Annotated in this window: 53 protein-coding genes, 1 other RNA gene and 1 pseudogene (1 of these 55 running past the window's edge); 31 read left to right on the top strand and 24 right to left on the bottom strand. The window is 66.1% G+C overall.

Annotation, left to right across the window (positions count from 1 at the left end; translation table 11 throughout):
* From JZ791_RS14650 to lipA, 4 genes are all read left to right on the top strand, one after another.
* Nucleotides 1-627: the 3' portion of a TIGR01777 family oxidoreductase gene (locus tag JZ791_RS14650; RefSeq protein ID WP_216895086.1), read on the top strand. The gene continues 264 nt to the left of window position 1, outside the view; 627 of the gene's 891 nt are visible here — the last part of the coding sequence; the start codon falls outside the window, past its left edge; its stop codon occupies nucleotides 625-627.
* A gap of 120 nt (nucleotides 628-747) precedes the next feature.
* On the top strand, nucleotides 748-1311 hold the full coding sequence (locus tag JZ791_RS14645) for a GNAT family N-acetyltransferase (protein ID WP_216895084.1): 564 nt from the start codon (nucleotides 748-750) through the stop codon (nucleotides 1309-1311).
* 59 nt (nucleotides 1312-1370) lie between these two features.
* Entirely contained in the window at nucleotides 1371-2105 is a 735-nt protein-coding gene (gene lipB, locus JZ791_RS14640) for a lipoyl(octanoyl) transferase LipB (protein ID WP_216895135.1), read from the top strand.
* A 24-nt stretch (nucleotides 2106-2129) separates the two neighbouring features.
* Nucleotides 2130-3170, top strand: coding sequence for a lipoyl synthase (gene lipA / locus JZ791_RS14635; protein ID WP_216895082.1), 1041 nt, complete (start codon nucleotides 2130-2132; stop codon nucleotides 3168-3170).
* A gap of 37 nt (nucleotides 3171-3207) precedes the next feature.
* On the opposite strand, the gene JZ791_RS14630 is transcribed toward lipA, so the two are convergent.
* The 3 genes from JZ791_RS14630 to JZ791_RS14620 form a co-directional block, all read right to left on the bottom strand.
* Nucleotides 3208-4020, bottom strand: a complete 813-nt coding sequence (locus tag JZ791_RS14630; protein ID WP_216895081.1) for a nucleotidyl transferase AbiEii/AbiGii toxin family protein — start codon at nucleotides 4018-4020, stop codon at nucleotides 3208-3210.
* Nucleotides 4021-4112: 92 nt separating this feature from the next.
* Nucleotides 4113-4769: a type IV toxin-antitoxin system AbiEi family antitoxin domain-containing protein gene (locus JZ791_RS14625; RefSeq protein WP_216895079.1), complete on the bottom strand. Its 657-nt coding sequence runs from the start codon at nucleotides 4767-4769 to the stop codon at nucleotides 4113-4115.
* A gap of 225 nt (nucleotides 4770-4994) precedes the next feature.
* The gene (locus JZ791_RS14620; RefSeq protein ID WP_216895077.1) at nucleotides 4995-5573 is read right to left on the bottom strand and encodes a TetR/AcrR family transcriptional regulator; all 579 of its coding nucleotides are present in this window, start codon (nucleotides 5571-5573) and stop codon (nucleotides 4995-4997) included.
* A gap of 91 nt (nucleotides 5574-5664) precedes the next feature.
* On the opposite strand from JZ791_RS14620, the pseudogene JZ791_RS14615 reads away from it, so the two are divergent.
* Nucleotides 5665-6608: pseudogene (locus tag JZ791_RS14615) on the top strand (NADP-dependent oxidoreductase).
* 89 nt (nucleotides 6609-6697) lie between these two features.
* On the opposite strand, the gene JZ791_RS14610 reads toward JZ791_RS14615, so the two are convergent.
* Nucleotides 6698-7291 carry a hypothetical protein gene (locus JZ791_RS14610; RefSeq protein ID WP_216895075.1) on the bottom strand — a complete coding sequence of 198 codons (594 nt, stop codon included), beginning with the start codon at nucleotides 7289-7291 and terminating at the stop codon, nucleotides 6698-6700.
* 178 nt (nucleotides 7292-7469) lie between these two features.
* Complete coding sequence (glnA, locus tag JZ791_RS14605; RefSeq protein ID WP_216895073.1) at nucleotides 7470-8906, bottom strand: type I glutamate--ammonia ligase; 1437 nt, start codon at nucleotides 8904-8906, stop codon at nucleotides 7470-7472.
* Nucleotides 8907-9259: 353 nt separating this feature from the next.
* Between glnA (JZ791_RS14605) and JZ791_RS14600 the strand changes: the two genes are divergently transcribed.
* Nucleotides 9260-9796 (top strand): RDD family protein, encoded by a 537-nt coding sequence (locus JZ791_RS14600; protein WP_216895071.1) that lies wholly within the window; start codon nucleotides 9260-9262, stop codon nucleotides 9794-9796.
* Nucleotides 9797-9807: 11 nt separating this feature from the next.
* On the opposite strand, the gene JZ791_RS14595 is transcribed toward JZ791_RS14600, so the two are convergent.
* Both JZ791_RS14595 and JZ791_RS14590 read right to left on the bottom strand, forming a co-directional pair.
* Nucleotides 9808-10563, bottom strand: a complete 756-nt coding sequence (locus tag JZ791_RS14595) for a DUF4191 domain-containing protein (protein ID WP_216895069.1) — start codon at nucleotides 10561-10563, stop codon at nucleotides 9808-9810.
* A gap of 55 nt (nucleotides 10564-10618) precedes the next feature.
* Nucleotides 10619-12841, bottom strand: coding sequence for an elongation factor G-like protein EF-G2 (locus tag JZ791_RS14590; RefSeq protein ID WP_216895067.1), 2223 nt, complete (start codon nucleotides 12839-12841; stop codon nucleotides 10619-10621).
* A gap of 218 nt (nucleotides 12842-13059) precedes the next feature.
* Here JZ791_RS14590 and JZ791_RS14585 point away from each other — a divergent pair, with 218 nt between their 5' ends.
* The 4 genes from JZ791_RS14585 (at nucleotide 13060) to JZ791_RS14570 (ending at nucleotide 16949) form a co-directional block, all read left to right on the top strand.
* Nucleotides 13060-13656 carry a type IV toxin-antitoxin system AbiEi family antitoxin domain-containing protein gene (locus JZ791_RS14585; RefSeq protein ID WP_216895065.1) on the top strand — a complete coding sequence of 199 codons (597 nt, stop codon included), beginning with the start codon at nucleotides 13060-13062 and terminating at the stop codon, nucleotides 13654-13656.
* Complete coding sequence (locus JZ791_RS14580; RefSeq protein WP_216895063.1) at nucleotides 13653-14525, top strand: nucleotidyl transferase AbiEii/AbiGii toxin family protein; 873 nt, start codon at nucleotides 13653-13655, stop codon at nucleotides 14523-14525. Before JZ791_RS14585 ends, JZ791_RS14580 begins: the two co-directional genes overlap by 4 nt.
* 567 nt (nucleotides 14526-15092) lie before the next feature.
* Nucleotides 15093-15998 (top strand): oxygenase MpaB family protein, encoded by a 906-nt coding sequence (locus JZ791_RS14575; RefSeq protein WP_308162925.1) that lies wholly within the window; start codon nucleotides 15093-15095, stop codon nucleotides 15996-15998.
* 54 nt (nucleotides 15999-16052) lie between these two features.
* Nucleotides 16053-16949 carry an alpha/beta hydrolase gene (locus JZ791_RS14570; RefSeq protein ID WP_254205709.1) on the top strand — a complete coding sequence of 299 codons (897 nt, stop codon included), beginning with the start codon at nucleotides 16053-16055 and terminating at the stop codon, nucleotides 16947-16949.
* Nucleotides 16950-16952: 3 nt separating this feature from the next.
* Here the strand turns inward: JZ791_RS14570 and JZ791_RS14565 are convergent, their stop codons facing one another.
* The 4 genes from JZ791_RS14565 to JZ791_RS14550 form a co-directional block, all read right to left on the bottom strand.
* On the bottom strand, nucleotides 16953-18167 hold the full coding sequence (locus JZ791_RS14565; protein WP_216895061.1) for a serine hydrolase domain-containing protein: 1215 nt from the start codon (nucleotides 18165-18167) through the stop codon (nucleotides 16953-16955).
* Between the two features lie 94 nt (nucleotides 18168-18261).
* Nucleotides 18262-19560 carry an MFS transporter gene (locus tag JZ791_RS14560; protein ID WP_438804522.1) on the bottom strand — a complete coding sequence of 433 codons (1299 nt, stop codon included), beginning with the start codon at nucleotides 19558-19560 and terminating at the stop codon, nucleotides 18262-18264.
* 51 nt (nucleotides 19561-19611) lie between these two features.
* Nucleotides 19612-20013, bottom strand: a complete 402-nt coding sequence (locus JZ791_RS14555) for a VOC family protein (protein WP_216895059.1) — start codon at nucleotides 20011-20013, stop codon at nucleotides 19612-19614.
* Between the two features lie 125 nt (nucleotides 20014-20138).
* Nucleotides 20139-21512: a bifunctional lysylphosphatidylglycerol flippase/synthetase MprF gene (locus JZ791_RS14550; RefSeq protein WP_216895057.1), complete on the bottom strand. Its 1374-nt coding sequence runs from the start codon at nucleotides 21510-21512 to the stop codon at nucleotides 20139-20141.
* A gap of 1372 nt (nucleotides 21513-22884) precedes the next feature.
* Here JZ791_RS14550 and JZ791_RS14545 point away from each other — a divergent pair.
* The 6 genes from JZ791_RS14545 (at nucleotide 22885) to JZ791_RS14520 (ending at nucleotide 28239) form a co-directional block, all read left to right on the top strand.
* On the top strand, nucleotides 22885-23076 hold the full coding sequence (locus tag JZ791_RS14545) for a hypothetical protein (RefSeq protein WP_216895055.1): 192 nt from the start codon (nucleotides 22885-22887) through the stop codon (nucleotides 23074-23076).
* Nucleotides 23077-23163: 87 nt separating this feature from the next.
* Nucleotides 23164-24087: an aKG-HExxH-type peptide beta-hydroxylase gene (locus JZ791_RS14540; RefSeq protein ID WP_216895053.1), complete on the top strand. Its 924-nt coding sequence runs from the start codon at nucleotides 23164-23166 to the stop codon at nucleotides 24085-24087.
* On the top strand, nucleotides 24084-25049 hold the full coding sequence (locus tag JZ791_RS14535) for an arginase family protein (protein WP_216895051.1): 966 nt from the start codon (nucleotides 24084-24086) through the stop codon (nucleotides 25047-25049). The genes JZ791_RS14540 and JZ791_RS14535 overlap by 4 nt, the downstream gene beginning before the upstream one ends.
* A gap of 47 nt (nucleotides 25050-25096) precedes the next feature.
* The gene (locus JZ791_RS14530; RefSeq protein ID WP_216895049.1) at nucleotides 25097-26191 is read left to right on the top strand and encodes a 2,5-dihydroxypyridine 5,6-dioxygenase NicX family protein; all 1095 of its coding nucleotides are present in this window, start codon (nucleotides 25097-25099) and stop codon (nucleotides 26189-26191) included.
* Nucleotides 26188-27432 (top strand): MFS transporter, encoded by a 1245-nt coding sequence (locus tag JZ791_RS14525; RefSeq protein ID WP_216895047.1) that lies wholly within the window; start codon nucleotides 26188-26190, stop codon nucleotides 27430-27432. Before JZ791_RS14530 ends, JZ791_RS14525 begins: the two co-directional genes overlap by 4 nt.
* 45 nt (nucleotides 27433-27477) lie before the next feature.
* Entirely contained in the window at nucleotides 27478-28239 is a 762-nt protein-coding gene (locus JZ791_RS14520) for a class I SAM-dependent methyltransferase (RefSeq protein WP_216895045.1), read from the top strand.
* Between the two features lie 17 nt (nucleotides 28240-28256).
* Here the strand turns inward: JZ791_RS14520 and JZ791_RS14515 are convergent, their stop codons facing one another.
* The 3 genes from JZ791_RS14515 to JZ791_RS14505 form a co-directional block, all read right to left on the bottom strand.
* The gene (locus tag JZ791_RS14515; RefSeq protein WP_216895043.1) at nucleotides 28257-31271 is read right to left on the bottom strand and encodes a bifunctional [glutamine synthetase] adenylyltransferase/[glutamine synthetase]-adenylyl-L-tyrosine phosphorylase; all 3015 of its coding nucleotides are present in this window, start codon (nucleotides 31269-31271) and stop codon (nucleotides 28257-28259) included.
* 113 nt (nucleotides 31272-31384) lie between these two features.
* Nucleotides 31385-32722, bottom strand: coding sequence for a type I glutamate--ammonia ligase (glnA, locus tag JZ791_RS14510; protein ID WP_216895041.1), 1338 nt, complete (start codon nucleotides 32720-32722; stop codon nucleotides 31385-31387).
* 200 nt (nucleotides 32723-32922) lie between these two features.
* Entirely contained in the window at nucleotides 32923-34452 is a 1530-nt protein-coding gene (locus JZ791_RS14505) for an alpha/beta hydrolase (protein WP_216895039.1), read from the bottom strand.
* A gap of 188 nt (nucleotides 34453-34640) precedes the next feature.
* Between JZ791_RS14505 and panB the strand changes: the two genes are divergently transcribed.
* The 5 genes from panB to JZ791_RS14480 all read left to right on the top strand — a co-directional run bounded on the left by panB (nucleotide 34641) and on the right by JZ791_RS14480 (nucleotide 39278).
* The gene (panB, locus tag JZ791_RS14500; RefSeq protein ID WP_216895037.1) at nucleotides 34641-35489 is read left to right on the top strand and encodes a 3-methyl-2-oxobutanoate hydroxymethyltransferase; all 849 of its coding nucleotides are present in this window, start codon (nucleotides 34641-34643) and stop codon (nucleotides 35487-35489) included.
* A 222-nt stretch (nucleotides 35490-35711) separates the two neighbouring features.
* Complete coding sequence (locus tag JZ791_RS14495; RefSeq protein ID WP_216895035.1) at nucleotides 35712-36794, top strand: DUF4185 domain-containing protein; 1083 nt, start codon at nucleotides 35712-35714, stop codon at nucleotides 36792-36794.
* A gap of 116 nt (nucleotides 36795-36910) precedes the next feature.
* Nucleotides 36911-37363 (top strand): hypothetical protein, encoded by a 453-nt coding sequence (locus tag JZ791_RS44980; RefSeq protein WP_254205708.1) that lies wholly within the window; start codon nucleotides 36911-36913, stop codon nucleotides 37361-37363.
* Nucleotides 37363-38322 (top strand): prolyl aminopeptidase, encoded by a 960-nt coding sequence (pip, locus tag JZ791_RS14485; protein WP_216895033.1) that lies wholly within the window; start codon nucleotides 37363-37365, stop codon nucleotides 38320-38322. The genes JZ791_RS44980 and pip overlap by 1 nt, the downstream gene beginning before the upstream one ends.
* Nucleotides 38322-39278 (top strand): CHAD domain-containing protein, encoded by a 957-nt coding sequence (locus JZ791_RS14480; RefSeq protein ID WP_216895031.1) that lies wholly within the window; start codon nucleotides 38322-38324, stop codon nucleotides 39276-39278. Before pip ends, JZ791_RS14480 begins: the two co-directional genes overlap by 1 nt.
* A gap of 183 nt (nucleotides 39279-39461) precedes the next feature.
* Here JZ791_RS14480 and JZ791_RS44975 read toward each other — a convergent pair whose 3' ends face one another.
* The 5 genes from JZ791_RS44975 to JZ791_RS14455 form a co-directional block, all read right to left on the bottom strand.
* On the bottom strand, nucleotides 39462-40049 hold the full coding sequence (locus JZ791_RS44975; RefSeq protein WP_254205707.1) for a hypothetical protein: 588 nt from the start codon (nucleotides 40047-40049) through the stop codon (nucleotides 39462-39464).
* A gap of 560 nt (nucleotides 40050-40609) precedes the next feature.
* Nucleotides 40610-41299, bottom strand: coding sequence for an arsenate reductase ArsC (locus JZ791_RS14470; RefSeq protein WP_438804521.1), 690 nt, complete (start codon nucleotides 41297-41299; stop codon nucleotides 40610-40612).
* A gap of 245 nt (nucleotides 41300-41544) precedes the next feature.
* A complete protein-coding gene (locus tag JZ791_RS14465; RefSeq protein WP_216895029.1) occupies nucleotides 41545-42414 on the bottom strand; it encodes an alpha/beta fold hydrolase in 870 nt (289 codons plus the stop codon).
* Between the two features lie 71 nt (nucleotides 42415-42485).
* Entirely contained in the window at nucleotides 42486-43424 is a 939-nt protein-coding gene (locus JZ791_RS14460; protein WP_216895027.1) for an SPFH domain-containing protein, read from the bottom strand.
* 232 nt (nucleotides 43425-43656) lie between these two features.
* Nucleotides 43657-44649 (bottom strand): aldo/keto reductase, encoded by a 993-nt coding sequence (locus tag JZ791_RS14455; protein WP_216895025.1) that lies wholly within the window; start codon nucleotides 44647-44649, stop codon nucleotides 43657-43659.
* Between the two features lie 401 nt (nucleotides 44650-45050).
* On the opposite strand from JZ791_RS14455, the gene JZ791_RS14450 reads away from it, so the two are divergent.
* Both JZ791_RS14450 and JZ791_RS14445 read left to right on the top strand, forming a co-directional pair.
* Nucleotides 45051-45854 (top strand): SDR family oxidoreductase, encoded by an 804-nt coding sequence (locus tag JZ791_RS14450; RefSeq protein ID WP_216895023.1) that lies wholly within the window; start codon nucleotides 45051-45053, stop codon nucleotides 45852-45854.
* Between the two features lie 115 nt (nucleotides 45855-45969).
* Entirely contained in the window at nucleotides 45970-46863 is an 894-nt protein-coding gene (locus JZ791_RS14445; protein WP_216895021.1) for a helix-turn-helix transcriptional regulator, read from the top strand.
* Between the two features lie 102 nt (nucleotides 46864-46965).
* Here the strand turns inward: JZ791_RS14445 and rnpB are convergent.
* Nucleotides 46966-47374: RNase P RNA component class A (gene rnpB / locus JZ791_RS14440), an RNA gene on the bottom strand.
* Nucleotides 47375-47499: 125 nt separating this feature from the next.
* Here rnpB and JZ791_RS14435 point away from each other — a divergent pair.
* The 4 genes from JZ791_RS14435 to JZ791_RS14420 all read left to right on the top strand — a co-directional run bounded on the left by JZ791_RS14435 (nucleotide 47500) and on the right by JZ791_RS14420 (nucleotide 50509).
* Entirely contained in the window at nucleotides 47500-48387 is an 888-nt protein-coding gene (locus JZ791_RS14435) for an alpha/beta hydrolase (RefSeq protein ID WP_216895020.1), read from the top strand.
* 46 nt (nucleotides 48388-48433) lie between these two features.
* Entirely contained in the window at nucleotides 48434-48907 is a 474-nt protein-coding gene (locus JZ791_RS14430; protein WP_216895018.1) for a GNAT family N-acetyltransferase, read from the top strand.
* Between the two features lie 251 nt (nucleotides 48908-49158).
* On the top strand, nucleotides 49159-49677 hold the full coding sequence (locus tag JZ791_RS14425; RefSeq protein ID WP_216895016.1) for a TrmH family RNA methyltransferase: 519 nt from the start codon (nucleotides 49159-49161) through the stop codon (nucleotides 49675-49677).
* A 61-nt stretch (nucleotides 49678-49738) separates the two neighbouring features.
* The gene (locus JZ791_RS14420) at nucleotides 49739-50509 is read left to right on the top strand and encodes a glucose 1-dehydrogenase (RefSeq protein ID WP_216895014.1); all 771 of its coding nucleotides are present in this window, start codon (nucleotides 49739-49741) and stop codon (nucleotides 50507-50509) included.
* Between the two features lie 128 nt (nucleotides 50510-50637).
* On the opposite strand, the gene JZ791_RS14415 is transcribed toward JZ791_RS14420, so the two are convergent.
* The gene (locus JZ791_RS14415) at nucleotides 50638-51951 is read right to left on the bottom strand and encodes a bifunctional RNase H/acid phosphatase (RefSeq protein ID WP_216895012.1); all 1314 of its coding nucleotides are present in this window, start codon (nucleotides 51949-51951) and stop codon (nucleotides 50638-50640) included.
* Nucleotides 51909-52649, bottom strand: coding sequence for a zinc ribbon domain-containing protein (locus tag JZ791_RS14410; RefSeq protein WP_216895010.1), 741 nt, complete (start codon nucleotides 52647-52649; stop codon nucleotides 51909-51911). The genes JZ791_RS14415 and JZ791_RS14410 overlap by 43 nt, the downstream gene beginning before the upstream one ends.
* Before the next feature lie 195 nt (nucleotides 52650-52844).
* Between JZ791_RS14410 and JZ791_RS14405 the strand changes: the two genes are divergently transcribed.
* Nucleotides 52845-53303 (top strand): OsmC family protein, encoded by a 459-nt coding sequence (locus JZ791_RS14405; protein WP_216895008.1) that lies wholly within the window; start codon nucleotides 52845-52847, stop codon nucleotides 53301-53303.
* A 245-nt stretch (nucleotides 53304-53548) separates the two neighbouring features.
* Here the strand turns inward: JZ791_RS14405 and JZ791_RS14400 are convergent, their stop codons facing one another.
* Nucleotides 53549-54676 carry a Nif3-like dinuclear metal center hexameric protein gene (locus tag JZ791_RS14400; RefSeq protein ID WP_216895007.1) on the bottom strand — a complete coding sequence of 376 codons (1128 nt, stop codon included), beginning with the start codon at nucleotides 54674-54676 and terminating at the stop codon, nucleotides 53549-53551.
* Nucleotides 54677-55066: 390 nt separating this feature from the next.
* Entirely contained in the window at nucleotides 55067-56038 is a 972-nt protein-coding gene (gene cobC, locus JZ791_RS14395) for an Rv2231c family histidinol phosphate aminotransferase CobC (protein WP_498049400.1), read from the bottom strand.
* A gap of 27 nt (nucleotides 56039-56065) precedes the next feature.
* Here cobC and JZ791_RS14390 point away from each other — a divergent pair, with 27 nt between their 5' ends.
* The 3 genes from JZ791_RS14390 to JZ791_RS47320 form a co-directional block, all read left to right on the top strand.
* Nucleotides 56066-56506: a hypothetical protein gene (locus tag JZ791_RS14390; RefSeq protein WP_216895137.1), complete on the top strand. Its 441-nt coding sequence runs from the start codon at nucleotides 56066-56068 to the stop codon at nucleotides 56504-56506.
* A gap of 95 nt (nucleotides 56507-56601) precedes the next feature.
* On the top strand, nucleotides 56602-57096 hold the full coding sequence (locus tag JZ791_RS14385) for a low molecular weight protein-tyrosine-phosphatase (RefSeq protein WP_216895005.1): 495 nt from the start codon (nucleotides 56602-56604) through the stop codon (nucleotides 57094-57096).
* Nucleotides 57093-57671 (top strand): SURF1 family protein (locus JZ791_RS47320; protein ID WP_305802011.1); only part of this gene is annotated, 579 nt, incomplete at its 3' end. The genes JZ791_RS14385 and JZ791_RS47320, both read left to right, overlap by 4 nt.

Here is a 57671-nt window from a genome sequence, read left to right as displayed (position 1 = left end):
CCGACCGATGTGCTGGCCGGCGCGGTCGCCGCGGCGGGGGTGCCGACGCTGATCAACGCCAGCGGCGTGAGCTACTACGACGGCACGGGCGACCGGGTGGTCACCGAAACCTCTCCGCCCGGAACGGGTTTCCTGAGCACCCTGTGCCGCGACTGGGAGAACGCGACACAGCCCGCGGCCGCCGCGGGGACGCGCGTGGTGCGGCTGCGCAGCGCGCTGGTGCTGTCCCGGCACGGCGGCCTGCTGAAGATGCTCGAGCCGCTGTACTCCCTGGGGCTGGGCGGCCGGCTCGGGAACGGCCGCCAGTACATGCCGTGGATCTCCCTGGCCGACGAGATCGGCGCGATTCTGTTCGCCCTCACCCACGAATCGGTGTCCGGTCCGGTGAATACGACCGGTCCCGCACCGGTGACCAACGCCGAATTCACCCGGGCCCTGGCCCGGATCATGCACCGCCCCGCCGCACTGGTGGTGCCCTCGATCGCACTGCGCGCGGTGGTCGGCGAATTCGCCGACGAGGCGATTCTGCACGGCCCCCGAGCCATCCCCGCCGCTCTCGAACAAGCGGGATACGAGTTCCAGCATCGCACCATCGGGCAGGCCCTCACCTCGGTCTTCCAGCGCTGACCCGTTTCTCGCCTATCGGCGCACGGCGGATCCGTTCTGTTCCGCGATCGTCCGGATGATGTTGCTCACTACCGAATCAGGGGAGTTCGGGGATTACGGAGCCCCGGCTACCGTTGGGTGGTGACTGCGCAGCAACAGGCGGTATCGATTCGCGACGCCCGGGAGACGGACCTGCCGGAGATCCTGACGATCCACAACACCGCGATCGCCGAGACCACCGCGATCTGGGATACCGAACCGGTCGGCCTCGACGAGCGGCTCGCCTGGTGGCGCACGCGCACGGCGGGCGGCTTCCCGGTGCTGGTCGCCGATATCGACGGCACCGTGGCCGGATACGCCAGTTACGGCCAGTGGCGGCCCAAGTCCGGATACCGCTTCAGCGTGGAGAATTCGGTGTATGTGGCCCCGGGGTTCCAGCGCCTCGGCATCGCCACGGCCCTGCTGACCGAGCTGCTCGAACGAGCCCGCGGGGCCGGCACGGTGCACGCGGTGATCGCCGCGATCGAATCGTCCAATACGACGTCCATCACATTGCACGAGAAGTTCGGCTTCCGCACCGTGGGGGTACTCCCGGAAGTGGGTCACAAGTTCGATCGATGGATGGATCTCACTTTGATGCAGCTCACACTGGCCACCACGGATGTCGTTGATTCCGGTCACGATAAAGTAACGTTCGCGTCGTGAGTGAGCCTTCGAACAGCGCAGTGTCGCCCGGCGTAACCGACACCTCCGCGCTTCCGGTCATCCCGCCCGCCCGTCGGCTCACCGAGTCCGCGCGTTTCGACGAGTCGCCGGTCGTCGTCGACTACCTCGGGCGGGTCGACTACCAGAGCGCCTGGGATACGCAGCGCGCCATCGCCGCCGAGCGCGCGCGGGGCGAGGGGCAGGATCACCTGCTGCTGCTCGAGCATCCCGCGGTCTACACCGCGGGCCGCCGCACCGAACCGCAGGACGGCCCGTCCGACGGCAGTCCGGTGGTGCGGGTCGACCGCGGCGGCAAGCTGACCTGGCACGGTCCGGGCCAGTTGGTCGGGTATCCGATCGTGCGGCTGGCCGAGCCGGTCGACGTCGTCGACTACGTGCGACGGCTGGAGGAGGCGCTGATCTGCGTGTGCACCGATCTGGGCGTGCAGTGCGGTCGCGTGCCCGGACGGTCCGGCGTCTGGATTCCGGCCAACTCCCTGCAACCCGAGCGCAAAGTGGCCGCTATCGGCGTGCGCGTCGAACGCGGCGTTGCCCTGCACGGCATCTCGCTCAACTGCGACTGCGCCATGGACGGTTTCGACGCGATCGTGCCGTGCGGTATCCGCGACGCCGGTGTCACGACGCTGTCCCGGGAACTGGGCCGCGACGTCACGGTCACCGAGGTGCTGCCGCGGGTGTCCCAGGCGATCGTGCGCGCCCTGGACGGTCAGCTGCCGATCTGCGATCACGATATCGCGCACGTCACACCGATCGGAGCCGGAGCCGAGGGCTGAGATCGCTGGCGTAGCATCGGTCGAGTGACCTCCGTCGACACCCCGACACCCAGTAATCCGGTTTCACCCAACGGCCGGAAACTGCTCCGCATCGAAGCTCGCAACGCCGAGACCCCGATCGAGCGCAAACCCGCGTGGATCCGCACCCGCGCCACCATGGGCCCGGAGTACTCCGAGCTCAAGGGCCTGGTCAAACGCGAAGGGCTGCATACGGTCTGCGAGGAGGCGGGCTGTCCCAACATCTTCGAATGCTGGGAGGACCGCGAGGCCACGTTCCTGATCGGCGGCGAGCAGTGCACCCGCCGCTGCGACTTCTGCCAGATCGACACCGGCAAGCCCGACGAACTCGACCGCGACGAGCCGCGCCGGGTAGCCGAGAGCGTCCAGGCGATGGGCCTGCGCTATTCCACGATCACCGGCGTGGCCCGCGACGACCTCCCCGACGGCGGCGCCTGGCTGTACGCGGAAACCGTGCGCGCGATCAAGCGCCTCAACCCGCACACCGGCGTCGAACTGCTGATCCCCGACTTCAACGCCAAGCCCGAGCAACTGGCCGAGGTCTTCTCGGCCCGCCCCGAGGTGCTGGCGCACAACCTGGAAACCGTTCCGCGCGTATTCAAGCGGATCCGCCCCGCATTCCGCTACGAGCGCTCCCTGTCGGTCCTGACCGCCGCCCGCGAGGCCGGCCTGGTCACCAAGTCGAACCTCATCCTCGGCATGGGCGAAACCCCCGAAGAGGTCACCCAGGCAATGCGCGACCTGCACGAGGCCGGCTGCGACATCCTCACCATCACCCAGTACCTGCGCCCCTCCCCCCGCCACCACCCGGTCGACCGCTGGGTCAGGCCGGAAGAATTCGTCGAACACTCCCGCGTCGCCACCGAAATCGGCTTCGCAGGCGTCATGGCCGGGCCGCTGGTCCGTTCCTCCTACCGCGCGGGTCGCCTGTACGCCCAAGCCATGGCCCACCACGGCCGCGAAATCGCCCCCGAAATGGCCCACCTCGCCCAGGAAGGCACCGCCTCCCAGGAGGCCACCTCGGTCTTGGCCCGCTTCGGCGGCTAATCGAAACGGCCTGAGCCGAGGCCGATTTCGGCCTCGGCTACTTCGCCAGCCATGCTCGGGTGGTGGGATCCCATCTAAGGTTTTGCGCCGTATCGACTGTAAGTAGGTCGGCAAAACCAATGACGGTGGCGACGAGATCGGTGAAGTTGTCGGGGTAGTTTTTGCCTGCTTCGCCTTGGCGGCGGCGCCACGCGGTGTAAGGCGCTTGGCGTCGAACCGGTAAATCAGAAATCGCGTCGGTGAGTGAGCGTAGTTGGATGCCCCGGTGGCTAGCGGTGTTGTGCAGCGCGGTGGTTAGTTCATTGCCGTCGAGTTGGTGACGAGTGATGAGCTGATGGAGGTCCGCATAGTCACGATCTCGGGTGTTGAGATCGCCGAGAGCGATTGCAGTAGAGAGTTTTTCGGCGATGACCGTGGCAATCGGATAGCCGTAGAGCGAGAAGGTCGCCGCTGTCAGACATTGGGGGTATTCGATCCGTGCCGGGGAGGGAGTGATGGGATCGCCGAAGCTGACGTCGAGTTGTAGCTTCAGGCGTGCGCGACTGAGCGTTGCATTCATGGCCAGTCGCAGGCCGTGGTACTCGTCGTCCTGACGAATGGGCACGGTTGTGAGAGTGTCGGATTCGAAGATCACACCATCATCGACATCTGTACCAGCGATCTGTGTGATCCGACGAATGATCTCCTCTTCCTCTCCAGGAAATGCCCGGCCAAGTATGTCGATATCGCGGGTAACACGCCGCGCTCCGAACTGGGCGAGCAGAAGGCCACCTTTGAGGACGAAGTGCTGCTGGCCGAGCGGGTGGACACTGATGCGGTAGAGGAAGCGTTCGAGCAGGTATTCGAGCATGACTTGGTCTGTGGGAGCGCCGTTACGGCGAGCCAGGTTCCGCAGGTCGTTGTAAACGCGGCCCGCGGTCGTATCGCGAGTCGGATTCGGCATCAGGCAAGCACCGCTTCTATGGCTGGACGGAGGACGGACATCCCACCGAGTTCACGTGCGGCGCGCTGGAGGTCGGCGACACCCTGCTGACCGCTACGGCGCAGATAGCGGTTGAGCGCGGATAGCGCGAGACTACGTCCCTCCGCGCCCCTCGAGCGCATGGCATCGACGATCGACCGGGCTCCGCTGTAGACCTGAACAGATTCTCCCGGCGCCACCTCGAACTGTTCGATCGCGAAGTCGAAGGTAGCGACTGCGTACTGCGAGACCCGGGTGGGCGGGTACTTGATCGAAGGCCGGTGGCTGCCACGCGGTACGGCGATGCGAACCTCGTGCGGAATGTCATCGATGAGTTCGTGCAGACTCAGAGCAGATTCCCCACACACGACCGCACGCGGCGCTCGTGTGCACACAGCGAGCAGATCGAGGTGCGCAGTCGACTCGGCGTCAGCACGCCGGTAAACGCCATGCGAAAGCTCATCGACCTCACCTGCATCCCGCAGCGCCGCCAAATCACGCGCAGAGAGCCCAACGACCGCCGCTAGGTGCGCGGTGAACGTCGGCGGTAGCTGTGACAGCCGCTCGAACAAGCGCTTCCCGGAGCTGGTCATGTATGAAATCCTACCCACCAATGTATGCAATGGGTAGGATTTCATACATGACCAGCTCCACTCGCGGCCGGACGTTCACTCACGGGCGGCGAGATGGTCTTACAGATCGTCAAGCCCCACCACCAGTCTCGAGTAGCCGATGTGCGGGCCGTAGCTGACACCGCGCACCCTCGATATCAGCGGCGCTTCGCGATAGAGACGGCTGGTCGAGGTGTTCCTCGGCAGGGCCACCTACGCAGACTGTGGAGTGTTGGCCTATCGCCCGTGCGGTTACCGGCGGGCTGGCGGCCGCAGTCCATCCATGAGGAGGTCCAGCAGGCGGCTGGCGAGGACTTCTCGGTGGGGTTTGGGGGCCACGGTGAAGATGCCGATGAGGCTCGCGGCGATGTCTTCGGCGGGGACGTCTCGGCGGAGGTCGTCGGCCGCGTGGCCGGCGTCGAGGATTGTGGTGATGGCGGCCAGTAGCTCGGTTCGAGTCTGGCCGTGGGCGATCTCGCCTGTCTCGATCATCGCCAGCAGTGTGTCGAGCATGCCGTTCTTGGTCGCGATCCAGTCGCCGAACAGGTCCATCCAGCGCCGCATCGCCGCGGCCGGCGGCAGTTGGTCGAGCAGCTCGCGGGCGCCGGTCGTCAGCCGCACGACCTGGCCTCGGTAGACCGCATCGACCAGCGACTCTCTGGTGGGGAAGTGCCGGTAGAGCGTGGCGATGCCGACCTCGGCCGCACGGGCGATCGCACGCATCGACGGCTCGGTGTCAGCCGAGGCGAACACGCGGGTCGCCACCGCGAGCAACTGGTCGTGGTTACGGGTTGCGTCCGCCCGTGGCGCGCGGGTCTCCGCCTCAGTCAAAACGGATCACGCTCCGTTTGTGTTACAGTCGCCCATATAAGCGGAGCATAGTCCGTTTCGCTGTGTTCCTTCTACCGAGAGGCAGGCGAGCATGCCGGTGTGGAGTGATCGCGGAAGCCGGGCGGTTCAGCTCGATTCGTTCGGCGGCCCTGAAGTACTGGATATCCGCGAGGTTCCCATTCCAGAGGCCGGACCGGGACAGGTTCGTGTCCGGGTCACCGCTGCCGGGCTCAACCCGATGGACTGGTTCATGACCGCTGATGCGGATACCGCCGGCCGATTCGGCTTGACGCTACCGGTCGGATTCGGGACCGACTATGCGGGAGTGGTCGACCAGGTCGGTGACGGAGTGACCGGCTTCGCGCCGGGCGACCGAGTGTTCGGCGGCGCCCTGTCGCGCGCGGTCGCCGACTTCGTGGTGATCGACGTGGCCGGCGGCGCCGCGGCGAACGAAGCCCATCACACCCCTGACGGCGTCGACGACCGCACGGCCGCCACCCTCACGATCGCCGGACGCACGGCATCGGCCGCCCTGGCAGTCATCGAGCCTGGACCGGATGACACGGTGCTGATCGGTGGCGCGGGCGGCGGAGTCGGCGTGTTCGCCGTTCAACTGGCCCGGATCGCGGGGGCGCGCGTGATCGGGACGGGATCGGCGGCATCGGCCGATTACTGCGTGATCTAGGAGCCGAGCCCGTCGCTTACGGCGACGGTTTGGAGGACCGGGTCCGTACCCTCGCCCCCGGCGGCGTTACCGCTGCGATCGACCTCTTCGGAACGGAGACAGTGCACGCCGCAAGGGCACTCGGCGTCCCCGACGCCCGCATCACCACCATCGCCACCCAGATCGACGGAATCACACCGGCCAACGGAGCCAACGCCACCCCCGGCGCCCTGGAAGCACTCGCCGACTTGATCGCGACCGGCCGACTCCGTGTCCCCATCGCCGCAAACTTCCCGATCGAGCAAATCCGCACCGCAGTCGAACTCCAAGCGGGTCGACGCGTGAAGGGCAAAGTCGTCATCGACCTTTAGAAACAGGCCTGCCTAATTCACCCGCGCGACATCGCTATTCAAGCAGCCGTGGCCTCGTCCGTGAGCCCGCCGATCGCCGCCCCGCCGACTCAGGAAGGCAACGCGGCCCGGCGCTGAACGAGCGATCGGGTACCACTCGCGATGAGCGTAGCCGCGAGTTCATCCGGTTCGTCCACGGCGGTCAGTTCGGTGAGGGCCGCTGACAGGATCGCCGCCGCGTCGGTGGGCAGGTCCTCGAATTCGAGCATCGGCAGGAGCAGCAGCAGCCGCGCAGCACGACCGTCGGTGTCGGAAAGGCCGAGCAGTTCGGGCCAATACAGGTAGCCGTCCTGGCCACGCTCGGCGTCGGCCGCTCTTAACGTCCGGGAGTTTCGGGGGTCGTGGATGAAGAAGACGACGCCGATATCATCAGGCAGGGTGCAGTAGCAGAGGTAAACGCGACGACCGTCTTCGAGCGGGACCATGAACAGCGGCCAGTCCGGCAGGGCGTTGATGGCGTCCCGGTATTCGTAGGCCGCCTCATAGTCCGGCCCGAGTAGCAACCGGTCCACCACGGAATCGTGGAAGAAAGCCGCCAGATGCGATAGCCAGAAGAGATGGTCGTTCAGGAATTCGGGGTGCCAGCTGTAGGGACCGCCGCCGGACAAGCCGGGTATCTCGTCGGCTTCTCGAATCTGTGCCACACGAGAACGCTACCAATCGAATCGCGCCGGCGCTGGTTGTCTCGCGGCGCCCAAGGCAGACCGAAACCCGGCGGTCCGGAGGATCGATCTCCTCCATGGAAATGGGAGAGCCTTGAAATACCCTGAGCCCCGGTCAGATTCGACCGGGGCTCAGGAATGAGCTTGTGTTGCAGACGATTTAGACGTCGTAGTACAGCTCGAACTCGTACGGGTGCGGCCGCAGGTTGACCGGGGCGATCTCCTGGGTGCGCTTGATCTCGATCCAGGTTTCGATGAGGTCCTCGGTGAAGACGTTGCCTTCGGTGAGGTAGTCGTGGTCCTGCTCGAGCTTGTCGATCACCGAGGACAGGCTGGTGGGGGCCTGGGCGATGTTCTTGGCCTCCTCCGGCGGGAGCTCGTAGAGGTCCTTGTCGACGGGGGCTGCGGGCTCGAGCTTGCGCTTGATGCCGTCCAGGCCGGCCATCATCATGGCGGCGAAGGCCAGGTACGGGTTGCCCGAGGAGTCGGGGGCGCGGAACTCGAGGCGCTTGGCCTTCGGGTTGTTGCCGGTGACCGGAATGCGGACCGCGGCGGAGCGGTTGCGCTGCGAGTACACCAGGTTGATGGGGGCCTCGAAGCCCGGCACCAGGCGGTGGTAGGAGTTCACGGTCGGGTTGGTGAACGCCAGCAGCGACGGCGCGTGGTGCAGGATGCCGCCGATGTAGTGCCGCGCCAGATCCGACAGGCCCGCGTAGCCGGCCTCGTCGTGGAACAGCGGCTTGCCGTCCTTCCACAGCGACTGGTGCACGTGCATACCCGAACCGTTGTCACCGAACAGCGGCTTGGGCATGAAGGTGGCGGTCTTGCCCTCGGCCCACGCGGTGTTCTTGACGATGTACTTGAACAGCTGCAGATCGTCGGCCGCGGACAGCAGGGTGTTGAACTTGTAGTTGATCTCGGCCTGGCCGGCGGTGCCCACCTCGTGGTGGCCGCGCTCGATCTCGAAACCGGCGTTCTGCAGGTTGGTCGAGATCTTGTCGCGCAGGTCGACGTAGTGGTCGTACGGCGCGACGGGGAAGTAGCCGCCCTTCGGCCGAACCTTGTAGCCGCGGTTGGGGGTACCGTCCGGGTTGAACTCGGCGCCGGTGTTCCAGGAACCGGAGATCGAGTCGATCTCGTAGAACGAGCCGTTCATGGCCGAGTCGTAGCGGATCGAGTCGAAGATGTAGAACTCCGCCTCGGCGCCGAAGTACGCGGTGTCCGCGACACCGGTCGAGCGCAGGTACTCCTCCGCCTTGCGGGCGATGTTGCGCGGGTCGCGGCTGTAGGCCTCGCGCGTGAACGGGTCGTGCACGAAGTGGTTCAGGTTCAGCGTCTTCGCCGCGCGGAACGGGTCGAGACGCGCCGTGCTGAAGTCGGGCAGCAGCAGCATGTCGGACTCGTCGATCGACTGGAAGCCGCGCACCGAGGAGCCGTCGAACGCCAGACCCTCTTCGGCCAGGTCGGCCGTGAAGGCCTTGGCCGGGATCGAGAAGTGCTGCGCTACGCCGGGGAGGTCGGTGAACCGAACGTCGACGTATTCGACCTCCTCCTCCTTGATGTACTTGATGACCTCGTCGGCCGTGCTGAACGCCACTTAGTACTCCTTACGGATCGGTTCCCAGCCTGTGCCGATTGCTGGGCATCGTTGCTGAACGTTATGGACGCGGTGTTTCCCCGCAATCAAGGCTGTGTTTCGCCAGTGTTACACGTCGTGCTCGCCTGCGGGTCAGCGCCCACCCGCGTTGTCGGAGTCGGCCAGGCAATCGCCGAGCATGCTCCACCGGCAGGCATATCCTGCCATTGCCGCACGTTGGCGGATGTAAAGGCCGTGAAAATTATCGCGACCGTGTTGATGTCGTCACATCGAACCGTTCGGGGCGGTCGGTCGAATATCACATCCTGTCGGGCCGGTCTCTACGCTCCCACGGCCGTGGCTACGCTGAATGCATGGCGCGTATCACCGGTTCCTGGCTGTCCGGATCCCAAGCTGCGGAGGCAGGCGGCGGCCCGGATCCCGACGAGTACCCCGGCAAGCTGCTGGGAATGCCGGAATCCGGTGCGGGATCGCTGGTTTCGATGTCGCGACGCACCGTGGGCCTGTTCGTCGACTGGATCATCGCGACCGGTCTCGCGGCGCTCATCGTGCGCCCCAACCCCGGCCACATCATCGCGAAGATGCACGTCGCGGCCGGTCAGCAGCCGCCCTCGCATTTCGAGGCGATCACCAGCGCGCTGTCCACCCCGACCCTGCTGGTCTGGTTCGTGCTGGGCATCGTCACCGTGACGCTGTTCGGTTTCACCCCCGGCCAGTTCTTCCTGCGCATGCGAGTAACCCGGGTCGACGCCGCAGCCCCGGTCGGCTTCGTCCGCGCCCTGGTCCGCCAGATCCTGCTGATCTTCGTGGTCCCGGCCCTGTTCGCCGACTCCGACGGCCGCGGCATGCACGACCGCGCGACCGGAACCGGCCTCGTCCGCTCCCGCTAGTCGCCGACCGATCAGCTGCGCCGCCGCACCGTGCGCTGCACGCCGCGCATCTTGCCGCCGCCGGGCATCGGGCCCTTGGGCAGCGCGGGGCCGCCGCGGGTGGCCAGGGCGGTCAGGCGCCCCTCGAGCAGATCCATGCGCTTGGCATCGATATTGCGGGGAAGTTTGGTCAGGTAGCGCTGCAGTTCCTTGAGCGGGACCTGGCCCTGATCCTTGTCGTTGCCGATGACGATGTCGTAGATCGGGGTGTCGCCGACCAGCCGGGCGGCCTTCTTCTTCTCCTGGGTCAGCAGCGATTTGACCCGGTGCGGCGAACCCTCGCCGACGAGGATGACGCCGGGCAGGCCGAGCACGCGGTGCACCGCGTCGAGCTGGGCGGTCGCGGCGACGGCCTGGGTGGGCCGCCACTTGCCCTGCAGATTGTCCAGCACCCACCAGGCCGCACCGGCCTGATCCTCCATACGCGTGTAGGCGTGCTTCTGGGCGCGGCGGCCGAAGATGATGAACGCCACCAGACCACCCAGCACCAGGCCGATCGGCAGCAGGTACCACTGCATGTGAATGAACAGGCCGATGACGACCAAGATCACGGTGATACCGACGAAGGCGCCGATCATCAGCGGCAGCAGGAGCTTGTCTTCCTTGCGCTGCATCTGGAACACCTGCCAGAGCTGCTTGCGCCGCTCCTTGGACGCCTGCCTGCGCGCCGCCTTCTCCGCGGACTTCGCTTCCTTCGACGGCTTGCCGCCGCCCTTACCTGCTGCCATGCCTCCCAGGATAATGGGCGCTGATCGGCGGTGACCCACCGGAGAGGGGCTCCGCTCAGACCGGTGCACCCGCCTTCGTGCGGATACCGTCGGCCAACTGCTGCGGCATCGGCTCGTGCCGGATGTACGCGCGGGTGAACCGGGCCGCGCCGTGCGACAGGGAGCGCAGGTCGATTGCGTAACGGTTCAATTCGAGTTCGGGTACCTCGGCGCGGATCACGGTGCGCGCGGCCGAGGACGGCCCTGTTGGTTCGGTGCCCAGAACCCTGCCGCGGCGACTGGACAGGTCGCTCAGCACCGCGCCGACATAGTCGTCCGGAACGGTGACGCTCACCTCGGCGATCGGCTCGAGCAGGCTCAGCCGAGCTGCCGTCGCGGCCTCGCGCAGCGCCAGCGCCCCGGCGGTCTGGAAGGCCGCGTCGGAGGAGTCGACCGAGTGGGACTTGCCGTCGTACAGCGTCACCCGCACGTCCACCAGCGGATACCCGGCCACCACGCCCCGCAGGGCCTGGGCACGCACGCCCTTTTCCACGGATGGAATGAATTGTCGCGGCACGACCCCGCCGACCACCTTGTCCACGAATTCGATCCCGGAACCCCCCGGCAGCGGATTCACCTCGATCTCGCAGATCGCGTATTGGCCGTGACCGCCGGACTGTTTGACGTGCCGCCCGCGCCCGGACGAGGTGGAGGCGAACGTCTCGCGCAGCGCGACCTGGTGGTCGATCATGTCCACCTGCACCCCGAACCGCGAGCGCAGCCGTTCCAGCGCGACATCACGATGCGCCTCGCCCAGGCACCACAGCACCAACTGATGGGTCTGCCCGTTCTGTTCCAGCAGGACCGTCGGGTCCTCGGCGACCAGCCGGGACAGGCCCTGGGACAGCTTGTCCTCATCGGCCTTACTGTGCGCCTGGACCGCGACGGGCAGCAGCGGTTCGGGCATCGGCCACGGCTCGATCAGCAGCGGGGTCTCGCGCGCGGACAGGGTGTCGCCGGTCTCGGCGTGCCCGAGCTTGCTGACACAGGCGATATCCCCGGCGATGACCTCGGCGAGCGGGCGCTGCTGCTTGCCGAACGGCGCGGACACCGCACCCACTCGCTCGTCCAGGTCATGGTCGTGATCCGGCGCGTCGTGCCCGCTCTGTCCGTGGCCGCAGACGTGCACCGTCTCGTCCGGGCGCAGCGTTCCGGCGAACACCCGCACCAGCGACAGGCGGCCCACATACGGATCCGACGTCGTGCGAATCACCTCGGCGGCCAGCGGGGCCTTCGGATCGCAGGCCAGCCCGGCGGGCGCGGAGCCGTGTACCGGATCGGACGCGGCGACGACGTGTTCGGCGGGCGTGGGGAATCCGCGGGTGATCAGGTCGAGCACCTCCACCATGCCCAGTCCCTCGCGCGCGCCCTCCGGCGGTGGCGCGGCGATCAGGATGGGGTGGAAGGTGCCACGTGCGACCGCGCGTTCCAGATCGGTGACCACCGTCGCGAGGTCGATCTCCTCACCCTCGAGATAGCGGTCCATGAGGGTCTCGTCCTCGCTCTCGGCGATGATGCCCTCGAGCAGCCGGCCGCGTGCCTGCTCGATCGCCGCCGACTGGTCGGCCGTCGGCGCGGTCTGGGTGTGCAGACCGGCGGAATAGTCGAAGACCCGCTCGGTGAGCAGATCGACCAGCCCGACCACCGGGCGATGCCCGTCGCCGCCAGGCTCTCCGTACACCGGAAGATGTAGCGGCAGAACACGATCGGCCGCGCCGCCGCCCAGCATCTCGGCGCACGTGCGCGCCATGTCGTCGAAGTCGGCGCGGGCGGCGTCCAGATGGGTGATCACCAGCGCCCGGGGCATGCCCACCGCGGCGCACTCCTCCCACAGCGCCAGGGTCTGCCCGCCGACGCCCTCGGCGCCCGCGGCGGCGGAAATAATGAAAAGGGCCGCGTCCGCAGCGCGCAGACCGGCCCTCAGCTCGCCGACGAAATCGGCATACCCTGGTGTGTCCAGGAGATTGATCTTTATCCCCTCCCAGGCCACCGGCACCACCGACAATTGCACCGATCTGTGCTGACGTTGCTCGATGTCGTCGTAATCCGACACACAGGTGCCGTCCTCGACCCTCCCGGCCCGGGTCACCGCCCCCGTCTCCATGGCCAACGCCTCGACCAGCGTCGTCTTCCCCGAACCGGTATGCCCGACCAGTACGACATTGCGGATGTCCTCGGGCCGCTGAGCCGTCACCACCTTGCCGTTGGTGGCCGCCTGCGTACTCGCTCTCTCGACCATGTGTACTCCCGGAGTCCGACACGTGCGGTTAATCCGAGCTTCCCACCGAGGACCGACACATGTCACCGATTCGAAAGATCCCGCCGCCGGTCGGTGGATCCACACCGAGCCCGTCGACTTCTCTCGGAGAGAACCCTGCGGCCAGCAATACTCAACTTAAAGTTGATTTCTATCGATCGGTTCATTCTGGAACTAAAGTTTTACTGTACTATAGGGCAGTGTCCACCGATCGACGCGAACGCCGTCGGCGACTCTTCGAAGCCGCCGCCCAGCAGGGCGGCTATTTCACTGCCGCACAGGCGAAGTCACTGGGCTACTCCTACCAAGCGCAGGCCCATCACGTTGAAGCCGGCAACTGGTGGCGCGTTGATCGCGGCCTGTTCCGCCTGGTCGAGTGGGTTCCTGGCACGCATGATGAACTCGCACGCTGGACTTTGTGGTCACGAAGCCGAGCAGTGGTGTCACACGAGTCCGCCGCGACAGTGCATGGCATCGGCGAGTTCGAATCCGGACGTATTCACCTTACGGTTCCACCAGGATTCACTATGCACGACGATGCCGTAGCCCTTCACTATGCTCACCTGCCCGCAGATGATGTCTCCGAACGCTCGGGGTACAGGGTGACCACGCCACTGCGCACCCTCGTTGACATCGCCACGAACGCGTCCGACGAAGACCAACTCGCCCGTGCGATCGATGACGCGCGGCGCACCGGCCTCATCACCACTCGCCGCCTCCGCTCCCGCGCCGAGAGCCTCGACCCCCGTGCCGCGCTGTACATCGAACGTGCGATCCAACAGGCGGAGACATCATGACCTACCAATCCGCGCAAGCACTGCGCACCGCATTGGAGCGCCGACTGCTGGCGCGATCTACCGAGACCAGGACCAGCCTGGACCGGCTACGCAGACGGGTGATGTTCGAACGCATAATCGCCCGCATCCAAGCGGCAGAGCCGGGGCAGTGGGTACTCAAAGGCGGTATGGCGCTAGAGGTGCGTCTACACGACGGTGCGCGACTGACCAAAGACATCGACCTTGGGCTGCGCGACGACGTCAACAGCACGGTCGATCTCCACGAGCGACTCATCGACATCCTCACCCCCGACCGAGACCGCGACTACTTCATCTTCACCGCCAACCCACCAGAACGACTACGCGACGACAGCGGCGGGTTCCCCACTTGGCGCACCAACGTCAGCGCTCAACTGGCCGACAAGCCCTTCGGACGCATTCAACTCGACGTGTCTCCCCGGTCCCACGAACTTCATGCCACCGACAAACTCGCGATACCCAACTCCCTGGCCTTCGCCGACATTCCAGCAGTCGAGGTCGAAGCGGTCGATATCCACCGACATGCGGCGGAGAAGTTCCATGGGATGCTCCGTGATTTCGGGGAACGTGAGAACTCCCGGGTCCGCGACCTCGTCGATCTCAACATTTTGCTCGAACACAGTCTGCTCGCACCGGAACGAGCAGCAGCCGCGGTCCGATCCGTATGGAAGGAACGCGATCACACCGAACCGCCTGACAACCTCCCGCAACTGCCAGAATCGTGGCCGGACCGCTATGAGCGACTCGCCGCTGGCCTGAGCATCGAAATCCCTCCGTACCTCGCAGCTGTCTCCCAGGTTACTCAGCTATGGCTCAACATGTTCCCCGCGAGTAACCCTCAGATGAAATGAGTTGCGACGCCGGCCACGGCCTGGATGCACCGTCAGACCGCGAAAGCGGTTGCAGGGGATCAGGAGTGGGGGTGGCAGCCGAGGGAAGCGCTGTAGATGCCAACGGCGCGTCGCTAGTCCTGAGCCCCAGCCGAATCCGACCGAGGCTCAGGATGATTCCGCGCGAGGAGAAAGTAATGCCGAGGGCCGCAAGGTCATGCTGGCGGCCGTACTACTACGCGGAAGCGCTCAGCGACTGCATGAACAGTGTTATCACCTGGGCCAAATAATCCATTGACATAACTCCTTTCTATCGATCTCACCCGGCGAACAGTACCTGCCGCGCCGCAATCGATCAGTGGAAGTCGTCGGCGGCGAAGGGGTCTCCGAGTTCCCGCAGATCGTGCCGAGCGCCTCGTCCCCACGGCGGCCATCGGCTACGCGATGACGAGGGACTGCGTCGAACGATCCTCGGCCGTCGGCCGAGTACGTAGCGCCTTGCCTTCGCACTGAGATGATGAGAAGCTTTGGCGGTAAGTTTCTCATCGAGTGTTGCTCGAGCACGCGGATGTGATCGAAGGAGATCTCGTGACCACACCAGTCAGCCGATCCGAGCGAGCCGATCGAGAGCCCCGCCGGCCGTTCGGACCCGACAGTCGCATGTGGGACGAGGTCGGGCTGATCACTTTCCCGTTCACCGCCGGATCGGCTTTTCTGTTGCAGACGATGGAGCCGTCGATCGCGGCGGTGGTGGACGAGCATTCGAGCTTTCGGACCGATCCGGTCGGGCGCGCGGTTCGCAGTATCGCCTCGGTGATGATGTGGATCTATGGCGGGCAGGAGGCGCTTGGGGAAGCGGATCGGCTGCGGGAGATGCACACCACGCTCAATACCGTTGATGCGCATGAGGTTCGGCATACCGCGCTGTCGTCCGGGCCGTGGGCGTGGGTGTTGCACACCGCGGTGTACGCCTATACCGAGGGCAACCGGCCCTTCACTCGCACGCCGCTGACCGAGGAGGAAAAGCAGCAGTACTACCAGGAGGTTGTACAGCTGATGCGTAATTTCTCCGTGGCGCCCAAGGAGATTCCGGATACGTATGCCGAATGGCTCGAGTTCTTCCACGACCGAGTCGAGAACCATCTGGTCGCGACCACCGTTTCCCGCGACTTCCTGACAGTGACCAGTAAGATCGGGCGGCCCGCGTTCGTGCCCCGTCCGCTCGCGCCGCTGTGGCGGGCCGCGACCGCGCCGGTCGGCCGTATGCAGTATTTCTTCACCGTCGGCACTACCCCGGCGGTCGCGCGCGACAAGCTCGGTCTGACCTGGACCACCACCGATCAGGCGATCATGCGGGTGCTGGGCTGGATCATCGGCCGCACGGTCCCCCTGCTGCCCGAACGCCTGCGCTACTTCCCCATCGCCTACGAGGCCCGCCGCCTCGAACGCGACCGCGCTCGCCTGCGCCTTCTGATCGACCGACGACCCCGATAGCCCGGACATATCCGGCGTGGCGATCACGTGCCCTCCCGGTGGTTAGGCGGGAGAATGGCACGACGCGACGTCCGGCGCATCGGGCGGCGATGGGCGGCGAACGGAGCGATGGTGGTCCACAGCGATTCAGGCGAGTTCGACGGGCGCGGCGGGCGAATATTCTGGCGTGCCTGGCTCCCCGAGGAACGGGTGCGCGGGGTGATCGCGCTCGTGCACGGCGTCGCGGAACATTCCGGGCGATATGAGCATGTCGGACGCCGGCTGTCGGACGCCGGCTTCGCCGTGTACGCGCTGGATCACATCGGCCACGGACGCTCGGGCGGCCGCAAGGGCAATGTGGATTCGGTCGACGGCGCTGCCGACAACGTCGCCACCCTGCTCGATATCGCATCGAGACAGCATCCGGGTGTGCCGCGGTTCGTGCTCGGGCACAGTATGGGCAGCCTGATCACCCTGTACCTGGCCACCCGCGGCCCGCTCGACGTCGCCGGGATCGCGGTATCCGCGCCGCCCCTGGTGATCGACGCGGGTAATCCGGTGCAGCGGCTACTCGCCCCGCTGCTGATGCGGTGGACACCGAATCTCGGTGTACTGAAACTGGATTCGTCGACGATCAGCCGTGATCCGGAGGTCGTCCGGGCCTACGACAGCGATCCCCTGGTATTCCGCGGCAAACTGCCCGCCCGGACGGCCGCGCAGATTCTGCTGAGCACCGGCACCGTGGTCCAGCGCCTGAAACAGCTCACCGTCCCCACCCTGGTCATGCAGGGCACCGCCGATGCGCTCGCCAATCCGGCGGGCGCCGACATCATCGAAAGGGACGCGGGCGCACAGGATCTGACCGTCCTGCGCTATCCCGGTCTCTACCACGAGATCTTCAACGAGCCCGAACAGGACCAGGTACTCACCGATCTGCTCGACTGGTTGAACAAGCACGTGGACGCGGGCTGAGGCTCAATCCTCCAGCGCCCGGTAGAGCAGCCCGAAGAAATCGTCGCCCAACGGAACCTGCCATTCGGCGGCCACGATGATGCCACTGGACTGGGTGAACAGCATGGCGACCAGATCGCGGTCGGGATCGACGATCCAGGCGGTACCGAACGCACCGGGCCAGGAGAACGCACCGAGGCTCGGCCCCGGGTCCGCGACGCTGGTGCGGACCTGGACGCCGTAGCCGAAACCATGTTCGTCCCAGATGGTTTGGCCCAGTGGCGGATTGAACGGTGGCGCAGCGTGTTGTTCCGGGGTGAGGTAATCACGTGTCATCTGCTCGACGATCTCGTGAGACAGGATTCGCGTCCCGTCGAGTTCGCCCTGCCCCAGCAGCATTCCGGCGAACCGCGCGTAATCGTCGACCGTCGACACCAATCCCGCGCCACCGGAGGCGAACGGCGGATCCTGCGCCCACGCCGTCGATTCCGGATGGTCCACGACCGCCCCGCTTCGGTCGTAGAGCACCGACAGCCGATCCCGGGCGGATACGGGCACGACGAAACCGGTGTCCCGCATGCCCAGCGGCGCGAAAATGCGTTCCGCGAGCACGGTGTCGAACGGCTTTCCGGCGATCCGGGCGACCAGCACGCCGAGGATGTCCGAGGCGGTGTGATACCGCCAGAGCGTGCCGGGCTGGGCGATCAACGGCAGTTCGCCGATTCGGCGCATCCAGGTGTCGGCGTCCAGGGCCTCGACGCCCGGCACGCCGAGGGCGCTGCCGATCGGTTCTACGGTCAGCGAGAACAGTTGCGGCCCCAGGGAAGACCTGCCCCAGCCCAGGCCGAGCCGATAGGTGAGCAGATCATCCAGGGTGATCGGCCGGACGGCGGGCACCAGATCCCCGGGTGAGCCGTCGGGATCGCGCATGACCATGCGATCGGCCAATTCGGGCAGCCAGCGCTCGACCGGATCGGACAGCGCGATCAACCCCTGATCGACCAGTTGCAGCGCGGCCACCGTGGTGATCGGCTTGGTCATCGAGGCGAGCCGGAAAATGGTGTCGCGCCGAATCGGCTGCCGCGCCTCGCGATCCCGCCACCCCACCGTGTCGACCTGGACGAGTTCACCGTGCCGATAGATCGCCCCGACTATCCCGGAAACCTCACCGCGATCGACGTACCCCGCCAGGTTCTCGCTCAGCGCCTTCAGGCCGTCCGCCGAAAAACCGTTCGCCACAATGAATTCCTTTCACGGCTCACGCTGATCAACCCAGCGGCCGGGCGATTATTCCCCACCGCGAGCCCGCACATCACAGACGGGAATACGACCGTCACTCCCGCCGCGGCCGCAACACCAACGCCCAGAGACCCGCCAGAACCATGTAGATCCCGACCACCCACAGCCCCGCGCGCTCGGTCCCGGTGAAATCACTCAGCCACCCGGTGATGTACGGCGCGGCGAATCCGCTGATATTGCCCAGCGAATTGATCAGCGCGATCCCACCGGCCGCGGCCGCACCGGACAGGAATGTGCTCGGCAACGCCCAGAAGGTGGGCAGGCCGGCGAGCACACCGACCGCGCACACGGTCACGGCGGTCATGGCGGCGAACGGATTGCCCAGGTACAACGCGATCGGAATGGCGACGCCGCCGATGATGGACGGCAGCGCGACATGCCAGCGCCGCTCCCCCGTCCGGTCGCCGTGCCTGCCCCACCACACCATCACGACCGCACCGATCACGTACGGCACGGCGGCGATCAGCCCACGCTGCACCACCGAATAGTGCGTGCCGTATTGACGCTGGAATCCGGCGATGATGGTGGGCAGGAAGAATCCGAGCGCGTACAGCCCGTAGGCGATGCCACCGTAGATCGCGGCCAGGCCGAGAATCCGCGGATGGGTCAGCGCCTTGCGCAGCGTCCACTGTTCGGCCTGTTCCAGCTCGGCCTCCTCGCGCAGGAGTTCGGTTGCCAGCCACTGTCTTTCCGGCGCGCTGAGCCAGCGTGCCTGCTCGGGCCGGTCGGTCAGATAGAACCAGGTCACCACGCCCAGCAGCAGTGCGGGCACACCCTCCACCAGGAACATGAAACGCCAACCGCGCAAACCGAATACGCCGCCGCCGTACTGAATCACCAGGCTGGACAACGTGGACCCGATGGCGGTGGAGAGCGGGACCGCGACCATGAACATCGCGACGATCCGCGCCCGGTATCGCTGCGGGAACCAATAGGTCAGATACAGCAGAATGCCCGGAAAGAATCCCGCCTCCGCCACACCCAGCAGAAACCGGAGCACGATCAGCACGGTGGCGTTCGGCACGAATACCATCGCCGTCGCGATCACGCCCCAACTGACCATGATCCGCGCCATCCAGCGCCGCGCACCGAACCGGTGCAGCGCCAGATTGCTGGGCACCTCGAGCACCAGGTATCCGAGGAAGAAGATTCCGGACGCGAACCCGAACACCGTCTCGGACAGCCCGAGATCGTGCTTCATGCCGCTGGGCCCGGCGAACCCGATATTCACCCGGTCCAGGTAATTCACGAAATACAGCAACCCGAGAAACGGCACCAGCCGTACGCCGACCTTGCGCAGCGCGGTCCGGGAGACATCTGTGGCTTCCAACACCCGGTTACTTTCGAATGAAAGATCCTCGAATGTCAAGCGGCCCAACGACCTCTAGTGGTAAACCGCGATTTCGACCAGATTCCCGTCCGGATCACGACAGTAGTGCGAGACCATCTCACCGAGCGCGCCCACCTTCACCACCGGCCCCTGGGTGATCTCCACGCCACACGCGACCAGTTGATCACGCACCTCCCCCGGCGTACATGTCGCGACGAAACACAGATCCTCGGACCCCGCCGCCGCGACCACGCCGGTGACCCAGCCCGGATCGTCCGCGGCCATGCTCACCGGCCGCAGATTGATCTTCTGCAGGCCGAACCGCAACGCCGTGCGCCCGGCCGGACCGAAGGTCTCCACCCGCATTCCCAGCACCCGCTCGTACCAGGCCGCGGTAGCCGCCACATCGCGGCAGTTGAGCACGATGTGGTCGAAACGCTCGACGGTGAATCCCATGCGCGGCACGCTACGCTCGCAGTCATTCCGGCATGCTTGTGGCCGGAATCCATCGCCGCGGATTCCGGCCACAAGCATGCCGGGATGACGACGAGCATGCCCGGATGACCGCTCGGGGGCGGGGCCTAGATCTGCTTGCGGTGCGGGACGAACTCCAGCGTCAGCAGGGCCGCGCCGGTGAAGACGATCTCGCGCCAGCGCAGCAGCACGTAACGCTGGTCGCCGAAGGAGTTGAACTTGCGCAGGAACCGGTAGAGGGATTCCAGGCGGATCATCGGGTCCAGGGCGCGGGCCAGCAGGTACAACCCCTGCCGGATGCGTGTGCGGTCCTTGTCGCTGTACAGCTCGGGGAAGGCGGCGAAGGCCAGGGAGATGCGCGCGACACCCTTCTCTCGGCCGTAGTCGACCAAGTCCACGATCATCCGCTCGTCCAGGCCGTTCGGGGCGTCCTTGCGCCGCCACGGCACGTCCAGGCTCAGTTCGGTGCCGTGGTTGGACTCGCCGTACCGCTGGAAGCCGACCACCCGGCCGGAGTCGTCACGAGCGATCACCAGCAGCATGCCCGGGTTCCGGCCGTCCAGCAGATGGTCCAGGATCATCGAGAAGCCGCGAGTCTGGCGCCCGTGGTGCCATTCGTCGACGATGTCGAACAGGGTCTGACGCAGCGCCGGGGTCAGCTCGCGCTCGGGCACGATCTCGGTGGTGACGCCGAAGTTGCGGGTGCGGCTGACCGCCTGGCGCAGATTGCGGAATTTGCGGCCGACCAGATCGAAGCCGGCCACCTCCACGACCACGTCGCGGCCGATCGGTATCGAGTGCAAACCGCGGTGGTTCGCCGCGCGGGTGCGCCACAGCTCGCCGACCTCCGGGCTCGCGCCCAGCACCGTGATCCGCCAGCCGTGGTCCATCGCGAACTCGGAGAACTCCTCGATCAGGCGGCCGAACTCGGCGCGGTCGCCCACCGGATCACCGGCCACGACCGCGATACCGAACCGGGTGCGATAGCCGATGGCCGCGGTCGATCCCGCGCTGAAGAAGTAGGTCTTGGACGAGTGCAGGGCGAACGGCGCCAGCGGGTCGAGCGTCGTCTCGTCCACCAGCCCCTGGATCCGCAAGCGCTGTTCGGGCTGTGGGCGCGAGCCCTGCGGCAGCATCAGGATGAGTCCGGTGGCGGCCAGGAATACGAATCCGACCAGCGGATGCGCGCCGCGATAGGCGACATTCGACAGGCCGAGCACGATCACCGCAGCGGTCAGGTGCGGCAGCGTGATGGGGCGGCGCAGATGCAGCCCGCGCGCCACGAACAGGCCGGACAGCGAGGCCGCGACAAACCAGCCCCGGTCGACGCCCTGGCGCGATGCCCGATCGGCCGCGTAGACCAGCACCACGCCGACCAGCAGCAGCACGCCGATCAGCGGATAGCGGACCACACGAGCGGGTTGCAGGGCCACCTGTCTATAGGTCCGATATCCGGAGACTGCCGCGTTCAGATCCGCCACCTCACAGCCCCCGAGATGCACGGGTCAGCGGCAGGTGGGCGTGCGTCACGTCCACGAACATCCTCGACATCTGGTCCTCCCGATGGTCGCGTCCTGAACGACACATTATGCGGAACGCAGGTTCCGGGTCGCGGGACCCCACGAATCGGCCCGCGGCAGACCCGCGTCATCCGGCCGAATCGGCAAAATCCCTCGTCTCGGCACCGGCTCGCCGACCTGCCCGGATTCGGCGCCACAATGCGTACTCGTCGTATCTAACCGATACCGCGCGGAACACATTCCCCGCAATGGGTTATGTGTTGTCCCACACCGAAATCCACACCCGGATCACAATCCGGCAACCGAACAGCAATTCACATCCCAGCATACCGCGAGCCGCCGCACCGCATGCCCATCCCTCAGCCGACACCTGAACCGCTCACAGTTAACCCTCAGGCAGCAAACATCGGTATCGAAGAGTGACCTGACGTACGTCACCCGTTTCAGCGCACGTCGAACCCCGGATACCCGCCCCGGGGTGCCTCGTTCTACCTCTCCACTCGACCCCGGCCGCCGGGATCTCACCGATCGGCCATCGGGTCGGCCAGCTCATCAACCGTGACCGTGACCACTTCCCCCCGCACCACCTTGGCTTCGTCACCGCCACGCCGGTGCCACGGCTACCCCGGCACAGCCCAACGGGTCTCCCTATGCACAAGCCGGATAGCCGAGGGCGCCATCCGTCCGGTCCGGACTGGTTTCGTGAGAAACCCAGGTTTCAAATATCCGGCAGCGATAGCACATGAAGGTTCGGCGTCAGCAAGGCCGAAGCGCTGAGCGCCAACTTTCACCGCCGTGCAGTGGACTCGATTCCGCCTACCGCTGTGAGCTCATGATGCACTACACTCTTGGCACATAGACGTTGCCGGGGAGACAACAACGTTGAAAAAAAGGGGGCGGGCAATCTTGTGTTACGAAGAATTCACCTATGCGCGCAGCGAGAGTCCCATGCCGAGACCGGCTGAGGAGTTTGCTGACACCTGTAGTGTGAGTGGTTACTACCATCCGGTACTTCCGGCTGATGGCCAAGCGACTATCGGATCGCATAGCACGACCGCCGGCTGCATTGAGCACTCTTCCGGCTATCCATATTTGCGATGCTGAGCCGACAGAACATCTGATCCGCTACCGCGGTGAAATCTACTTGCAGGATATTCGCTCTCCGAGCTCCGGAGCGAGACGGGATGCTGGCGCGCGCGGCAGACCTCCACCGAGTCCGGATCACAAACCTGAGCTGTGGGCTCATCTCATTATTCCCGCGGAGGTGGTAGTACTCAAAACAAACCAATTGCATTACACAATACAAAACTCGACAAATGATGGATGGATACACGTGACAAAGCCAGCCGAAATTCAGTCCGAAGCCACCGAACTCGACTACGACAACCTCCTGGCTAGAACATTGGAGGAGATGGAAGCTCAGGAAGTGACGCTCCCCGGCGACATCGATGATATGCGCCGCGGCGCATATGGCGATGTCTGGTATATAGCATACCGGACTTTCATCGATGATCAGCCTCGATAACTTCTCCTGACAAGCCCGCTCTTGCTGTCCGCGAAGCTACGGCAAGAGCGGGCCAGGAGAGTTGAGTAGTTTCGGACACGGAAAACCATGGTGAAAGACTTCTATACGACACCCGCCATCTGTTTGAGTCATTTGGCCGAGGTATACGCACGACACAGTTCTTCGGTAGCCAGCGAACTGGCCTCGATCAGCGAGTTGTCAGCAAGCGTCAGCGCTTTGAGGGAAATGCCGCCGGAGGCATACTGGGCGGCCTTGACACTCATTCCGAGAGGACATTTGACCGTATCGGATATTCAGCCGGTAGCGAGAGCCTTGAATCGTGCTGCAACAAAAAAGTTTGGAGCCATCGACGTCATCGGCAAAGAGAACGCAACCGAAGAAGATCAGGCGGCACTGAAAATAATTTCCGGAAATGTCTATGGAGGAGCCAGCGCATCAAAGTCTACCCTGGCAGCCGGGATAGATAATTACAGATATAAAATCGCATCTGCCCTGGAACGTATCAAGCAATGCTGGCCGGAGGCTGCGGTCGAGATGTCACTGCTGATCGATAGGGTCCTCGTGCTCGATCGCACCGAACTTTCCGCCTCACATGACCAAATGTTCGGAATAGTGTTCGCAGGTACTCATTGGTTCGATACCACGGCACGAACGATGGAAGTGCTTCTCCATGAATGCGGCCATCATTCTATGTTCTTGCGTACCGCCCGCATCACCTATCTAACCAATCCGAATCTCGTGGTCAGCCATCCGCTTCGACCCGACCCCCGGCCCCTCTTCGGAACGTTGCACGCGGCGTTTGTGCTGTGGCGGATGCACCAGGGTCTCGCGCGGTGGGTCGAATATTCGTCTGCGCCGGAAGGTTCTGATGAATACCGGATGATGGTAAACGACCGCACCAAGTTACAGGCGTGTCTAGAAATACTCGACAAGACCGCAGAGTGGACTGATATTGGTCGAGCGCTGTTCGACAGTATCATGCAAGGTATTCGAACGGAATACGTAAGATGAGTAGCATTCGCCAAGTAGAGTACATTCTCGAGAAACCCAGTCGAACGATCGGACAATTCAGAGCTCTAGAGGAACTCGACCTTCCCATACGATCCCCCTGGGCTATAGTTGGATTACCAGTATCGTTCGACTGTCTACACACGGACAATAACCCCAGCCTGGGCCCCGCAGCGATACGCGGGGCATTCCCGTACCTGGAGGGCAAACCAGCCGAAAATCGCGATTACTCCATCTGGGACTGGAACCGTGGTAATTCTATCCCAATCGCAGATATACTGCCCACCGATCTAGGTAATTTGCTGACACCGTCGGGTTCGTCACTTGAATATACGATCGATGCGGTACATGAAATCGCATCGAAGGTCTATTCAGCAGATATGAAACCTCTTATGATAGGCGGTGAACACAGCCTCACTCTCGGCGCAATCAAGGCTGCAGTAGAAAGATTTGACGGTATTTATGTCGTTCAGTTCGATGCTCATACGGACCGTAGCCTCCAAGCTGCCTCACCTTCTCGAGTTTTCAATGGCAACTTCATGTCTCATATCCTCGACCTGGACCGTATCGCCCACGTCTTTCAGATCGGCATTCGAGAAATAGATTATGCGCGCAGCGGCGAGAATCCGCACATGCAAGGTGCTACCTGCATCACGGCTGACGAGGCGAGAGACTGGGCGAGATCGTCCAGGGTTTACGAGAGTATTCCAGCCCGAGCGCCTGTCTACATAACTATCGATATCGATGTTCTCGATCCTGCATTCGCACCGGAAGTGGCCTGGCCGGTATCCGGAGGACTGGTTCCCCGCGAGTTATCGAGACATCTTCGGTTTCTGCTGGAGAGAAAAACGATCATAGGCGTCGATCTCATGGAGCTGACCGGTACCCGATACGGCCCGAATCTCGGTGCCCTAGCCGGCTCGAGACTTCTTCTTTCAATATTGTCGAACGGTTTTCTCAGTTAGGACTCACCATGATATCCACTCTCCACGACACTACGCTACCGCGAACCGTGGAAATCGGCGTTGCACATCTGTTCGAGCAATTCGCCAGAATCAGTGCCGACGACTACGTTGCACTGGTTTATACTCCGAACAGCCGAGTCTATGCCGCTCATTGTGGCGTCTTTCTAACCGCCCACGAGATTTCATGGATATCGGTTCCCATGATCCCTTTGGCCGACTCTGAGCTTACCGATCGCCTGGACCAGAAACTGCCTGACCCTGCAAATTTCCGCGGCAATCTGATCGTCGTCACCCTCGAACGAGATACAATGTCACACTTCGAGGTCTTCACCCCGCTCTTCCAACGCTACGGCGCGGCCCGGACGAGAATCCTACGCATTATCAGCGCGACGGACAGTTTCTTCAAGAACGCGCTTACCCTTGGCCCGGACGAGCTGGAATCTCTGAATGCTACGTTGCTGGCAGAATTCAGCGGTGAATCCAATATTCGCGTGACCTCGGCCGCTGGAACGGATCTCCAGATCCAGCTCGATCAGGAAAAATATGACTGGATCAGTAATCGAGGAAAGCTCCGCCCAGGCGCGTTCACGATTTTACCGCCAGGGGAGATTGCCACCTACCCGGCGCAGGTCGACGGCACCCTGGTTGCGGACGGTGCTGTTAACTGCAACTTCATCACCGATCTGGACATGCGTCTTGCCGACACACCGATCACGTTCGAGCTGCAAAACTCGGAGATCAAGTCTTTTCATTGCCAAAATGCGGCGATGCACGACCTCCTCTGCGGGGCTTTCGAATTTTCTCACTCGATGCATGTCGGAGAACTCGGGTTCGGTACGAATCGGGGCATACCCGAATTCATCGCACTCAACTCCCACATGAACGAACGGCGCCCCGGGCTTCATATAGGGTTCGGTCAGCATAATCAGCCCCTCTCGGTTGTGAAGTACGAAGCTCGCATACACATCGATGTCATTACCGATGACGCAACCGTTCACTTCGCCGACGGTCGATCCGTTACACTGACCGAGCTGGTTCCTATCGCAGGAGTCCCACACCCCCGGCTCATACGTGACGAGGACATCACCGGTGACTGCTGCAGTGCTGGATGCTCGATAGTGACGGTTGGAATTCGCTCATGACCACTACCGGAGCCGCGTCAGCGATCCGAATCTATCTCGCATCACGGGCATTCGCGTTGACCGGCGGGGCAGTGGCCGAGGCTGTGCTCCCTCTGGTTGTGGTCGTTACCCTGCACGGTGGTCCCTCGGCGGTCGGGGCGGTCACCGCCACGACGCTGACCGTCAGTCTTGTCACCCGCTTGCCGCTCTCGGCGTGGGTCGACGCGCATCAGCGACAAATCCCTCTGCAAGCCCTCAGCCAGCTACTGGCAGCGGGATCCGCCTGTCTGATCCCGCTGCTGTGGTGGCTCGGGGTACTCACTCTGCCAACGCTTTTGGGCGGCGTCATCGTAGTGATGCTGGCGAAGACGCTGGTCGCGAGCTGTGGTCATTCAACCGTCAACAGCCTGGTTCCCTCCGACCGGCGCGTTCAGGCGGTTGGCATGTTGAACAGCATGAGCAGCGCAGCCGATATCGCGGGCCGTTCCGGCGGTCCTGCTCTGATGAAACTCCTTCCGGCGCCTGTGATTCTGTTGGTAGATGCCGTGATGAACTTGTTCTCGGTGGGGCTTCTGTGGCCGCTACGCCATATCGAGACTTCCGAAGCAACTACTGGCGAAGGCGATTCGCCGACGGCCTACGCCGCGCCCGGCGCCTCGATTTCGATGATTATTTTGAGGATCACCCGTCGGTTCGAGGTGTGGCTGCTGTGGCTGTCAGGCGTAGTGGGCAGCCTCATCGCTCCGGTGACGCTCGTGTACATGATCCGTGAGCTCGATGTGTCTCCCGCACTCGTGGGGGTTCTATACTCCTGCGGGGCGATCGGCGGTATCGGCGGCGGGCTACTGGCCCACCGGATACTGCGGAAGCTCGGAATGTGGCCGCTGATCGCCGCCTCGAGCGGAATGTCCTGCGCGGCAACCGTATGTCTACTCCTCGCAGCAGACATACATCCACTTGTGTACCCTCTGGTCATCATCTTCGAGATGCTCTCGGCACTTGCCGGCACACTGCTGATCGCAGCCGTATACGGCACACTGCAAACCACAACCACCGGATCCGAGATCTCGCGTGTGATGTCGGTCGCCAGCGCCGGGATGGAAGGACTCGCGCTGCTAGGGATCGCAGGAGGGGTCGCGCTGGCGGCAGTATGGTCCGAACACGCCGTCATAGCGGTAACGGCCGCGTGCTATTTGTTCTTGGGGTTATCGGCGGTCGTGACGAACTCCAGAGACAAGAAACCGATCGCTGCGACCGGCTGACGACATGACGCGCGAGCCAAGCTCAGTACAGCAATCAGGATTATCATGAAAAATCTTTGGCTCGAGCACAGCTCACAGCTGGCCGATGCCTACACGCGAAACGCCGGGAAACTCAGATTCGAGCTCATAACATACGCATTGCAAGAACACATGCCCACCGGGCCTTTGCGCATAGCCGACGTGGGCGGCGGATTCGGTATGCAGGCAATAATACTCGCCCGAGCAGGACACCACGTCACAGTGTTGGATATCGACAAGGCAATGCTGGACCACGCCCGCGGCCGGTTGTCGAATGAATCCGAAGCTGTTCGTACACGCATCGACCTGGTTTTGGGCGATGGACTGAATGCTCGAAAGGAAATCGGGACAGGCTTCGATCTGGCATGCTGCCATAGTGTCCTGATGTATATGCCGGATCCAGCTCCACTCCTGTGCGAGCTGGTCCACCTCGTACGTCCGACGGGGCTGGTATCCGTGCTCTCCACCAATGGGGACGCGATAGCCATGCGGAGTGGCCTGCAAGGGAGGTGGGAGGCAACAATTGCAAGCCTGCGTACCGGAAAGGATCAAGACGACAAGTCGCTGCCCACCTACGATCACACCCGTCGATTCGTTTCCGAGACTCTCGAGAATTTCGGCGCCGAGGTCCAGGCATGGTATGGAGTAGGCGTTTTCGTCGACCATCTCACCACTCCCCCGCCGACCGACCAGCTCGCGGATATCTGCGTGGCCGAATGGCTGGCAGGCCAACGGGATCCCTATCGGGATGTCGCGCGATGTTTCCATCTCCTCGCGCTGCGCAAGTGATCGAAATTCCGTCGACCTCAGTCGCCGCCGAACACCCGCTCGACCACGGTCTTGGCGCGGCGGGTGACGCGCATGTAGTGGTCGAGGAATTCGCTGCCGTCGTCGTTGGGCCAGCCGGCCACCTTGGCGACCGCCGATAGTAGACGGCCCGGGCCGGGCAGCTGGTCGGCCGGTTTTCCGCGGACCAGGACCAGCGCGTTGCGGGCCCGGGTGGCGGTGAGCCAGGCCTCGCGCAGCAGGCTCACGTCGTCGGAATCGAGCAGGTCGGCCTGTTCGATGGCATCCAGGGACTGGAGTGTGGAGGTGTTGTGCAGGGTGAGGACCTCGTGGGCGTAGCGCAGCTGCATCAGCTGGACCGTCCACTCCACGTCGGCCAGGCCGCCGCGTCCCAGTTTGGTGTGCGTGGCCGGATTCGCGCCCCGCGGGAGGCGCTCGGAATCCACGCGCGCCTTGATGCGCCGAATCTCACGGACCGCCTCGGCCGAGACGCCGCCCGTGGGATAGCGCACGGGGTCGATGATGTGCAGGAAACGCAGGCCCAGGCCCTCGTCGCCGGCGACCTGATGGGCGCGCAGGAGGGCCTGTACCTCCCAGGGCTGAGCCCACTGGCGGTAGTAGGCGTCGTAGGCCGCCAGCGTGCGCACCAGGGCGCCGTTCCGGCCCTCCGGGCGCAAGCCGGCATCCACCTGGAGCGGCGGATCGGTGCTCGGCGCGCCGAGCAATCGCTGCACCTGTTCGGCGATGCCGTTCGCCCACTTCACCGCGGTCGTCTCGTCCTCACCCGACCGCGGATCACAGACGAACAGCACATCGGCGTCCGAACCGTAGCCCAGCTCCAGACCGCCCAGGCGGCCCATGCCGATCACCGCCAGATCCGCGGGCGCCTTGTGGCCCAGCTCGGCCTCACTGGCCCGGACCAGCGCCTGCAGCGAGGCCTCCAGCACCGCCACCCACACCGAGGACAGCGCCGAGCAGACCTGCGGCACCTCCAGCATGCCCAGCACATCGGCCGAGGCGACGCGGGCCAGCTCATGGCGGCGCAGGGACCGGGCCGTGGCGACCGCCCGCCGGGGATCCTCGTAGCGCCCCGCGCCCGACATGATGCCGCCGCGCACATCGGCGGCCTTCGGACTCAACAGCAGCGGACCGCTCGGGCCGTCGGCGAACATCCGGATGGTCTCCGGGGCGTTGATCAGCAGGTCCGGCAGGTAGGCCGAGGAACCGAGCACGATCATCAGCCGCTGCGCGATCGCGCCCTCGTCACGCAGCTCGCGCAGGAACCAGGTCTGATCGTCCAGGCCCTCGGACACTCGCCGATAGGCGAGCAGGCCCTGATCGGGATTCGGTGTGTCGCCGAGCCATTCGAGCAGGGTGGGCAGCAGCAGCGCCTGGATGCGGCCCTTGCGGCCCACCTCGCCGGTCAGCGCCTTGAGGTGGCCCAGCGCGTTTTCCGGGGCGGCGTAACCCAGCGCCGCGAGCTGGCGCACGGCCGCGGCCGGACTCAGCCGCAGCGCGGCGGCGTCCATGCGGGCCACCGATTCGAGCAGTGGGCGGTAGAACAGTTTCGCGTGCAGGCGGCGAATCCGCACCGCGTTGCGCTTGATCTCGCTGGCCAGCACCCCGACCGCGTCCTGCCGGCCGTCCGGGCGCATATGCGCCGCACGCGCGAGCCAGCGCATGCCCTCCTCGTCGTCGCTCGCGGGCAGGGTATGGGTGCGCTTGAGCCGCTGCAGTTGCAGGCGATGTTCGAGCAGACGCAGGAATTCGTACGAGGCGGTCAGGTTCGCGGCGTCGTCACGGCCGACATAGCCGCGGTCGGCCAGCGCGGTCAGCGCCTCCACCGTGCCCTGCACGTGCAGCTTCTCGTCGGCCTTGCCGTGCACCAGCTGCAGCAGCTGCACGGCGAACTCCACGTCGCGCAGGCTGCCGTGGCCCAGTTTGAGTTCGCGCTCGCGCAGATCCGCCGGGACCAGATCCTCCACGCGGCGGCGCATCGCCTGGACGTCGGCGACGAAATCGGGCCGCTCCGAGGCGCTCCAGACCATCGGCATGAGTTCTCGGCGGTACTGCTCGCCGAGTTCCAGATCGCCGGTGGCGGGGCGATTCTTCAACAGCGCCTGGAATTCCCAGGTGCGCGCCCAGCGCTTGTAGTACGTGACATGCGATTCCAGGGTGCGCACCAGCGCACCGGCCTTGCCCTCCGGGCGCAGCGCGGCGTCGACCTCGAAGAACGCGTTGGAGGCCACGGTCATCATCTCCGCGGCCAGGCGCGTGGCCGTGGTGTCGGCCGGTTCGGCGACGAACACCACGTCGACATCGGAGACGTAATTCAGTTCGCACGCACCGCATTTGCCCATCGCGACCACCGCGAGGCGCACGGGCGCCGGTTGGTCGGGGCAGACCCGGGCCACGGCCACCGCCAGCGCGGCGGTCAGCGCCGCGTCGGCCAGATCCGTCAAATGCCTGCCCACGGTCTGGTACGGCAGCACCGGCTCGTTCTCGACGGTGGCGGCCAGATCGATCGCCGCCAGCAGCATCAGCTGATCCCGATACCGCTTGCGCAGCAGGGGGACCGCGTCGGGACCCGCGAAACCGGCGCGGTACAGCATCGGTCCGGCGAACTCCCCGGTCTCCGGGGTGGCCCGCACCACCTCGAGCAGATCGGCGATCAGCTCCTCGCGGGTGGGCAGCTCCGGGCGGTGCAGCAACTGCCAGCCCTGCGGGTCGGCGACCAGGTGATCGGCGAACGCGCTGGACGAGCCGATGAGCGCGAACAGTCTGCCGCGCAGTGAGGTATCGGTGCGTAATACGGAATCCAGTGCCGCCCAGCCGATTCCGAGTTGCTCGCGCAACCGGACCAGGGTCAGCAGTGCGAGATCCGCGTCGGGCGAACGGGACAGTGCCCACAGCAGGGGAACACTGTCGACGTTGTCCCACGCCAACTCCCGCAGGGACTGAGCCGCAGTCGGCTCGAGCAGGCCGAGCCTTCCCACGCCGGGTACCGCGGGACGGGCGGTCGGTGGCCGTACCATGCTGCCAAAATTACACGGTGGCCCGCACATCGCGGCATGGCATACCACGAAACCGGACAAATCGTATCCGGCTCGTGGCGGTCCGGGGCTTCGCCGGCGCTCCGGCGTGGGATCTACAGGCCCAGGTACTCCTTGAGCTCGAACGGCGTGACCTGCGCGCGGTAGCCGGCCCACTCCAGTCGCTTGTTGCGCAGGAAGAAGTCGAACACGTGCTCGCCCAGGGTCTCGGCGACCAGCTCCGAACGCTCCATCGCCTTGAGCGCGTCGTCCAGGCTGGCCGGCAGTTCCTTGAAGCCCATGGCCCGGCGCTCGGCGGCGGTCAGCGACCACACGTCGTCCTCGGCCTCCGGCGGCAGCGTGTAGCCCTTCTCGATTCCGCGCAGACCGGCCGCGAGCAGCACCGCGAAGGTCAGGTATGGGTTGCAGGCCGAGTCGGGGGTACGGATCTCCACCCGGCGCGAGGAGGACTTGTTCGGCGTGTACATCGGAACCCGAACCAGCGCAGAGCGATTCGACCGGCCCCAGGACGCCGCGGTCGGCGCCTCGCCGCCGTGCACCAGGCGCTTGTACGAGTTCACCCACTGGTTGGTGACCGCGCTGATCTCCGGGGCGTGCTCCAGAATGCCCGCGATGAACGCCCGCGCGGTCTCCGACAGGTTGTTCGGATCGTCCGGATCGGCGAAGGCGTTGGCCTCGCCCTCGAACAGGCTCATATGCGTGTGCATCGCCGAGCCCGGATATTCGGAGAACGGCTTGGGCATGAACGTGGCGCGCACGCCCTCGTCGATCGCGACCTCTTTGATCAGGTAGCGGAAGGTCATCACGTTGTCCGCCATGGACAGCGCGTCGGCGTAGCGCAGGTCGATCTCCTGCTGGCCGGGCGCGCCCTCGTGATGGCTGAACTCCACCGAGATGCTCATCGACTCCAGCGCGTCGATGGCGTGCCGGCGGAAGTTGGGCGCCGAATCGTGCACCGCCTGATCGAAGAAGCCGCCGGTGTCGGCCGGGACCGGCGCCGAACCGTCCGGCAGGTCCTTCAGCAGGAAGAATTCGATCTCCGGATGCACGTAGCAGCTGAAGCCCAGATCCCCGGCCTTGTTCAGCTGACGACGCAGCACGTGGCGCGGATCGGCCCACGACGGCGAGCCGTCCGGCATCGCGATATCGCAGAACATCCGCGCCGAGTGCTGATTGCCCCGGCTGGTCGACCAGGGCAGCACCTGGAAGGTGGACGGGTCCGGCTTGGCGACCATATCGGCCTCCGAGACGCGGGCGAAGCCCTCGATGGCCGACCCGTCGAACCCGATGCCCTCCTCGAAGGCGCCCTCGAGTTCGGCGGGAGCGATCGCCACCGACTTCAGATACCCCAGCACATCGGTGAACCAGAGTCGCACGAACCGAATGTCCCGCTCCTCCAGCGTGCGCAGCACGAATTCTTTCTGGCGATCCATACGCGCGAGCGTAAGCATGCCGAGTTAAATCCGTGTTACATGAGGGTCATCGACGCGCTATAGATATCAGCTGCGTTTTTGGCCTCCGCTTCGCTCCGGCGGGTTGTTATAGCCTCCGCCTGAGATTTCCGGCGCACAGAGACGATTCGCCGCTGGGCGCGTTGGTGGTCACGTTGGCGGGGTTGGCCGAAACGACATCGTTACCCGCAGGTCAACCCCTGCGCCGGTTGCTTCAGGTCGATCAGGTAGTCCAAGACCGCGTTGTCCACGCAGGGCACGCCGCCGGACAGGAAGACCGTGTGCCGGGTGCCGCGGTTGGTGATCAGCGAGGCGTTCAGCTGTTGGGCCAGGTCGACACCCGACTGATACGGCGTGGCCGGGTCGTTGGTGGTGGAGATGACGACCGTCTTGGGCAGGCTCGGGATCGAGAGTTTGTGGGGGGTTTCGGTGTTGGGCTCCGGCCAGAACGCGCAGGTGTCCAGCGGGGACATGTTCGTGCCGTGGCCGTCGTCCAGGAACGGGGCGACCTTGCGGTATTCGGCGTCCTCCTTGGCCGCGACCGCGCGGTCCTTGATGGCCGGATCATCGACGCAGTGGATGGACAGGAACGCGTCCTGGGAGTTGTCGTACGTGCCGTCCTTGCGGCGGCCGTCGTACAGGTCGGCCAGTTTCAGCAGGATGTCGCCGGCGCCGGCGCGCAGCTCGGTCAGGCCCTTGGACAGCACATCCCAGTTGTCGCTGGCGTACAGCGTGTTCTGCACGCCGGTGATCGCGTCGCTGTAGACCAGCCCGCGGCCGTCCTGCGTGGGCGCGGGGTGGTTCCACAGCGGGTCGACCAGCTTGTGGAACTGGGCGTTGGCCTGCGCGGGGTCCTGGCCCAGCGGGCAGTCTGGCTTGCTCGCGCAGTCCTGGGCGTACATGTCGAACGCCTTCTGGAAGCCCGCGCCCTGATCGACCGAGTCCTGTACCGGGCCCTCGTCCGGATCGACCGCGCCGTCCAGCACCATCGCGCGGACCTTGTCCGGGAACTTCTCCGCGTACGTGTAGCCCAGGCGGGTGCCGTAGGAGTAGCCGACGTAGTTCATCTTCGCGTCGCCCAGCACGCCCCGGATGACGTCCATGTCCTGCACGACCTCACGGGTGCCGACATGCGCGAGGAAATCGTTGCCGGTGCGCTGGCTGCAATGCGCGGCGAACTGCTTGTCCTCGGTCTCCTGCGCGGCGATGCCCGCGGGGTTGTTGAGCTTGTTCGGCTCGGCCCGCTCGGCGTCCCACTGCTTGGCGGTCAGGCATTCGATCAGCGGCGAGGAGTCGCCCGTGCCGCGCGGGTCGAAGCCGATCCGGTCGAAACGCTGCGCCAGCGTGGTGTCCTGGCCCTGCTGGGCCATCCAGATACCGGCCTCACCGGGGCCGCCGGGGTTGAACAGCAGCGAGCCGATCTTCTGGCCGGTCGCCTTGATCCGGGACACCGCGATCTGCGCGGTCGGGCCGGTGGGGTTGTCGTAGTCGATCGGCACGCTGATGTGGGTGCACTCGGCGGTCTTGGGCATCCGGTCGTCCGCGTCACCGAATCCATCGCAGCTGCCCCACTTCGGGACCTGCTGATAGAACTTCTGTAGCGCGGCGGTATTGGGCGTGGGCTGGGCTTGCTTGGACGACGTAGAGCACGCGGCGGCCACACACATGAGGGCCACGACGGCGGCGACGCGACCGGATCGCAACAACGGCATGACGAAGATCCTCGCATCTCGTCGGCCGTGGTGAACTCCATGGTCGCTTCAGCGCAAGTCGGCGGTCGTTCTGTGACGAAGTCCATGGTCGCTACCCCTTCGCCGGGTGCCGGCCCGGTGGCATCCTGAAGACGTCACATCAACCCGGGGACCCAGTGGGCCTCGAGGCACCGACGAAAGAGACGATGATGTCCGCATCCGAAACGGAAACCCCTGCTTACGGCGCCGCCAAGGAGACGCCCAAGCGCAAGACGCGCGTGCAGCACCTGGCGCAGCGCAAATCCGCCGGCGAGAAGTGGGCGATGCTCACCGCCTACGACTACTCCACAGCGACGCTGTTCGAAGAGGCCGGCATCCCGGTCCTGCTGGTCGGCGATTCGGCCGCCAACGTGGTGTACGGCTACGACACCACCGTGCCGATCACCGTCGACGAGCTGATCCCGCTGGTACGCGGCGTGGTACGCGGCGCGCCGCACGCCCTGGTCGTCGCCGACCTGCCGTTCGGCTCCTATGAGAGCTCACCGCAACAGGCCCTGGCCAGCGCGGTGCGGTTCATGAAGGAGGGCGGCGCGCAAGCGGTGAAACTCGAGGGCGGCGAGCGCGCGGCCGACACCATCGCCACGCTGACCGCCGCCGGGATCCCGGTGATGGCGCATATCGGGTTCACCCCGCAGAGCGTCAACACCCTCGGTGGATTCCGGGTGCAGGGTCGCGGTGACGCGGCCGAGCAACTGGTCCACGACGCGATCGCGGTGCAGGAGGCCGGCGCGTTCGCGGTGGTGCTGGAGATGGTCCCGGCCGAACTGGCCGGTCAGGTCACCCGCAAGCTGACCATTCCTACCGTCGGCATCGGCGCCGGGGCCGAATGCGACGCGCAGGTTCTGGTTTGGCAGGACATGGCGGCCTACACCAGCGGGAAGACCGCGAAGTTCGTCAAGCATTTCGCGCGCCTGGGTGATCAGCTGCGCGAGGCGGCGGCGACCTATGCCGACGAGGTGCGGCGCGGGGTGTACCCGGGGCCGGAGCACAGCTTCTAGGACGAAACCGAGCTCGATCGCGAAGTATCCGGTGTGCGACCATGGCACACCGGATACTTTGCGTTATGCGGCCTGTGTGCCCGGGACCGGGGGCATCGTGTCGTACAACAGTTGCGCGGCATCGTGTGACGCGTACACTTCGCGACCGCCGAGCCGAGTGACCTTGGCGCCGTATGCCGTTGAGCTGCCGGCCGGTACTACCTGATGAGGGAAGGATGATTCATGTCCCAGGAGGGCACATATCTGTGCGACAACGCCGGTGATTCGGCGTCCGGATACGGTCTCGGCTCTGCCGATCTCGGTATCCCTTACCTCCGGTACGACAACACATGGGGTTACGTGTTCGGAGACAGTTTCACCGGTCAGGAGGCCACCGATCCGTATATCGGCAGCCCGGTGATGCTGTACCAGAGCGCATTCGACGCCACGGGCGCCTCGCCGATCACCTTCACCTGGTCACAGCCGCATCCGACCTGTGCCCAGCTGTTCAATTATCAGCACAACGCGGACAACGGATTCGGCTCGGAGGTCAGCCGAATCCCCAATGACGCAATCACTCTGAACGTGGGCGGCAGTAACCGGATCTTCATCCAGTACACCTCGGTGAATCAGTGGGTCGCGCCGGGCAGCGCCAACGACGGCTCGCTGCAGGGCGGTGTCGCGTACTCCGACGACAACGGCGCCACCTGGCTGGACTTCCCCACGCATTGGCCGGGCGCCGCCCAGGGCAGCAACGGCAGCCTGGAACTGATGTGGTCGTTCGCCGGTGTCGACCCCGTTGACGGCTACCTCTACATCTTCAGCAAGGCGTGGAACGGCAGCCACAACTACACCGGCGACGCCGGACGGATCCAGCTGTTCCGCTATCTGCCGACCGATTTCTTCGCCGGGACCTTCTCCGCGCGCCAGAACTGGGCGTGGTTGAACGGCAGCTGGCAGTGGGTGCCCGCCGCGCAGGCCCCGGCGTCGCAGCTGTTCGACAACGGCAACAACATCGGCGAATTCTCGGTGAAGCGGATCGGCGGCGAGTACGTCATGAGCTATTTCGACTGCACCGACTACAGCATCCGCACCCGCACCGCACCCCGGCCGGACCGGATCTGGACCGACCCCAAGACGCAGGTGGTCGGCGACATCACCATGCCGGGCCACGTCGGGCTGCCGGTGCTGAGGAATCTGTACGGCGGCTACATCCACCCCGGCAGCACCGATTCGTCGAATCTGACGCTGATCATCAGCGCGTGGGACGGCACCCGTGGCGACCGGCCCTATACCGCCACGCAGTGGTCCGGCATCGCCGTCTGACCCGGGCGCGAGCCGGGGCCGTGGTCTGCTCGCGGCGCCGTGAAGTGGTGCGGTGCGCGTAACCAATGGCAGACTCGATGTGAAGGATTCGCTACAAGGGTAGGCAAAGGGTGCAGATGTCTCAGGGCCAGTGGACGACTCGCGGAGCGTTGGGAATCGCGGGGTTCGCCGCGGTGATGGCGGTCGCCGGATGCGGGACCAGCGGATCACCCGCCCCCGCCGGATCCAGCGGTCCGGGGTCGAGCACCGCCACCGGCACGACCACCCCGACCTCGACGAGCAGCGCCTCGCAGGCCGATCCCTCGGACTCGGCGGGCCAGAGCCTGTGCGATCAGATCAAGCCGCAGTTGTCGGACTGGGACGTGCAGGGTCCGACGCTGGGCGGCGCCGCGCTGAACATCACTGTGCACCAGTGGGCGCTGGGCAACGGTGGGCTGCCGATGAGCGCCCGGGTGCTGGCCGACAAGGGGATGATCGACCGCATCACTATCAAGAACTGTCCCGACATCCGCACCCGGGCGTTGCAGGCGCTGAACCTGCAGAGTTTCGCGTCGGGCATTCTGGGCTGATGCGCACCCTGTACCCGCCCCTGGAACCGAATCGGCACGGCCTGCTCGATGTCGGTGACGGCCAGCGGCTCTACTGGGAGGAGTGCGGCAACCCGGACGGCAAGCCCGTGGTGTTCCTGCACGGCGGCCCCGGCGGCGCGACCGCCCCGATGCATCGGCGGTTCTTCGATCCGAGCGCGTACCGGATCGTGCTGTTCGATCAGCGGGGGTGCGGACGCTCCACCCCGCATATCGCCGACGGCGCCGGCCTGGAGACCAACACCACCTGGCATCTGGTCGCGGACATCGAGCGGCTCCGCACCCATCTGGACGTCGACCGCTGGCAGGTGTTCGGCGGTTCCTGGGGCTCCACACTCGCGCTGGCGTACGCCCAGACGCATCCCGAGCGCGTCACCGAACTCGTGCTGCGCGGGGTATTCCTGTTGCGGCGCAAGGAGATCGACTGGTACTACAACGGTTCGGCAGGATATGTGTACCCTGACGAATGGGAAAAGTTCCTGGCGCCGGTGCCGGAAGGCGCGCGTCGAGGAGATCTCGTGACCGTCTATCACACACTGCTGCACTCCCCCGACCAGCGGGTCGCGACAGCCGCCGCCGTCGCATGGTCGACCTGGGAGGGCGCCACCAGCGCCCTGCTGCCGAATCCGGACCGCGTCACGGAGTCCGGTGAGGAACGCTTCGCAGTGGCCTTCGCCCGCATCGAGAACCATTACTTCGTCAACCAGGGCTTCCTCGAGGAGGGCCAGCTGCTGCGCGACATCGACCGCATCCGGGACATTCCCGGCGTCATCGTGCAGGGCCGGCACGATGTCGTCTGCCCGGCGGTGAGCGCGTGGGATCTGCACCGCGCCTGGCCTGGCTCGCAACTGCACATCGTCCCCGACGCCGGGCACGCCGCCTCCGAACCCGGCATCGTGCACCAGCTGATCGAGGCCACCGACAAGTTCCGGGGTAGCTGATGAACACCACGGCCGGTCCCGCCCTCGTCGCCGCGATCGACGACGATGTCGACCGGCTGCTGCGGGCCGAACCCGATGTGCGCGAGGATCTTCCGGACTCGGTGCATCAGATGCGAGTGGCCACCCGGAGGCTGCGCAGCGTGCTGCGTTCGTATCGGAAGGTGTTGCGCGCCTCGGCCGCCGGTGAGATCCGCGAAGAATTGCGCTGGCTGGCAGGACTTCTCGGCGAGGCACGCGATGCGGAGGTGCGCGGAGAACGGTTCGCGGCGCTGCTGGAGGAGTATCGATCGGCCCGGCCGGGCGATCGGAGCGAGCACTCGACACCGCTCGCCGAAGCCCCGTCCGCACCGGACGGCAATCGCAAGGCCCAGCTGCGCACCATTCGCGGACTGGTGAAGCACGAACGCGCGCTGTATGTCTCCGCGCACGAACGGCTGCTGACCGAACTCGACGGCCCCCGCTACGCACGCCTGCGAACCGCCCTGCTCGACCTGCGCCGCGATCCCCCGCTGCATTCGCGGCGTGCCGGATCCGAGGCCACCCGGGTGTTCTCGACGGTACTGCGGGACGACTTCGGCGGGCTGCGCCGCCTGGTGCGGGACGAGGCCGCGGTGCGCGCGGATCCGGCCGTCGGGGAATCCGAGCGGATCGAGCACCTGCACGATATCCGCAAGTACGCCAAGCGGTTGCGCTACAGCGCCGAGGCGGCCGCGCAGGTGCTGGGCGATCCGGCCACCGAATTGGCCGAGCGCGCCAAGAAATTGCAGTCCGTGCTCGGCGACCACCGCGACGCGATCGAGGCCATGACGACGATCCACCTGGCCGCCGGGCGCAGCCGCGCCGCGAGCACCTCGGCATTCGACCGGCTCTACCAGTCCGAGGCCGACGCCGCGCGCAAGGCGCTCGAACAGTACCCCGCGGCCACGGAATTCGTGCGCACCCACTATCACCGATGACACGCGCCCGCGTATCACGTGCCGCAGTGGCGACGCGGGCTCGAACGACCCGACACGAGATGCGGGCGGCATGAAAAAACCGTCCCCGGGCGAACTGCCCGGGGACGGCCGAATTTCGGTGCAATGAGCGCGTTCCCGACCGCATGGCTCGCACTGCGGCGATCGGAACGCGCCTTGCGTGATCTACTGCAGTGCCAGCATCGTGCCGTTCAGCTGATCGATCGGCCCGTAGATGGTGAACACGACCCGCCCATCCGGATACTTGGACGACAGATCGGCCGCCGAATCCAGCGCCTGTCCGAACGACGCCGCCGACGGGTGCGGAAGCGCACCGAGGGTGTCCCCGAAGTGAGTCTGGTGCACCCACTGGGTGTCACCGGGGGTGAGGTCGACCTGAACCCCACCCGCCATCGGCGTGACTGCGACCGCGGACGCGGACCCGGTCCCGAGCACAGCCAAAACCGAAGCGGCACCGGCAACCAGCGCACCGGCAACCAACTTGCGAACTACACGCATATAAACAGAACCTGCTTTCCGAAGTTCGTGGACACCCTTGGTTTCACCGGCACCCCCGCCGATGAAACCTTCCAACCCGCAACACTTTATGACGTCAGTCACCGTTCCGGCCACTTCAAAGCGGATCGCCACGCTCGACACGCCGATAACAATCGAATCTCGGCCGGATCTGCCGGATTCCGGACGGGCGGCGGCCGCGCATCGGGCAGGCGGATCCGGCAGGGCATGGGGTGCCTGCGCATTCGCGGCATCCATCGACCGGGCGGCCGGTACCCAGCCGACCACGCCAGCGCGAATCGGACATTCGGCACGCCATGTAATCCCGAGCAATCAATGGGCGTGGCGCGACATGTGATCCACGCCCGCCATCAGAGCGAACAGACATCACTCACACGCGGCCGCCAGGATGGGTTCACCCCCCTTGACCGCCGTACGACATGTCCCCGGGCGAGATCGGACAATCCGGGCCACCACCGTCTGCGCGCTGTGCGGCGTATGCCGGATTCCGCCCGATTGTTCGCTCTCCCTGCACATCGATCGGGCCGCTGTTACCCTGTGCCAGGTGTGACCCGGGCCGTCCATTTACGCCCGGGTGTGTCCTAGTGCGACAACACCAGCCGATCCGTGAGGGAGTTCTTTACCGTATGTCGTCCATCGTCTACGACTATCTGTTGCCCGTCCTCGGTCCCGAGCAGGCCGCCCACTGGGCATCGATCCTGGTGATCAGTCCGGCCGGGTAGACAACCGGTCATCGAACGACGCGCCGGCGGTCCCGAATCGGGGCCGCCGTCGTCATATATCCGATGCGGTGAGTCTCAGAACCCCAGGGGCAGATCGAGTTCGGTCAGCAATCCTCTGACGCGACGTTCGATGTCGTCGCGGATCGGGCGTACCTCGGCCACCGACAGCCCCGCCGGATCGTCCACGATCCAATCCTCGTACCGCACACCGGGCGCGAGGGGGCACACGTCGCCGCACCCCATGGTGACGATGATGTCCGCGGCCCCGATGATCTCGTCGGTCCAGGTCTTGGGAAATTCATGCGAGATGTCGATTTCCCTCTCGGCCATCGCCGCGACGGCCGCCGGATTCAGCCCGCCGCTCGGCTCGGACCCCCCGGACCAGCCCAGCGCCCGATCCTGTGCGTAGTGCTCGAAGAAGCCCAGCGCGATCTGGGAACGCCCGGCGTTGTACGTGCACAGGAACAGCACCACCGGTATCGCGTGCTCGACCCGGCCCTCCACCTTGGCCCGCAGATGCAACCGCTCGCGGGCGAAGCGCTCGGCCAGCAGCGGCAGATACAGCCGCACGGCGGCGCTCGACCCGATCTCCTCGTACGAGTCGTAGAGGAAATCGTGAATCGTATTGGCGTCGAACAGGATTGTGAACTCACTGCGCAGCCGTCGCTCGGCCCACCGGAGAGCCGTGCTGTGCACTATGTCGAGAAGCCGGTAAGCCGGGGTGATCTCGGCGTACCCCCTGTGCGGCCGCGCGGACGTATACACGCGCTCAGCGTCGCACCAGTACCTTTACGCGGCAACCGAACCGGGGATGAACCAGCACGAACCCGCAGGCGACAACGTCGCGTATTACCGGCCAACGCCCCACTACAGAGCCGGTCACAAGGGTCCTTTTTACCAGAGATCTCGACCGGATAACGATAGCCCCCTTGCCGATACGTCGCATCAATTTGCCTCCGAGACACACGGGTTCACACACCGGTAATGCTCGGGCCGATCAAATTGCCGGGCTACGAGTCGATCCAGTCGAGGATCGCCGTCGCTACCACGTCGGGCCTGTCCAGGTGCATGAAATGGCCTGCGCTGGAAATCGTCTCGACGCGAGAACCGGGAGCGAGGCCGTCTCGTGCGGCGGCGAACCCGGAGGGCGGGATACAGCCGTCCCGCTCGCCCGCCAGAACCAGGAGCGGGATCGAGGCCGGGGCTTCGGTTTTCGCCGCCAGGGCTGTCAGCCCGGGATCATGCAGGGAGGTATCGAAATTGGCCCGATACAACCGTAATGCGTTGGCGGACAAGGAAGGGTCACCATAGATGGCGTGCACGCGATCCAGGTGTTCGCCCGGATCCAGGCCCGGGGACCAGCTCGCCCACAGATAGTCCACGAGCGCGTGATTCGCGGTCAGAATCGCCTCCGCGACTCCCGGCACCTGGAACATCCACAGGTAGAAGTAGCGCTTCTGCTGTTCTGGATCGGCGAACAGGGTCCGCAGCGTCGCCGGCGGCGGCACGGCCATGGTGACGCCCCGCCGCAGCCGCTCGGGCCACGCCGCGGCCACCCGCGCCACGATGCCCGCGCCGATATCGTGGCCCACCATATCGATACCGGCGTCGGGATCGAGGGCCTCAGCGACCGCGGCCGCGTCGGCGGCCATCGTGAGCCCGTCGGCGTACCGCATCGCGTCCGCCGTGGCCGGATGGTGTCCGCGCAGGTAGGGGGTCACCACTCGACGGCCGGCGGCCACCAGGCGTTCGGCCAGTGGTCCGAAGGTGGCGGGGTGGTCGGGAAATCCGTGCCAGCACACCACGATCGGACCCTCGCCGACGGCCAGCGCCGGGAAGTCGAGCCGATCGGTCTCGATGACGATCTCGTCGAACTTCATCTCACTACCGTATCGGTCCCGGCGCGCTCCGCAGGAGGATGTCGCCGGGGTCCGCGGTCACCGCGACCGGATCAGTCCCCGGGGTGATCCCGCTCGGCGGTCTCGACGTCCGTGGCGCCGGTTCGGAGTTCCGGCTCGGCGAGCAGCGGGTGTGATTCGAGTTCCCCTGCCGGACCGTCGGACTCCGTCTCGGCGGCGTCGTCGGGTGCGGCGGTATCGGGCCCGGGCGCGGCGGCGGCCTGCTCGGGCGGAGTCCAACGTTCCAGGAAACGCAACAGTTCCACCGGGAACGGGAGCACCAGCGTCGAATTCTTCTCCGCCGCAACCTCCACCACCGTCTGCAGCAGGCGAAGTTGCAAGGCGGCGGGCGCGGCGGCCATCGTCGCGCCCGCGTCCGCGAGTTTCTGCGAGGCCTGCAGTTCGCCCTCGGCGGTGATGACGCGGGCGCGGCGCTCGCGTTCGGCCTCGGCCTGGCGGGACATCGAACGCTTCAGCGATTCGGGCAGCGCGACGTCCTTGATCTCCACCCGATCGATGTGCACGCCCCAGGACAGCGCCGGGCTGTCGATCATCAGCTCGAGCCCCTTGTTCAGCTGTTCCCGATTGGACAGCAGATCGTCCAGTTCGCTCTTGCCGATGATCGAGCGCAGCGAGGTCTGCGCCACCTGCGCGATGGCGAACAGGTAGTCCTGGACCTCCACCACCGCCTGCACGGGATCGACCACCCGGAAATACACGACCGCGTCCACCCGCACGGTGACGTTGTCACGGGTGATGCCCTCCTGACCGGGCACCGGCATGGTGACGATCCGCGTCGAGACCTTGCGCATCTTGTCCGCGAACGGAATCAGCATCCGCAGCCCCGGCTCGCGCACCTCCCGCACCCGCCCGAGCCGGAACACCAGCCCCTTCTCGTACTGCTGCACCACCCGCAGCCCCGTACTCATCGTGATCCCACCCACCACGACAACCACCCCCACAAGCGTGCCGAAGATGCCCAGAATATCCATATCGCACCACCAGGCGAGTCGCCCGGCACACCAACGAAACCGGGCTGATGCATCGATCATTGCACCGCCAGCCCCACCGCGCGAGCACGATCACCACAAGCGTGCGATGCCCCACCAACGCAACCGATGAACGTGCCCGGCGGCAGCGCCGTCGAGCACCGAAAACCCCCGGCGACGTCGACCAACTGCACCAGACTCGACCAGACGGAGGCCGGTGCGGAATTCGAGCGGGTCAGCGGCCGAACAGTGACTTCAACTGCTCGGGAACGCGCCCGCCCTGGATATGAATTCGATCCGCGGTCTCCTCGATACGCTGCAGGTCGCCGGGCGTCAGCTCGACGTCGAGTGCACCTAGGTTCTCTTCCAGGCGGTGTGGCTTGGTGGTGCCGGGGATCGGCACGAACCACGGCTTTTGCGCCAGCACCCAGGCGAGGGCGATCTGGGCCGGCGTAGCTCCCTTGTCGTCGGCAATCTGCTGGAGCAGCTCGACCAGTGCCTGGTTGGCCTGTCGTGCTTCCGGTGTGAAGCGCGGCAGGGAGCGGCGCAGGTCGTTGTCGGCCAGCGACGTGCTGGAATCGATTTTGCCGGTCAGATAGCCCTTCCCGAGCGGACTGTAGGGCACCAGACCAATGCCCAGCTTCTCCAAGGTCGGGATGATATCGGCCTCGTGCTCTCGCATCCAGAGCGAGTATTCACTTTGCAGCGCCGCCACAGGCTGCACAGCGTGGGCGCGGCTGATCGTCGTCGCGCCGGCCTCCGACAAACCGAAGTGCTTGACCTTACCTTCGGAAATCAGCTCTTTCACCGTGCCGGCCACGTCTTCAATGGGCACGTCGGGATCGACGCGGTGTTGATAGAGCAGGTCGATGCATTCGGTTCGAAGACGGGTGAGCGAGGCCTCGGTCGCTCGGCGGATCTGCTCGGGTCGGCTGTCGACCCCCGACGTCGGGGTCGGCCCGTGTTCGCCGTGCTTGATACCGAACTTGGTGGCTATCACCACCTGGTCCCGCACCGGAGCCAGCGCCTGACCGACGAGCTCTTCATTGGTAAAAGGGCCATAGACTTCGGCGGTGTCGAAGAAAGTCACGCCGCGGTCAACCGCCGCCCGCAGCAGCTTCGTCATCTCGGCTGGGTCCGGGGGCGAACCGTAGAAGAAACTCATGCCCATGCAGCCGAGCCCCAGGGCTGAAACTTCGAGTTGTTGTCCAAGTTTGCGCTTTTGCACTAGAGGTGCTCCTTCGGAAAAGATTATCTGGCCCATTGCTTCCCTGCGTTCAGCCGGAAACCGACCACAGGTTAAGCAGGCCTTGCGGCCCGCGGGGAGCCCCTCCTGATACAGGTACTGAGAGACCCCCCTTGCCTAATGGATTGACACTCTGCGCATGTGGCGTTTATTCGTTCTGGAACCCGTGAGTCGCCATGGAAGCAACCGGGCTCTCACAGTACCTGTATCCCCAGGGTCTCCCACACGTCCACAACGCCTGTCAATCTGGTCGAGTCGGCCCGAAAGCGCCGCGAACACTCCATGGACACACATTGCAGCTTTACCCCCATCAGTTCAATTCAGCTGCGCGGAATGCGCGACCGGGTCGGCGCATTCTTCCACGACAGAAAGGGCGGAGACCAATGGCGGACAACCAATTCACCACTCACACGGAACTTTTCGATCTGAGTGGGAAGTACGCCCTTGTCACTGGCGGCACCAGGGGCATTGGGATGATGATAGCGCGCGGCCTTCTCCAGGCGGGCGCCCGCGTCATTATCAGCTCACGCAATGCAGACACGTGCGCGGAGGCACAGCATCTACTGTCCGAATTCGGCGACGTTCGAACAATCCCCGCCGACCTGTCCCGGCACGACGAGTGTCAGCGCCTCGCTGATCTTGTCAAGGTCGACTCGGAACGCCTGGACATCCTCGTCAACAACGCGGGAGCGATGTGGCGCGAGCCGCTGGCGACGTTCCCGGACGAGGCCTGGAACACAGTGATCGACCTCAACCTCAAGTCGCCGTTCTGGCTGGTGCAGGCGCTGCTCCCGGCGCTTCGCAGGGCCGGCACCGCCGATGATCCCGCGCGGATCATCAACATCGGCAGTATCGCCGCCATCCACGTCGCCGAGTCGCCCAACTACTCGTACGCCGGCAGCAAAGCGGCACTCCATCAACTCACCAGAGTGCTTGCCAGAGAGCTGGGCCCACAGCACGTCACGGTGAACGCGGTAGCACCGGGACCGTTCCCGTCGCAGATGATGGCGTCCACCCTCGATGCCATCGGCGACACGATCGCGGCGAAGGCCCCTCTGCGCCGGCTCGGCCGTGACGACGACATGGCCGGTATCGCCGTGTTCCTCGCCAGTCGGGCCGGGTCCTACCTCACAGGCGCCATCATCCCGGTAGACGGCGGCATCGCCACAACCGCATCGGGTACCTAGGCATCGGCGCGAGGCTTTACCAGCGGCCGACGGCCCCCAAGTCGGGTCTCAACGCAGTCGTCGGGGTACCCGCAGTGCCTCCCTTGGACTGCGGGACAGCCTTACGGTGAGGGGTATGGCCACGACGGATCTACGCACCGATATCCGGGAATTTCTCAGCTCGCGTCGCGCCCGCATCACACCCGAGCAGGCGGGCCTGCCCGCTTACGGCGGCAATCGCCGGGTCAAAGGTCTGCGTCGCGAGGAGGTAGCGTTATTGGCGGGGGTATCGGTCGACTACTACGTGCGCATCGAGCGCGGCAGCCTCGCCGGCGCCTCCGACGGCGTGCTCGACGCGTTGGCCTCTGCCTTGCAACTCGACGAGGCCGAGCGCGACCACCTGTTCCACCTCGCGCGCCGATCCGGGGCGCCCAGCGGCCCACGCCGGCGCAGGCCTGCCGTGACGGTGCGCTCGACGCTGCAGCAGGTGCTCGATGCCATCACCGATGCGCCAGCTTGGATTTGCAACGGCCGTTATGACGTGCTGGCCATGAATCAACTCGCCCGCGCGCTGTATTCACCGGTGCTGGCCGACCCGCGACGGCCCGCGAACACCGCGCGGTTCGTCTATCTAGCTCCCGAGGCGGCCAGAGATTTCTTTGTCGACTACGACCACATTGCCGGTAACGTGGCCGCGAAGCTGCGCATGGAAGCCGGGCGCAATCCGCACGACGAGGAGCTGATCGCCCTGGTCGGCGAACTGTCAACGTGCAGTGAGCTATTCCGGCAGCGGTGGGCATCTCGGGACGTGCGGCTGCACCGGTCCGGACGCAAGCGGGTGCACCATCCGATCGTGGACCGGCTCGACTTGGACGTCGAGTCCCTGGAGCTGCCCGCCGAGCCCGGCCTGCACCTCAACGTCTACACCGCACCCACGGGCACGCCGACCGCTGACAATTTAGCGCTCCTGGCGTCGTGGGCAGCCACCCAACAGACGCTGGCGACCGAGCTCGAAGCACACGACGGATAGTCCAACCCCTACAGCCGTGCTATCGGCAGGTCCACGGCATCGACCCCGACGCGCCCCCAGGGCGCCGAAAACCCGCCGCCGCGAAGCGGAGGCTAAAAATAAAGGACGAGTCGGTCTGTAAGCCGGATCCTGTACCTGATTCGCATCAGGTGGCGACCATCCATCTGGATGCACCGTTGCCGGGCACCTCGAGCGGTCCACCCGCGGACTCGGGCGAGCAGCCCTCGAACATCCGCGCAGTCGCACTCCGGGGAGTGCGACCTTCGACCTTGCTCCGGGCGGGGTTTACCGAGCCGCCCCGGTCACCCGGGGCGCTGGTGCGCTCTTACCGCACCGTTTCACCCTTACCGACGCGTGTGCGTCGGCGGTCTGTTCTCTGTGGCACTGTCCCGCGGGTCACCCCGGGTTGCCGTTAACAACCGCCCTGCTCTGTGGAGTCCGGACTTTCCTCGAAGCCGGGCAGCGGCACAGTTGTGCCCGTTCCCGGCGACGCGGTCGCCCGACCGACTCGTCGGCGCAAATTATGCCGTATCGCGCATCGCGGGCCCACCCGGCTACCCACTTCGGCCCGTTTTACCGCCCCGACCGGGGATCCAGCGCAGCGCGACCGAACGCGAACAAGTACCGTATTCGCCCATGGAGCGTGTCGAGGTGGGGTTCCCGTCGGGAAGCGAAGAGTGTGCAGCGTGGCTCTATAGGCCGGACGGGCCGCCCAAGCCGCGCCCCCTGGTGATCATGGCGCACGGGCTCGGCGCAAACCGTGAGATGGGACTGGATCGGTACGCACGTCGGTTCGTCGCCGCCGGAATGGGCGCGCTCGTGTTCGACTACCGGCATTTCGGGGCCAGCACCGGCGCACCACGCCAGCTGATCAGCATCGGCCGCCAGCGCGACGATTGGCGCGCGGCGATCCAGTACGCGCGCACCGTGAAGGGTTTCGACGCGACGCGAATCGCGTTGTGGGGCACCTCGTTCGGCGGCGGGCACGTGCTGTCCATCGCACGCGAGGACGATTATCTGGCGGCGGTGGTCGCGCAGTGCCCGTTCACCAGCGGCTGGGCCTCTGCGGGGGCCAAGGGTCCGATCGGCTTGTTCCGGACGGGGTTCATGGCGACCCTCGACCTGCTGATCGGCACGCTCATCCGCAGGCCGATCAAGGTGCGGCTGGCCGGCCGCAGGCATTCCGCGGCGCTGATGGGCGCGCGGGACGTACCGGAGGGGTTCGGGCGCCTGGCCGAGGAGAGCGAGACGTACAAGCCGAAGGTCGCCGCGCGCATCGGCATGCGGGTGCTGTTCGACACCCCGTGGCGGCGCACCAAGGGGATCAAGGTGCCGGTGCTGTACTCGTTGTGCGACGACGATTCCGTGGCGCCGATCCGCACCTCGCTCAAGGCGGCCCAGCGCACCAAGCACGCGATCGTCAAACGGTATCCGATCGGTCATTTCGACATCTACTTCGACGACTGGTTCGAGAAGGCCGTCTACGACCAGACCGATTTCCTGGTGTCGGTGCTGCGGCCGTAGGAAATCCGATTGCCCACTCGCGCTCGAACGGGGCAGTATCGGTTTCATGATCGTGCGACAGGTGCCCGCGCAGGAGTGGCAAACGGCGCGGACCGCGCGGCTGCTCGCCCTGGCCGGATCTCCGCCGGGGATCTTCTCCACCCTGCTGGAGGAGGCGCAGACGTGGGATGACGCGCACTGGCGGCAGTGGTTCACCACGCGCACCATATTCGTCGCCGAGGACTCCTCGGAGGTGGTCGGCTGTGCGGGCGGACTGCACGAGGACGGGCTTCCCCTGCTGGTGACGATGTTCGTCGCACCGCAGGCGCGAGGCACCGGAGTTTCGGTGCGGCTGATCGAGGCCGTGAGCGAATGGGCCCGCGCGGCCGGGCACACCGAACTGCGTCTGTGGGTGATGGAGGGTAATACCGCGGCCGAAAAGCTCTATCGCAGAATGGGTTTCACCCCGACCGGAGATACGCGCGATACCAAGGGATCGCACTCGGCCCCGGAATACCGGATGTCGCGCGCGCTGCGTTGAACGCCCCGGCGCGGCACCGCCGTAGAGCAGGCCCCGATGTCGAGCGGGCGACGAGCATGTACCGTTGATCTGGTTCCGGTGGACGATTCCACACTCCACCTCGGCGATGGCCCCGGTGCGCCGCGAAGCACCTATCCCACGATGCGTCGTACCAACTCCGACCACCGACCCGGACACCTACCGGGCGCTGGACGAGACCACCAGACCGACAAGTACGTCAGATCTCTTGGGAAGGCACTTCCCGAGCGACGATGAGCGCCGCGCGGGCGCGGACGCCCGCCGAGATCCGCGGTCAACGCCGCTCCCGCTCGCACTCCTGCTGGAATCATCTGATCGCCGCCCCGCTGTGGCCCAAATACGGTGTCAATCTGGGCACGCTGCTGCGCACCTGCGACGCGGTCGGCGCATGCCTGGCGGTACCGCGGCGGCCGTGGGTGCCCGAGGCACTGGAACACGGAAATACGTTGCGGCGCAGGACCTGTGTGCACTGGGTCGACGGCCGCGCCGAGCGCTGGCTGGACCGGCAGCGACGCGGCGGATCGGCGATCGTCGGGGTCGAACTGACCGACGAGTCGATTCGCCTGGCCGACCTGCCCGCCGCCCGCAGGCGCACGGTCATGGTGCTCGGGCACGAGAGCACGGGCATTCCGCCGGAGGGGCTGGAGATGCTGGATCTGGCCGTGGAGATTCCGATGATCGGCACCGGGCTCAGCCTCAACGTCGCGGTCGCCGGATCGCTGGTGCTGTACAAGCTGGCCGGGCTGTGCTGAGCGGTCCGCTCAACGGGACTCACGCGGTATCGAGCCGGGTCCGGGGCATAGAAGAGAGGACATGACCACCATAGATCTCACCGGCAAGACCATCCTGATCACCGGCGGCGCCCGCGGCCTCGGCGCCGAGGCCGGGCGGCAGGCGCTGGCCGCCGGAGCCGACGTCGTGCTGACCGACGTGCTGGACGACGAGGGCAAGGCCACCGCGGCGGAACTGGGCGAGCGGGCCCGATTCCTGCACCACGACGTCACCTCCGAACAGGACTGGCAGGCCGCGCTGAAGTTCGCCGTCCGGGAGTTCGGCGGGGTCGACGGCCTGGTGAACAACGCGGGGGTCACCACCGGCGGGTTGGTGGCGGAGGAGACCGTCGAACATTTCCGGCGCGTCGTCGACATCAATCTGACCGGTGTGTTCATCGGTATGAAGACCATCATCCCGGAGCTGACTCGGCGCGGCGGCGGTGCGATCGTGAACATCTCGTCGGCCGCGGGGTTGATGGGCATGGCGCTGACGGCCGGTTACGGCGCGTCCAAATGGGGTGTGCGCGGGCTGTCCAAGATCGCCGCGGTCGAGCTGGGAACCGCCAGGATCCGCGTCAACTCGGTCCATCCCGGCATGACCTACACCCCGATGACCTCGGTCATCGGCATCGTGCAGGGTGAGGGGAACTATCCGAACACCCCGATGGGCCGGGTCGGCGAGCCGGTCGAGATCGCCGACGCGGTCACCTTCCTGCTTTCGGACGCCGCCTCCTACATCACCGGCGCGGAACTCGCCGTCGACGGCGGCTGGACCGCCGGGCCGACCGTCAAATACATTATGGGCCAGTGAATTTCAGTATGCATGCCCGTCCTACCGGCAAGCCCACAGCCTCACGCCGGAGCCGTTCAGCCCGTCATCCCGGAATGACAGATACTTCCCGGCATCCGAGAATGACGGGCGCTTCCCGGATGGCCGACCTATTGCAAATACGACGTCTCGTTGGCCAGACGCACCGAAGAACCGCCGTCCGGGTAGAACTCGGCGATCGACAGTGATGCCAGGTCCAGATGCAGGCGGTACAGCAGGGACGGGCCCACGCCCAGGGCCAGTTGCAGCAGGGTCTTGATCGGGGTCACGTGGCTGACGACCACGATGGTCTCGCCCGGATACAGGCCGGTCAGATCGGCGCGCGCCGCCTCGATCCGCTCCCGCACCGCGTCGAAGCTCTCGCCACCCGGCGCCGGGATGGACGAATCGCGAAGCCATCGGGAATGCAGCTCCGGATCACGCTGCGCCGCTTCGGTGAACGTGAGCCCCTCCCACTCACCGAAGTCGGTTTCGATGAGCCGATCCAGCACCCGCACGGGAACACCGAGTGCGGTTGCTGCCGCCCGCGCGGTCTCCTGCGCCCGCCCCAGCGGCGAGGTCACCACCGCGGCGATATCACCCTTGGCCGCAAGATATTTCGCCGCCCGCGCCGCCTGCTCGCGCCCGAGCGCGGTCAGCGGCGGATTCCCCCGCCCCGAATAACGCCGCTGCACGGACAATTCCGTCTGGCCGTGCCGCAGCAGCAGGAAGCGAGTGGGCCGCCCCTGCGCCCCGGTCCAGCCGGGGCTTGGCGCACTGTCCGACTTCGCCTGCGCCGCACGGGCATCGGCCGCCTCGTCGATCCAACTCGGCAGCGAGCGCTCCACACCGACAGCCGTTCCCGCAGCTTCCGCCGCCGAGCGCGCCGCGGTTCCCACCCGATCGGCGGCCGGAGGGCTCGACTCCCGATCGGCGGCAGCGGTCCTGGTATCCGATTGTCCCGCAGCGCGATCCGCATCGCGTACCTCGTCGACGGTGCGGCCAGCGTCCATCGCCTCGTTCGCCAACCGGTCCGCGTGCGAGTTCTGTTTGCGCGGAATCCAGGTGAATCCGACGCGGTCGAAGCCGGCGACCAGCCCTCGAGCCCGCTCGGCGAGCGGAATCATCGACGGGTGCTTGACCTGCCAGCGGCCGCACATCTGCTCCACGACGAGCTTGGAGTCCATACGGACGTCGACCTCGCGCGCGCCCAGTTCGGCCGCGGCATCCAGGCCCGCGATCAGCCCACGGTATTCGGCGACGTTATTGGTTGTGGCGCCGAGGTATTCCTTGCGCTCGGCCAGTACCGCGCGATGATCGGAATCCCAGACCACCGCGCCGTATCCGGCCGGGCCCGGATTGCCCCGTGAACCACCGTCCGCCTCGACGATCACCCGCACGACTACAGCCCGGACTGCTTGGTGCGCACCATGATCGCACCGCATTCGGGGCAACGCAGCACGGCATCCGGTGCGGCCTTGGCGATCCGGGCGATCTCCCCGCGGTCCAGTTCGATCCGGCAGGCGCCGCAGCGGCGGGCCTGCAGCAGCGCCGCGCCCACGCCGTGCTGGGTGCGCTGCTTGTCGTACACCGACAACAGTTCCGCAGGGAAGGCCGTGAGAAGTTTCTCGCGATCACCGGCGCAGCGCTGGGCCGCGACATCGAGATCGGCCAGGGCGTCGTCCCGGCGGCGCTGAGCCTCGACGAGGTCCTGTTCGGCCTTGGTCAGGTTGGCCCCGCTGTGCTCGTGGTCGGCGACCGCGGCCTCGCGCCGCTCCATGACCTCGAGCAGATCGTCCTCCAGCGCGTTGCGGCGGCGTTCCAGGCTGCCCAGCTCGTGCTGGAGTTCGGAGAGTTGCTTGGCGCCGACCGAACTGTTCTCGAGCATGCCCCGGTCGCGCAGCTCGCGCTTGCGCACGGCGTCGACCTCGGTCTCCAGCTTGCGAATGTCCCGGTCGAGGTCATCGAGCTGGATCTCGACCTTCACCGCCGCATCCTTACGGGAAGTGCGTTCGGCCTCGAACCGCTCCACCTCCTGCTGTTCGGGCAGAACCTTACGGCGATGTGTGATCCGCGTCAGCTCGGCATCGACTGCCGCGAGGTCGAGCAGCTTGGCCTGGATCGGTTGTTCGACGTTGTTCAACGCGGGACGTACTCCTCGACAACTATGGACATGTCACAAGGTGCCCGAAATCGGCACGGCCTCGGCTCGGGTGAACCGACACAGACTCTCCACCGTACTCTCCACCCGGCGCCTCGCACCCCAACCCCGGCGTTTCACCTAGTCCGCGCCGTTTCACAGGACGGACGGGATAATCCAGCGGCGGCAGGATCGCTGATGTGCCAACCTCTGTCCGTGAGTGAACATCGGTACGAGATCGAGGTCGGCTGGAGCGGGGCGACCACCGACTACCGCTCCTACTCCCGCGACCACGAGGCGCGGGCGCCGGGACGGCCCCCGATTCCGGGCAGCGCCGACCCGAAGTTCCGGGGCGACCCCACCCGCTGGAATCCGGAACAGCTGCTGGTCGCGGCCGCGTCCGAATGCCACATGCTGTGGTACCTGCATCTGTGCGCCGACGCGGGAATCGTCGTCACGGACTACCGGGACGCCGCCGTCGGCGTCATGGACGACGAGCGCTTCCAGCAGATCACCCTTCGTCCCCGGGTGACCATCACCGACCCGGCCCGCGCCGATACGGCCCGCGACCTGCACTCCGAGGCGCACAAGCGCTGCTACATCGCCAACTCGATGAACTTCCCCATCGCCCACGAGCCCACCATCCACACCGCCTGACCGCTCGGACCCGCATTCATCCGCTTCAGCCGACCGAATGCGACGCTTGGCCCTCGGGGCCAGTCGGATCCGTTGCGCAACAGAAGGAGTGCCATGTCGCCCCTGTGTGACACTCGTTCGGCCCAACCGACCGAATATCACAGTCGTCTGATCCGGCAGCCCCGAAATCCTCAGCGCCGCAACGCCGACCGAATGACACACCCATTGGGCCGCGGCGGACGAACGTGTCACCGGGGCGGCTGTGATCAGTCCACGGTGCCGACGGTCCAGGGGTCGGTGCGCAGGGTGCTGACGCGGGTCTCGAGGGCTGGGAGGCCGAAGCGGACGATGCCCTCGGCCTGGGCGCACCAGGGCTGTTCGGTGGCCCAGTGGGCGGCGTCGACCAGGGCGGGTCCACCCGCGCGGAGGTGTTCGTCGACGGGGTGGTGGCGCAGGTCGGCGGTGACGTACGCGTCCACGCCGAGCCGGCGCACCGTGCCCAGGAACGAATCACCCGCGCCGCCACAGACGGCGACCGTGGAGATCCTGCGTTCGGGATCGCCGGCCGCGCGCACGCCCCAGACGGTGCCGGGCAGTGCGGCGCGGACGCGAGCGGTGAAGCGGCGCAACGTTTCCGGCTCCGGCAGCTCCCCGACGCGCCCGAGCCCCTGGCCGGTGCGCAGGGCCGCGCGTTCGGTCACGTGGTAGGCGGGCTCCTCGTAGGGGTGCGCGGCACGCAGGGCCGCGAGGACCGCACCCCTGGCCGAGGGCGGCGCGACGACCTCGATCCGCTCCTCGGCCACCCGTTCGAGTTGACCGATGCGGCCGAGGGCAGGTTCCGCGCCCGGCAGGGGCCGGAACTGCTGGGTGCCCGGCGCCCGCCACGCCGCCTCCCCGTAGTTGCCGCTGCCGCCCGCGCCGGCCGAGAACAGGGCACTCAGCACCGCGTCGGCATGCTCGAGCGGCACGTTGACCGTCCACTGATCCACGCCCGCCGCCGATTTCGGCTCGAGTGGACCGCTCACCCGCAATCCCAGCGCGTGGGCGAGCGCATCGGAGACACCCGGGTCGGCGGAGTCGGCGTTGGTGTGCGCGGTGAACAGCGCGCACCCATTGCGAATCAGCCGATGCAGCAGCGCCCCCTTGGGCGTACTCGCCGCCACAGTGTCCACCCCGCGCAGCAGCAGCGGATGGTGCACCACCAAAGCCTGTGCGCCCCAACCGATAGCCTCGTCCACCACCGCCGCGGTAGCGTCCACCGCGAACATCACCCGCGACACCGCCTCCCCCGGATCCCCGCACACCAGCCCCACCGAATCCCACGACTCGGCCAGCGACGGCGGATACGCGGCGTCCAGCACCGCGATCAGCTCACCCAACGTCACCCGTGCCATCCGAAACCTCCTCCGCCGGCCGCGGTGCTCGTGGCCGAGATCGAACCGGGCAATCGGCCGGAGTCTCGAGTCCCGGGACTCCAGCCGCCGGCATGCCGAGATGACAGCCCGCTCGACCGACGCGGGATGCCGGCGCTCAGTGCGGAAAGGACAGCCACCACCTCGTACCTCCTACGCTCGACCACTGATCTTCCGCCACACCATCACCCACCGGTTCCGCGGGCGGACCGCATCGGGTACCGCACCGACGGCCCGCAGCATGCTAGGACGACAACCCGATCGAACAAGCCGGGGTACTGCCCGGCCGCCTCCGAAACCTATCGGTCACCCCTGCACTTTTCGCCGGATGCACAGTAACCCGTTGCACCCCAGACGGATTCGCCGGGACAATCACAGTCCGACCTCGTGCAGGGCCGCGATCAGGCGGTCGACCTCCGCCGGGGCGCGCACCGCCAGGCGCAGGTGGCCGGGGTCCAGACCGGGGAAGGTGTCGCCGCGGCGGACCGCGACGCCGAGTTCGGCCAGGCGTTTGCGAAGCAGTTCGGCGTCGGGGACTCGGATCAGCAGGAACGGGCCGTGGGCGGGTTCGTGGACCGCGATGCCCAGCTCACGCAGGCGGGAAATCATCGCGGCGCGGTCGGCGGCGATTCGCACTGCGCGGGAACGGGATTCGGCGACAGCGGCGGGATCGCCGGTCGCGGCGATCGCTTCCAGTTGCAGGGCGCCCAGCGGCCAGTGCGCGCGGCCGTGTCGCAGGCGCTCCAGCAGGGGTGCGGGACCGAGGAAGTATCCGCAGCGCAGGCCCGCCAGGGCCCAGGTCTTGGTCAGGCTGCGCAGCACCAGAACATCCGGGAGGGACTGGGCAGCAAGTGATTCCGGCTCATCGGGCACGGCGTCGGCGAATGCCTCGTCGACCACGACCACCCGGTCCGGCCGCCGCAGCGCCAGGATCGTCTCGGCGGGATGCAGCACCGAGGTGGGGTTCGTCGGATTGCCCAGCACCACCAGATCGGCCGCCTCGGGCACCAGCGCGGGATCGAGCACGTACGGGTCGGGCAGCACCACCCGGGCCAGTGGCGTCCCGGCCTCGCGCAGCGCCAACTCGGGTTCGGTGAACGAGGGGTGGATCACCGCCGCCAGGCCCGGCGACAGCCGGGGCAGCATCGCGAACCCCTCGGCGGCCCCGGCCAGCAGCAGCACCTCCTCGGGGGCGCGCCCGTGCCGCGCCGCCACCACGGACCGGGCGGCGAACTCCTCGGCCTCACCCGGATAGCTCCCCAACGCACCCAGTCGTGCCGCCAGCCGCTCCCGCAACCACTCGGGCGGCCCGCTCCCCTGCACATTGACCGCGAAGTCCAGCATCCCGGGCCGCACATCCACATCACCGTGATGCCGCAGCTTGACCCGATCGACCTCGATCGAGCCCTCGTTCGCGACATCGCACGTCCGGGCCGCGCCCCCGCCGGTCCGTCGTGCGGCAAGCACCGATTCGCTCACATCGCCCGACGCGGGCTCGACATCCCGGCCACGACCGGGGCTCTCCCCACCAACCACCGACACGGGTTCGACATCCCGACCACGACCGGACCGCTCCCCACCAACCACCGACGCAGGCTCGACATCCCGACCACGACCGGACCTCTGCCGACCGAACGCCGATCCCGGGGCGGGCGGCGGACCCTGATCCGCTCCGGTGGCGGGCACACCGGCCGCATCCGAATCCGCTGGCCGATCGGGCTGCGCCGCAACCCGGCCCTGCGGGAATGGACGGGCGCCGACCGGTCCGACCGCGTCGCGGACCTGGGCGCGAACGGGCGCAGGCCCTGGTGAGGGCCACGATGGGGGCCGCGAGCTGCGCGCGGCCGGGGTGTCCTCGGGCACAGCGATATACCCTACGTGGCCGTCACACAGGGTGAACCGACACAATGGCTGTCGTGGGCGATCTGCACGTGACCTTCATCTGCACCGGCAACATCTGCCGGTCGCCGATGGCCGAGAAGATTTTCGCCGCGCACGTCGAGCGGGCCGGACTCGCGGATCGGGTGCGCGTGAGCAGTGCCGGGACCAGCGCGTGGCACGCCGGCGAGGACGCCGATCCGCGCACCACGGCGGTGCTGAAGCGGCACGGCTACCCGATCGGGCATGTGGCGCAGCGGATCGGCCGCGATCAGCTCGACGCGGATCTGCTGGTCGGCATGGATCGCGGGCACGAGCGCTCGTTGCGGCAGCTGCGGGTGCCCACCGGGCGCAGCCGCCTGCTGCGCAGTTTCGACCCGCACGCTCCCGGCCCCGACGTCGAGGACCCGTACTACGGCGACGATCGAGATTTCGAAGAGGTCCGCGAGAAGATCGAGGCGGCCGTCCCCGGCCTGCTCGAGTGGGTGCGCGAGCGGCTCGGCGCCGACGGTGATCCCCGATGAACCTCCTGCGCCGTCTGACCTTCCTGCTGCGACCCAACTGGGTGATCCTGTTCCTGGTGGTGGTCGCCTTCGCCTACCTGTGCTTCACCGTGCTCGCGCCGTGGCAGCTGGGTAAGAACATCCGCACCTCGCACCGCAACAACCTGATCGCCTCCTCGGTGCAGGCCGACCCCGTCCCGGTCACCACGATGCTCGGGCATTCGAGCACAAAGGACACCGAGTGGCGGCGCGTCACCGCCGACGGCAGCTATGTGCCCGGCTCGACCGTGCTACAGCGGCTGCAACGCTTGAACGACAAGCCCGCCTACGGCGTCTTGGCCGAATTCCGCCTGGACGACGGCCGGGTCCTACTGGTCAACCGTGGTCTGGTCGGGGCCGCCGACGGCTCGCACCTGCCCCCGATCGCCGAACCGCCGCCCGGCCGCCAGCACATCGAGGGCCGGGTCCGCCAGTCCGAGGGCACGATTCCGGGCAAGGAACCGACGTTGATCGACGGCTACGAGCAGGTGTACTCCATCGACACCCCCCAGCTGTCCACCTGTCTCTTATACCCATCTGACGCTGCCGACGACGGA

This window comes from Nocardia alni (assembly GCF_019038435.1).
Lineage (GTDB): Bacteria > Actinomycetota > Actinomycetes > Mycobacteriales > Mycobacteriaceae > Nocardia > Nocardia alni.
This window is presented reverse-complemented; position numbering and strand designations above follow the sequence as displayed.

Excerpts from the sequence above, each read along its gene's own strand:
- panB (WP_216895037.1), top strand. The coding sequence starts at position 34,641 with ATGTCCGCATCCGAAACGGAAACCCCTGCTTACGGCGCCGCCAAGGAG.
- JZ791_RS44980 (WP_254205708.1), top strand. The coding sequence starts at position 36,911 with ATGTCTCAGGGCCAGTGGACGACTCGCGGAGCGTTGGGAATCGCGGGG.
- JZ791_RS14430 (WP_216895018.1), top strand. The coding sequence starts at position 48,434 with ATGATCGTGCGACAGGTGCCCGCGCAGGAGTGGCAAACGGCGCGGACC.
- JZ791_RS14450 (WP_216895023.1), top strand. The coding sequence starts at position 45,051 with ATGGCGGACAACCAATTCACCACTCACACGGAACTTTTCGATCTGAGT.
- glnA (WP_216895041.1), bottom strand. The coding sequence starts at position 32,722 with ATGGATCGCCAGAAAGAATTCGTGCTGCGCACGCTGGAGGAGCGGGAC.
- JZ791_RS14480 (WP_216895031.1), top strand. The coding sequence starts at position 38,322 with ATGAACACCACGGCCGGTCCCGCCCTCGTCGCCGCGATCGACGACGAT.
- JZ791_RS14495 (WP_216895035.1), top strand. The coding sequence starts at position 35,712 with ATGTCCCAGGAGGGCACATATCTGTGCGACAACGCCGGTGATTCGGCG.
- JZ791_RS14445 (WP_216895021.1), top strand. The coding sequence starts at position 45,970 with ATGGCCACGACGGATCTACGCACCGATATCCGGGAATTTCTCAGCTCG.
- JZ791_RS14630 (WP_216895081.1), bottom strand. The coding sequence starts at position 4,020 with ATGCTCGAATACCTGCTCGAACGCTTCCTCTACCGCATCAGTGTCCAC.
- cobC (WP_498049400.1), bottom strand. The coding sequence starts at position 56,038 with ATGCTGGACTTCGCGGTCAATGTGCAGGGGAGCGGGCCGCCCGAGTGG.
- JZ791_RS14420 (WP_216895014.1), top strand. The coding sequence starts at position 49,739 with ATGACCACCATAGATCTCACCGGCAAGACCATCCTGATCACCGGCGGC.
- JZ791_RS14505 (WP_216895039.1), bottom strand. The coding sequence starts at position 34,452 with ATGCCGTTGTTGCGATCCGGTCGCGTCGCCGCCGTCGTGGCCCTCATG.
- JZ791_RS14520 (WP_216895045.1), top strand. The coding sequence starts at position 27,478 with ATGAAAAATCTTTGGCTCGAGCACAGCTCACAGCTGGCCGATGCCTAC.
- JZ791_RS14405 (WP_216895008.1), top strand. The coding sequence starts at position 52,845 with ATGTGCCAACCTCTGTCCGTGAGTGAACATCGGTACGAGATCGAGGTC.
- pip (WP_216895033.1), top strand. The coding sequence starts at position 37,363 with ATGCGCACCCTGTACCCGCCCCTGGAACCGAATCGGCACGGCCTGCTC.
- JZ791_RS14600 (WP_216895071.1), top strand. The coding sequence starts at position 9,260 with ATGGCGCGTATCACCGGTTCCTGGCTGTCCGGATCCCAAGCTGCGGAG.
- JZ791_RS14435 (WP_216895020.1), top strand. The coding sequence starts at position 47,500 with ATGGAGCGTGTCGAGGTGGGGTTCCCGTCGGGAAGCGAAGAGTGTGCA.
- JZ791_RS14385 (WP_216895005.1), top strand. The coding sequence starts at position 56,602 with ATGGCTGTCGTGGGCGATCTGCACGTGACCTTCATCTGCACCGGCAAC.
- JZ791_RS14590 (WP_216895067.1), bottom strand. The coding sequence starts at position 12,841 with ATGGTCGAGAGAGCGAGTACGCAGGCGGCCACCAACGGCAAGGTGGTG.
- JZ791_RS14595 (WP_216895069.1), bottom strand. The coding sequence starts at position 10,563 with ATGGCAGCAGGTAAGGGCGGCGGCAAGCCGTCGAAGGAAGCGAAGTCC.
- JZ791_RS14465 (WP_216895029.1), bottom strand. The coding sequence starts at position 42,414 with ATGAAGTTCGACGAGATCGTCATCGAGACCGATCGGCTCGACTTCCCG.
- JZ791_RS14540 (WP_216895053.1), top strand. The coding sequence starts at position 23,164 with ATGGTGAAAGACTTCTATACGACACCCGCCATCTGTTTGAGTCATTTG.
- JZ791_RS14515 (WP_216895043.1), bottom strand. The coding sequence starts at position 31,271 with ATGGTACGGCCACCGACCGCCCGTCCCGCGGTACCCGGCGTGGGAAGG.
- JZ791_RS14625 (WP_216895079.1), bottom strand. The coding sequence starts at position 4,769 with ATGAAATCCTACCCATTGCATACATTGGTGGGTAGGATTTCATACATG.
- JZ791_RS14400 (WP_216895007.1), bottom strand. The coding sequence starts at position 54,676 with ATGGCACGGGTGACGTTGGGTGAGCTGATCGCGGTGCTGGACGCCGCG.
- JZ791_RS14390 (WP_216895137.1), top strand. The coding sequence starts at position 56,066 with ATGCCGCAGCTTGACCCGATCGACCTCGATCGAGCCCTCGTTCGCGAC.
- JZ791_RS14425 (WP_216895016.1), top strand. The coding sequence starts at position 49,159 with ATGAGCGCCGCGCGGGCGCGGACGCCCGCCGAGATCCGCGGTCAACGC.
- JZ791_RS14555 (WP_216895059.1), bottom strand. The coding sequence starts at position 20,013 with ATGGGATTCACCGTCGAGCGTTTCGACCACATCGTGCTCAACTGCCGC.
- JZ791_RS14415 (WP_216895012.1), bottom strand. The coding sequence starts at position 51,951 with ATGCGGTGCGATCATGGTGCGCACCAAGCAGTCCGGGCTGTAGTCGTG.
- JZ791_RS14460 (WP_216895027.1), bottom strand. The coding sequence starts at position 43,424 with ATGGATATTCTGGGCATCTTCGGCACGCTTGTGGGGGTGGTTGTCGTG.
- JZ791_RS14535 (WP_216895051.1), top strand. The coding sequence starts at position 24,084 with ATGAGTAGCATTCGCCAAGTAGAGTACATTCTCGAGAAACCCAGTCGA.
- JZ791_RS14580 (WP_216895063.1), top strand. The coding sequence starts at position 13,653 with ATGACCTACCAATCCGCGCAAGCACTGCGCACCGCATTGGAGCGCCGA.
- JZ791_RS14570 (WP_254205709.1), top strand. The coding sequence starts at position 16,053 with ATGGCACGACGCGACGTCCGGCGCATCGGGCGGCGATGGGCGGCGAAC.
- JZ791_RS14525 (WP_216895047.1), top strand. The coding sequence starts at position 26,188 with ATGACCACTACCGGAGCCGCGTCAGCGATCCGAATCTATCTCGCATCA.
- JZ791_RS44975 (WP_254205707.1), bottom strand. The coding sequence starts at position 40,049 with ATGGATGCCGCGAATGCGCAGGCACCCCATGCCCTGCCGGATCCGCCT.